Annotated in this window: 44 protein-coding genes and 2 pseudogenes (1 of these 46 running past the window's edge); 20 read left to right on the top strand and 26 right to left on the bottom strand. The window is 61.3% G+C overall.

The window, feature by feature from the left end:
- The 9 genes from E8E75_RS28175 to E8E75_RS28135 all read left to right on the top strand — a co-directional run.
- Positions 1-158: the 3' end of a DUF1302 domain-containing protein gene (locus E8E75_RS28175; RefSeq protein ID WP_280360010.1), read on the top strand. The gene continues 1,615 nt to the left of window position 1, outside the view; the window shows 158 of its 1,773 coding nt (coding positions 1,616-1,773); its start codon lies beyond the left edge, outside the window; it ends in the stop codon at positions 156-158.
- Positions 159-173: 15 nt separating this feature from the next.
- The gene (locus E8E75_RS28170; RefSeq protein ID WP_280353305.1) at positions 174-1,517 is read left to right on the top strand and encodes a DUF1329 domain-containing protein; all 1,344 of its coding nucleotides are present in this window, start codon (positions 174-176) and stop codon (positions 1,515-1,517) included.
- Positions 1,518-1,703: 186 nt separating this feature from the next.
- Complete coding sequence (locus E8E75_RS28165) at positions 1,704-4,166, top strand: LuxR C-terminal-related transcriptional regulator (protein WP_280353309.1); 2,463 nt, start codon at positions 1,704-1,706, stop codon at positions 4,164-4,166.
- Between the two features lie 375 nt (positions 4,167-4,541).
- Positions 4,542-5,378 (top strand): phytanoyl-CoA dioxygenase family protein, encoded by an 837-nt coding sequence (locus E8E75_RS28160; RefSeq protein ID WP_028628332.1) that lies wholly within the window; start codon positions 4,542-4,544, stop codon positions 5,376-5,378.
- 27 nt (positions 5,379-5,405) lie between these two features.
- A complete protein-coding gene (locus tag E8E75_RS28155; protein WP_179058736.1) occupies positions 5,406-5,810 on the top strand; it encodes a RidA family protein in 405 nt (134 codons plus the stop codon).
- 136 nt (positions 5,811-5,946) lie between these two features.
- Positions 5,947-7,422: an MFS transporter gene (locus E8E75_RS28150; protein WP_280353312.1), complete on the top strand. Its 1,476-nt coding sequence runs from the start codon at positions 5,947-5,949 to the stop codon at positions 7,420-7,422.
- Positions 7,423-7,534: 112 nt separating this feature from the next.
- Entirely contained in the window at positions 7,535-8,866 is a 1,332-nt protein-coding gene (locus E8E75_RS28145) for an FAD-dependent oxidoreductase (RefSeq protein WP_280360009.1), read from the top strand.
- A 43-nt stretch (positions 8,867-8,909) separates the two neighbouring features.
- Complete coding sequence (locus tag E8E75_RS28140) at positions 8,910-10,211, top strand: NAD(P)/FAD-dependent oxidoreductase (protein ID WP_280360008.1); 1,302 nt, start codon at positions 8,910-8,912, stop codon at positions 10,209-10,211.
- Between the two features lie 104 nt (positions 10,212-10,315).
- A complete protein-coding gene (locus E8E75_RS28135) occupies positions 10,316-11,248 on the top strand; it encodes an MBL fold metallo-hydrolase (protein WP_280360007.1) in 933 nt (310 codons plus the stop codon).
- A gap of 342 nt (positions 11,249-11,590) precedes the next feature.
- Here E8E75_RS28135 and E8E75_RS28130 read toward each other — a convergent pair whose 3' ends face one another.
- The 14 genes from E8E75_RS28130 to E8E75_RS28065 form a co-directional block, all read right to left on the bottom strand.
- Positions 11,591-14,695 (bottom strand): efflux RND transporter permease subunit, encoded by a 3,105-nt coding sequence (locus tag E8E75_RS28130; RefSeq protein ID WP_280353321.1) that lies wholly within the window; start codon positions 14,693-14,695, stop codon positions 11,591-11,593.
- Positions 14,692-15,783, bottom strand: a complete 1,092-nt coding sequence (locus tag E8E75_RS28125; protein ID WP_179058742.1) for an efflux RND transporter periplasmic adaptor subunit — start codon at positions 15,781-15,783, stop codon at positions 14,692-14,694. The genes E8E75_RS28130 and E8E75_RS28125 overlap by 4 nt, the downstream gene beginning before the upstream one ends.
- 810 nt (positions 15,784-16,593) lie before the next feature.
- Complete coding sequence (locus E8E75_RS28120; RefSeq protein WP_280360060.1) at positions 16,594-17,952, bottom strand: DUF1329 domain-containing protein; 1,359 nt, start codon at positions 17,950-17,952, stop codon at positions 16,594-16,596.
- A 330-nt stretch (positions 17,953-18,282) separates the two neighbouring features.
- The gene (locus E8E75_RS28115; RefSeq protein WP_179058744.1) at positions 18,283-18,948 is read right to left on the bottom strand and encodes a hypothetical protein; all 666 of its coding nucleotides are present in this window, start codon (positions 18,946-18,948) and stop codon (positions 18,283-18,285) included.
- A 34-nt stretch (positions 18,949-18,982) separates the two neighbouring features.
- On the bottom strand, positions 18,983-19,639 hold the full coding sequence (locus E8E75_RS28110) for a c-type cytochrome (protein ID WP_179058745.1): 657 nt from the start codon (positions 19,637-19,639) through the stop codon (positions 18,983-18,985).
- Between the two features lie 9 nt (positions 19,640-19,648).
- Positions 19,649-21,142 (bottom strand): FAD-dependent oxidoreductase, encoded by a 1,494-nt coding sequence (locus E8E75_RS28105; RefSeq protein WP_280360006.1) that lies wholly within the window; start codon positions 21,140-21,142, stop codon positions 19,649-19,651.
- 173 nt (positions 21,143-21,315) lie between these two features.
- On the bottom strand, positions 21,316-22,029 hold the full coding sequence (locus E8E75_RS28100) for a hypothetical protein (RefSeq protein WP_179058907.1): 714 nt from the start codon (positions 22,027-22,029) through the stop codon (positions 21,316-21,318).
- Positions 22,030-22,104: 75 nt separating this feature from the next.
- Positions 22,105-23,475, bottom strand: a complete 1,371-nt coding sequence (locus tag E8E75_RS28095) for an FAD-dependent oxidoreductase (RefSeq protein ID WP_280360005.1) — start codon at positions 23,473-23,475, stop codon at positions 22,105-22,107.
- Positions 23,476-23,486: 11 nt separating this feature from the next.
- The gene (locus E8E75_RS28090; RefSeq protein WP_179058748.1) at positions 23,487-24,725 is read right to left on the bottom strand and encodes a thiolase family protein; all 1,239 of its coding nucleotides are present in this window, start codon (positions 24,723-24,725) and stop codon (positions 23,487-23,489) included.
- 17 nt (positions 24,726-24,742) lie between these two features.
- Entirely contained in the window at positions 24,743-26,302 is a 1,560-nt protein-coding gene (locus tag E8E75_RS28085) for an AMP-binding protein (protein ID WP_280353335.1), read from the bottom strand.
- Positions 26,303-26,312: 10 nt separating this feature from the next.
- Entirely contained in the window at positions 26,313-27,446 is a 1,134-nt protein-coding gene (locus E8E75_RS28080; protein ID WP_280353337.1) for a DUF5938 domain-containing protein, read from the bottom strand.
- Between the two features lie 50 nt (positions 27,447-27,496).
- Positions 27,497-28,780, bottom strand: coding sequence for an acyl-CoA dehydrogenase family protein (locus E8E75_RS28075; RefSeq protein WP_179058751.1), 1,284 nt, complete (start codon positions 28,778-28,780; stop codon positions 27,497-27,499).
- Positions 28,780-28,938 carry a hypothetical protein gene (locus E8E75_RS28070; RefSeq protein WP_179058752.1) on the bottom strand — a complete coding sequence of 53 codons (159 nt, stop codon included), beginning with the start codon at positions 28,936-28,938 and terminating at the stop codon, positions 28,780-28,782. Before E8E75_RS28070 ends, E8E75_RS28075 begins: the two co-directional genes overlap by 1 nt.
- A gap of 403 nt (positions 28,939-29,341) precedes the next feature.
- Positions 29,342-30,385 carry an AraC family transcriptional regulator gene (locus E8E75_RS28065; RefSeq protein WP_179058753.1) on the bottom strand — a complete coding sequence of 348 codons (1,044 nt, stop codon included), beginning with the start codon at positions 30,383-30,385 and terminating at the stop codon, positions 29,342-29,344.
- 117 nt (positions 30,386-30,502) lie between these two features.
- Between E8E75_RS28065 and E8E75_RS28060 the strand changes: the two genes are divergently transcribed.
- The 4 genes from E8E75_RS28060 (at position 30,503) to E8E75_RS28045 (ending at position 36,598) form a co-directional block, all read left to right on the top strand.
- Positions 30,503-31,687 (top strand): acetyl-CoA C-acyltransferase family protein, encoded by a 1,185-nt coding sequence (locus tag E8E75_RS28060; protein ID WP_280360004.1) that lies wholly within the window; start codon positions 30,503-30,505, stop codon positions 31,685-31,687.
- A 140-nt stretch (positions 31,688-31,827) separates the two neighbouring features.
- Entirely contained in the window at positions 31,828-32,436 is a 609-nt protein-coding gene (locus tag E8E75_RS28055; protein ID WP_280353346.1) for a helix-turn-helix domain-containing protein, read from the top strand.
- A complete protein-coding gene (locus tag E8E75_RS28050) occupies positions 32,433-34,205 on the top strand; it encodes an acyl-CoA dehydrogenase C-terminal domain-containing protein (protein ID WP_280353349.1) in 1,773 nt (590 codons plus the stop codon). The genes E8E75_RS28055 and E8E75_RS28050 overlap by 4 nt, the downstream gene beginning before the upstream one ends.
- Before the next feature lie 215 nt (positions 34,206-34,420).
- The gene (locus tag E8E75_RS28045; protein WP_280353352.1) at positions 34,421-36,598 is read left to right on the top strand and encodes an EAL domain-containing protein; all 2,178 of its coding nucleotides are present in this window, start codon (positions 34,421-34,423) and stop codon (positions 36,596-36,598) included.
- Between the two features lie 30 nt (positions 36,599-36,628).
- On the opposite strand, the gene E8E75_RS28040 is transcribed toward E8E75_RS28045, so the two are convergent.
- The 5 genes from E8E75_RS28040 to E8E75_RS28020 form a co-directional block, all read right to left on the bottom strand.
- Positions 36,629-37,612 carry a methyl-accepting chemotaxis protein gene (locus E8E75_RS28040; RefSeq protein WP_179058758.1) on the bottom strand — a complete coding sequence of 328 codons (984 nt, stop codon included), beginning with the start codon at positions 37,610-37,612 and terminating at the stop codon, positions 36,629-36,631.
- A 157-nt stretch (positions 37,613-37,769) separates the two neighbouring features.
- Positions 37,770-38,735, bottom strand: a complete 966-nt coding sequence (locus tag E8E75_RS28035; protein WP_179058759.1) for a YCF48-related protein — start codon at positions 38,733-38,735, stop codon at positions 37,770-37,772.
- Between the two features lie 10 nt (positions 38,736-38,745).
- On the bottom strand, positions 38,746-41,037 hold the full coding sequence (locus E8E75_RS28030) for an efflux RND transporter permease subunit (protein ID WP_256873315.1): 2,292 nt from the start codon (positions 41,035-41,037) through the stop codon (positions 38,746-38,748).
- Positions 41,038-41,168: 131 nt separating this feature from the next.
- Entirely contained in the window at positions 41,169-42,845 is a 1,677-nt protein-coding gene (locus E8E75_RS28025) for a DUF1302 domain-containing protein (RefSeq protein ID WP_280353356.1), read from the bottom strand.
- A gap of 20 nt (positions 42,846-42,865) precedes the next feature.
- Entirely contained in the window at positions 42,866-44,290 is a 1,425-nt protein-coding gene (locus E8E75_RS28020; RefSeq protein WP_280360003.1) for a DUF1329 domain-containing protein, read from the bottom strand.
- A gap of 462 nt (positions 44,291-44,752) precedes the next feature.
- Here E8E75_RS28020 and E8E75_RS28015 point away from each other — a divergent pair, with 462 nt between their 5' ends.
- Complete coding sequence (locus E8E75_RS28015) at positions 44,753-45,334, top strand: TetR/AcrR family transcriptional regulator (protein WP_179058762.1); 582 nt, start codon at positions 44,753-44,755, stop codon at positions 45,332-45,334.
- Positions 45,335-45,408: 74 nt separating this feature from the next.
- On the opposite strand, the pseudogene E8E75_RS28010 reads toward E8E75_RS28015, so the two are convergent.
- From E8E75_RS28010 to E8E75_RS27995, 4 genes and pseudogenes are all read right to left on the bottom strand, one after another.
- A pseudogene (locus E8E75_RS28010) lies at positions 45,409-45,621 on the bottom strand (hypothetical protein); the annotation flags it as partial.
- A gap of 115 nt (positions 45,622-45,736) precedes the next feature.
- A complete protein-coding gene (locus tag E8E75_RS28005) occupies positions 45,737-46,519 on the bottom strand; it encodes an SDR family NAD(P)-dependent oxidoreductase (protein ID WP_179058763.1) in 783 nt (260 codons plus the stop codon).
- 242 nt (positions 46,520-46,761) lie between these two features.
- Positions 46,762-48,873, bottom strand: coding sequence for a 3-hydroxyacyl-CoA dehydrogenase NAD-binding domain-containing protein (locus E8E75_RS28000; RefSeq protein WP_280360002.1), 2,112 nt, complete (start codon positions 48,871-48,873; stop codon positions 46,762-46,764).
- A gap of 134 nt (positions 48,874-49,007) precedes the next feature.
- Entirely contained in the window at positions 49,008-49,157 is a 150-nt protein-coding gene (locus E8E75_RS27995; protein ID WP_179058765.1) for a hypothetical protein, read from the bottom strand.
- Between the two features lie 237 nt (positions 49,158-49,394).
- On the opposite strand from E8E75_RS27995, the gene E8E75_RS27990 reads away from it, so the two are divergent.
- From E8E75_RS27990 to E8E75_RS27975, 4 genes and pseudogenes are all read left to right on the top strand, one after another.
- Positions 49,395-50,420: an AraC family transcriptional regulator gene (locus E8E75_RS27990; protein ID WP_179058766.1), complete on the top strand. Its 1,026-nt coding sequence runs from the start codon at positions 49,395-49,397 to the stop codon at positions 50,418-50,420.
- Entirely contained in the window at positions 50,413-51,474 is a 1,062-nt protein-coding gene (locus E8E75_RS27985) for an AraC family transcriptional regulator (protein WP_280353374.1), read from the top strand. The genes E8E75_RS27990 and E8E75_RS27985 overlap by 8 nt, the downstream gene beginning before the upstream one ends.
- Positions 51,475-51,706: 232 nt before the next feature.
- Positions 51,707-51,966 (top strand): annotated as a pseudogene (locus tag E8E75_RS27980) (IS5/IS1182 family transposase); the annotation flags it as partial.
- A 39-nt stretch (positions 51,967-52,005) separates the two neighbouring features.
- Complete coding sequence (locus tag E8E75_RS27975; protein ID WP_179058767.1) at positions 52,006-52,197, top strand: hypothetical protein; 192 nt, start codon at positions 52,006-52,008, stop codon at positions 52,195-52,197.
- On the opposite strand, the gene E8E75_RS27970 is transcribed toward E8E75_RS27975, so the two are convergent.
- A complete protein-coding gene (locus E8E75_RS27970) occupies positions 52,169-53,158 on the bottom strand; it encodes a tyrosine-type recombinase/integrase (RefSeq protein ID WP_280360001.1) in 990 nt (329 codons plus the stop codon). The genes E8E75_RS27975 and E8E75_RS27970 overlap by 29 nt on opposite strands.
- Before the next feature lie 179 nt (positions 53,159-53,337).
- Here E8E75_RS27970 and E8E75_RS27965 point away from each other — a divergent pair, with 179 nt between their 5' ends.
- Positions 53,338-54,336 (top strand): DNA-binding protein, encoded by a 999-nt coding sequence (locus E8E75_RS27965; RefSeq protein ID WP_280360000.1) that lies wholly within the window; start codon positions 53,338-53,340, stop codon positions 54,334-54,336.
- A gap of 533 nt (positions 54,337-54,869) precedes the next feature.
- Here the strand turns inward: E8E75_RS27965 and E8E75_RS27960 are convergent.
- Together E8E75_RS27960 and E8E75_RS27955 are read right to left on the bottom strand one after the other, a co-directional pair.
- Positions 54,870-55,907, bottom strand: a complete 1,038-nt coding sequence (locus E8E75_RS27960; protein WP_280359998.1) for a hypothetical protein — start codon at positions 55,905-55,907, stop codon at positions 54,870-54,872.
- Positions 55,908-55,944: 37 nt separating this feature from the next.
- The gene (locus E8E75_RS27955) at positions 55,945-56,466 is read right to left on the bottom strand and encodes a TniB family NTP-binding protein (protein ID WP_280359997.1); all 522 of its coding nucleotides are present in this window, start codon (positions 56,464-56,466) and stop codon (positions 55,945-55,947) included.
- A 36-nt stretch (positions 56,467-56,502) separates the two neighbouring features.
- On the opposite strand from E8E75_RS27955, the gene E8E75_RS27950 reads away from it, so the two are divergent.
- A protein-coding gene (locus E8E75_RS27950; RefSeq protein WP_280358127.1) for an IS3 family transposase occupies positions 56,503-57,653 on the top strand; the annotation gives its coding sequence in 2 pieces (ribosomal slippage) (positions 56,503-56,737 and positions 56,737-57,653; 1,152 coding nt in all).
- Positions 57,654-57,671: the final 18 nt, after the last annotated feature.

The raw sequence follows: 57,671 nt of genomic DNA, 5'->3' as shown, positions 1-57,671 counted from the left end.
ACTTCAATGAGGGTTCCAAGTCGGCGTACCTGGCGCTTAACGCCAACTACCTGAACCGTTATGGCGCTTCGCTCTCCTACGTCGATTTCTTCGACGGGCGATACAACCCCAACACCGATCGTGACTACGTCGCTGTCAGTTTCAGCGCCAGCTTCTAATTCAAGGATAACGCCATGAAAAAGCACTTTTGGTCGCCCGCGTACGTCCTGGCCATAGCCCTGTCGACCGCCTCTGCAGGCGCTGCCGACCTTATCGGCCTCACGCCTCTGGGGGCTGAAAAGATCGGCAATCAGGAGGGCACTATCCCGGCCTGGACCGGCGGATTGCCGACCGATGCGGCGAGTATCAATGACAGGGGCTTCCAGGCAAACCCGTTCACCGGGGAAAAGCCACTGTTCGTCATCACTGCGGAAAGCGCCGAGAAATACCGCAAGAACCTTAGCGAAGGCCAACTGGCAATGCTGCGTCGCTATCCGCAAACCTACCGCTTGCCGGTCTACCCGAGCCACCGCACCCTGGCTCTGCCACAACGCATGTACGATGCCGCTGAGACCAATGCCAAGGTCGTCCGACTCGGCGCCGATGGTCTAAGCATCGAGAACTTCACGACTGGCCACTATCCCTTCCCGCAGCCCAGGACTGGTACGGAGGTGATCTGGAACCACCAGACCCGCTACCTAGGTGGCAATTTCCGACGCTGGATCACCCAGGCCACCCCCCAGGTAAACGGCCAGTACACCATGGTTCACCTCGAGGAAGAGGTCGTCGAACCGGCCCTGGCGGAGGGCATCGACCCGCAGCGCGCGCGCAATCTGCTGCAGTTGTTCAAGCAAACGGTCACGTCCCCCGCGCGCATGGCCGGCAACGTGTTGCTCGTCCATGAGACTCTGGACCAGGTGAAGGAGCCGCGCCTGGCCTGGGTCTACAACGCCGGTCAGCGCCGCGTAAGACGCGCGCCCCAGGTCGCTTACGACGGGCCAGGCACCGCCTCCGATGGACTGCGCACCACCGATAACCACGACATGTTCAACGGCGCGATGGATCGCTATGACTGGAGGCTTCTGGGCAAGCGCGAGATGTACATCCCCTACAACAGCTACGAGCTGGACTCGCCTGCGCTCAGGTATGACGAAGTCATCAAGCCTGGGCACATCAACCAGGACTTGACCCGTTATGAGCTGCACCGGGTCTGGGTGGTCGAGGCCACCCTGCGCGAAGGACAGCGCAACATCTACGCCAAGCGCGTGTTCTACGTGGACGAAGATAGCTGGCAAATTGCCTTGTCCGAGCACTACGACGGTCGTGGCCAGCTCTGGCGTGTCGGCGAAGGCCATGCCAAGCACTACTTCAACCAACAGCACATGGGCTACACGCTCGAAGTGCTGTACGACCTGCTGGCCGGACGCTATGTCGCGCTGGGCATGAAGAACGAGGAAGATCGCAGCATGGAGTATGGGTTCACGGCAAGAATGAGCGACTTCACGCCTTCGGCGCTGCGCAAGAGCGGGGTCCGTTGAGACTTTATCCGTCCGGGGCGGAACGCCCTGGACGGAACTCAGGATCAAGCAACCCCAGATGAATGACGAGTGGAAGCATTGCCACTCGGCGCGTTTCTCCTGAAGCACGTGCCGGGATGGTGGTATGAATGCTGTCATCAGGACTCTCTCACAGCCACTCAACCAGGAATCAGGCGAGCAGAAAACATGACCCATCCTGATGAAGTATCGAAGGCGCCCGGCCTGCTTGTGCGCCCTCGCCTATTGGAGAACCTGGATTCTGGTCGACGCATTCGCCTGCTTTGCGCTCCGGCGGGGTTCGGCAAGAGCGAACTGGCCCGACAGTTCGCTGCACGTCTGCCTCATTGCCCAGTGGTGTGGCTCGACCTGCACAGTGTTGAGAAAGGCCTTGAGAATCTCCGTGCCCAGTTCGCCGAGGCCCTGGACCTCGATGAACTGTCGCCATCGGTGGAAGAAGTACTGAAGCACCGACAACAGGGCCTCGTCGTGCTGGATGGCTACTGCCCGGAGAAAACCACGGACAAATGGCTCGAGCACCTGTTCGAGCACTGCCCAACCACACTCCAGTGGCTGGTCTGCACACGTCGACTTCCCTCCTGGAGAGTCGGCAGGTGGCTGTTGGCCGACGAACTCACCCTGCTGGGTGCAGAGGAACTGGCGCTGACCGAAGCCGAGATAAAGCTGCTGCTCTCTCAGCTGAAGCTGAGCCGACGTATCTCCGCAGTGGAACTACAGCGACAGAGCGACGGATGGATAGCAGGCATCAGTCTGCACCTGTTGTCTCTGCGGTCGGGAGTCGACAGGCCCTTCGGCCTGCTGCATCGCAATTCACTGGTAGAGGATTATCTTGACAGCGAAGTCCTGGAGCACCTGCCGAAGGAGATGCTCTCTCTTCTGCGCGTCATCGCCCATGCGCCATTCGTCGACGGCCCGCTCTGCGCATTCCTGGCCGATGATCCCATGGCCTTGCGCAAGCTGCGTAGCGAGCAGGTTTTCCTGCGTCGTCTGCCGGGCTCCACGGACCACTTCACTCTGTTCGCACCGCTCAAGCGACTTCTGCAAGAGCGCTATCCCGACCAGGCCCCTCCCTTGCTCGCCGCTAGCCAATGGCTGCACCTGGCCGGCGCCCACGTCGAAGCCTTCCGCTACGCGCTGGCCATCCCGGACGCCTCACGCGCGCTGGTCTCAATGGGCCAGATCGCCACACGGGAGCTGCTCATCGGGCAGAACCTGAACTACCTCCTGGAAGGTATCGATCAGCTCGGCATCGCCTGGATCGAGCAGAACCCGCAAGCTCTGGAAGTCGTTTCCAGGGCCCTGCTGCTAGGGGGACGCCTGGAACAGGCCGAGCGCACCATCCAGCTCATCGCAGAGCAAGACTTCGACCTGCACCTTGCCCTGAGCGCCGAGCTGGCTCTGCATCAGGGGCACGCGCAGGAGGCGCAGAGAATTGGATGCCGAGCTCTAGACCGCCTCGCGAGAAATGAGCGCTGGGCGCAGATGATTCTCTGCTTCTCATGCCTGACGCGTGCCAGCCTGACCATGGGTGACGTCGTGACGGCCAAGCGCCTTCAACACCAAGGTATCGAGCTTTCCCGCCGCAAGGGAGAAACGCTGTTCGAGTGCCTGCTGATACTGGACGAAGTGCTGATCGAGGAACTGGCCGGCAATCTGCCTCGGGCCCTGCAGGCCCTGGACCAATTCGATCAACTATTGGTCCAGGGCCCGGACTCGGCACTCCTGCAAGGTGCGGCGTTGATCCGGCGCGGCTGGCTCCTGATCCTGACGGGACAAGAGCGGCAGGCTCGCGAGGCCTTGGAAGAAGGTCTGTTGCTCTCCTGTGCAAGCCGTAATCCGGTGGCTTGCCACGCCCCGGCGATACTTGCGCAGCTCGATGCCAACAATGGCGACTTCGCAACTGCACAACAGCGACTAGCGGATGCGCAACGACTGATGCACTCCTGGAACGTTGCCGAAGTGATTTACAGAGGCGTCCTCGACCTGTGCACCGCCAGGATCTGGATGAAGGCCAATCACTACGAATCGGCATCCCGATTGCTCTCCCGCGTACGTGAGCAGTACGAAGGTGAGCATGCCCTCACACCGCCCAGTGCCTACCCCGACCTTTACGCCCTGGCGGGTTTCCTTCAAGCAGAAGTGCTGTGCTCCCGGGGTTCCTTCGGCGAGGCCAACACGCTGCTCGACCAACTGCTGCAACGCGCCGAGGGCAATGCTTTCAATATCATCGTCTGCCAGGCCCAGCATGCCTTGGCTGAAGTTGTCCGTCTGAGGGGGGATCTGCACAAGGCAGAACGGCTCCTGGCCTCGGCTGCCGCCATGGCCATAAGCCAAGGCCAACACAACCTGCTCATGGGAACCCATCTGGAAGCCATGGGGTCCAGCCTGCAAGCGGGGCCGGTCGCAGACTTGCAGACGGCCCCAGCGCCGGAGATCGAGCTGCTGAGCCGGCGCGAGTTGGCAGTACTCAGCCTGATCGCCAAGGGCTACTCCAACTTCGAGATCGCAAAAATCCTCTCGCTCTCCCCTTACACCGTCAAAACCCATGCCAAGCACATCAATTCAAAGCTGAAAGTCAGCAGTCGGACGATGGCGACGGCCCGTGCGAAAGCCCTTGGGCTTCTGCTCTGACCCAACGGAATCGACTTCGCCGACACGCCTGAGCTCGGCCATCGTGTCGGGCAACCGCGTCGCGGACGCCCTGGCCAACTACCCCAACTCGCTTATCACGGGCTGTCGCACGCCGTCGCCCAAGGGCGTCGACACGGCTCAGAAAGATGCTCCATCACAGCGCACCCGACTGACGGCCTGAACATCCTCCTTCCGTACTACTACGCCTCTCCGAAGCCGGAAAGAACGACGGCCCCCGGCCGGCGCCAGCGTGATGCCCCCCAGACCGGCACTGCGGGGGGGTAATGGCAAATACCCACTTGGAGGCATTCACCTCGCCAGGTCATGTCTGGGAGTCTGGCTCCACCCCGACAAATAAATAGAAGGAGACACCTCATGCTCATCGATCAATCGATTCGCGAAGCCTTTCGCAACGACGGCGCCGTCCTCATCGAGAACTGCCTCGACCAAACGGAACTGGCGCAGTGCTACGAGGCGTTCAAGTGGAATGTCGCCAACCCGGGGCCGTACAAGTTCCAGGCGCTCGACGGGACCAAGCTGCAGACCCACATCGACAACGCCAACCCGGCCGTCAAGGACAAGTACGATGACCTGGTGATGTCGCTCCCGTTCGGCAAGCTGTTCCAGGAGCTCTGGGGCTCGGAGCATGTCTGGTACTTCGCCGAGGAAGTGTTCGCCAAGGAAGGAGGCAAGAGCGGTCGCGGACCGTGGCACCAGGACACCGCGAACCTGCCCTGGGCCGGGGAGCACTGGGGCAATGCCTGGATCACCTTCCACAAGATCCCCAAGAAGAACTCCCTGGAGATCGTGCGTGGTTCACACCGCGGCATCCAGTACGACGGGGCCAGCTTCGCCAATGCAGAGGATCCGACTGACCCGCTCTACGGTGACGGCTCTCTGCCCCGCCTGCCGCACATCGACAAAGACCTCGCAGAAGACCCCAACGCCTGGGACGTGCTTTCGTGGCCGATCACGCCGGGTGATGTCGTCTTGCTTCACCCACACTCGCTACACGGGGGGGCCGCCGTCGATGCCGACTGCCCGGACCGCCACACGCTGGTGCTGCGCTTCTTCGGTGACGACGCCAGGTTCCGCTGCCTGCCGACATCGAACCCGAAATACGCACGCAACGGCGTCCTTTTCTCCGAAGAGATGGCCAAGCTCAACGAGGGCGAACCGTTCCGCTCGCCCATCTTCCGCCAGATCATCTGACTGAACATCGCAAGGAGTATCTCGACCATGAATCGACAGATGATCAACCCGCCACACACCCAGGAACTCTACGACCGGCTTCACTTCTCACAAGCGACCCGTGTCGGTGATCTGATCTGGGCCTCCGGCCAGGTGGGAGTCGATCGGCTCACGCAGGCCGTGGGTGAAGGGATGGAGGCCCAGGCCAGGCTGGCGTTCGACAACGTGAAAAGCGTCCTCGAAGCTGCGGGCGCCAGCATGGCCGACATAGTCGAGCTGATGACTTTCCATACCGATCTCCGGGGCGACATCCAGGAATTCATCAAGGTCAAGGATGAGTTCATCCCCGAGCGATTTCCCTCGTGGACAGGTATCGGCGTCAGCCAGCTCGCCCGCCCCGAGTTCCTGATAGAAATCCGCGTCGTCGCGGTGGCCGGCAGCGGTACCGACTGATGCTGCCCTATGAGGCAGCCGCTGAGTAACGCTTTTACGCACTGACGCCATTGCTGGCGCCTCAACGTCCGCGCGCGTCAGTGCAGCTTCATCAAGAAGACAACAGAACAAATACAAAACGCTGATGGAGACGAACATGAATCGCTTTGACGGCCCGGAGCAATCCGTCCCCCCCGAATACCCGCTGAACCTGACGGCGCGCCTGGACCGCCTGCCGGTAATGGCCACTCACTATGTCTGGGCTCTGTTACTCGCGGCCAACCTTATGCTGGAGTACTACGACAACGCCATCTTCGCCTACTCGATACCGACCATCAAAACGCACACCAACCTGAGCCTGGAGCAGATCGGCGTCATCAGCAGCGCCTTCTTCGTGGGAATGGTCATCGGAGCGCTGGTGGGAGGAAGGCTCTCGGACAAGTGGGGACGCCGTTCGGTCCTCGTCTGGTCCACTGTCCTCTACTCCTTGGGAGCACTGGCGACAGCGTTCGCACCGAACTTCGAGATCATGCTGATCTCCCGCGTGGTTACGGGTATCGGCGTACAAGCGGCCACATCGGTCCTGCTTGTCTATATCGCAGAGATGTTTCCGAGCAAGTCACGTGGCCGCTTCGTGTCCATCGTGACACTGGGGTTCGTGGTCTCCGGAGTGGGGGCGGCGGCACTCGCCATGTTTGTTCTACCCCATGGGGGCCCCAATGCCTGGCGCTACCTGCTCATCGCAGGCAGTGTCGGTCTGCTGATCGCTCCCATTGTGCGTTTCGTCCTGCCGGAATCGGTCCGCTGGTATATCTCGCGAGGGCAGATCGACAGCGCCGAGAAGATCGTCCGCAAGCTGGAAGCACGAGCCTTGCGCAACGGCCCGCTGAGCGAACCACAGGTAGTGAACCTGGAAAGGATCAAGGAGCCTTCACTACCGCAGCTCCTGAGAAACAAGGCAGTGCTGCGCACCATGGCCGTCGTCACCCTGGGCTATTTCGGCTCGAGCCTGGCCTACTACCTGTTTGCGAACTGGGGTGTCTACGCACTCATCCATGGCCTCCAATACTCCGAGGGCGATGCATACCAGACCATGTTCGTCTGGAACTTGGTCTATTGCGTCACACCGTTCCTCACCTACCTGTTCCTGGACCGGTTCGAGCGCAAGACAACCATCCTCGCCACCTCCATCCTCAGCGCGATACCGCTCGTGCTGCTCGGTCTCTCGACCAACAGCTCGGTGGTCATAATCGCAGGCGGGGCTACTGCCATCATTACCGGGCTCGTCGTCAACGCCTACTACACCTATATCCCAGAAACCATTCCCACCCAATTGCGTGCCCTGGGCAGCGGGATCGTGATGTCCGGCGGCCGGTTCGGCGGGGCCGCCTCCGGTGTCCTGGGCGCAACGCTCTTCTCCGCCGGGGGGATCGAGAGCGTGATGCTCACCGCAGCGGCCTGCTACATCATCTTCGCCATCCCCGTCGTCCTCTATGGGCCTCGTACCACGAAGCGTTCACTCGACCTGGTCACTGGCCAGGAGCTCGGCGCTATCAACGGTTCGCAGCCGGGCTCTGGAGCAAGCAGAACACTGGCCCCCCACCTGCCTGTCTCAAGAGGGAAACTTTCATGACCGATCTGTACGTCGCTGCGCTGCCTGAGGCCGCGCTCGCCAGCGTGACCGTGGCCTGGGCAGTGTGGCCAGGCAAAGCGTACACGCTGAAACATTCAAAAGAGGCAGAATGATGACCCGACTCGATGACAAGTATCGAACCCTCGGCGGATGGGAAGAGAAGCCGAGGGACCTGCAGCCGGATCTCGTGGGCAACGTCACCGCGGATGTGGTGATCGTTGGCGCTGGGCTGGCCGGGCTTTGCGCAGCCCTGGAGCTGGCCAGGCAAGGCGCCCGCGTGGTCGTCCTCGAACGTGAGTTCGCCGGCTTCGGCGCGAGCGGTCGCAACGCGGGCTATCTGGCTGGCGGGCAAGGGCTCGGATACGAGTTCTTCCTCAAGAAGATCGGCACCGAAAAAGCGAGACAGGTCGTCCAATTCTACGAGGAAGGCGTCGCTTTCGCCGAAGCGAAGTTCAAAGAGTACGAGATCGACTGCGACTACCTTCAGTCGGGGTTGATCCGTGCAGGCATCGACCCCTCCCAGGAAAGGCGGTTGCGCGAAAACATGCAGATCGGCGCCGAGCTCGGCTGCGCTTCGGAGTTTCTGGATCAGGCCGATATGCGCGCGCGCGGCATCCCTCCAGCGTTCCTGTTCGGTAGCTACGTGCCACGCGGCGGCACGCTCAATCCAGGCAAGTACGTCCTGGGACTGCGGCGTGCGGCGATTCGGGCGGGCGTGAAACTCCACGAGAACACGCCACTGCTGTCATACACCGAAGGTCCGGTCATCAAGGTGGACACTCCGCGCGGTAGCGCGAGCGCACCGCTGCTGATCTTCGCCACCAACGCCTATACGCCGCAGCTCGGTCTGCTCGCCAACAAGGTGGTGCCGTTGCGGGTCTCCGCAATCGAGACAGAACCTCTTTCGTCGGTGCAATTGGCGGCACTGGGCTGGCCAGGGCGCGAAGGCATAACGACCGCGCACTGGACCATGGAAAGTCACCGCCTGACGGCCCGCAATACGCTCGTGTCGACCACCAAGCGGCTGCGCTACGCCTACGGTTCAAAGACACCGAGTGAGCCTGAGCACCGTCACTACCACGCGCTGAGGGCTGCTTTGCATGAACGCTTCCCGACCTTGAAGGGCATCCCCATCAGGAGCTGCTGGAGCGGCTACATCAGTTTTGCCAACGATACGTTGCCCGTCATCGGCACAACCGGGGCCAATCGGAACATCTACTACGCCGCAGGATGTTCCGGTCATGGTCTCGGCACCCAGGGTCTAGTCGGACACATGCTCGCCGAGCGAATTGGAGGCATCGAGAACCCACTGCTGACGATGCTGATGCACCACGAAACGCCATCGACATTGCCCGAGCCGCTGCGCTGGTGTGCCGTCAACGGGGCATTTGCCGCGGCCAACCGCATGGACGAACGCCTCAATCGCAAAGTGCGCACCGCCTGAGCGGTGCTCGCCCCTCATCTCCTCTCCACCTAGAGAAACTCACATGACAGATCTGTACGACGTCGCCGTGATCGGTGCCGGTTTTGCCGGTGTGACCGCGGCCCGCGACCTGAGCATCGCAGGCCACTCGGTGGTGCTGCTCGAAGCACGCGAGCGCATCGGCGGACGCACCCATCTGGGTGAAGCATTCGGCCGCCCGCTGGAGCTGGGCGGCACTTACGTACACTGGACCCAGGCGCATGTCTGGCGTGAACTCACGCGCTACGGTATCGGCCTGGTGACACCCCTGTCGATTGCCAAAGCCTACTGGCTGGCCGATGGCGAGGTGCACTGCGGAACCCCCGCTGAACTCACCCGATTGACCGACCCGCTCATCACCCGGTGCTTCGCCGATGCACGTGCGCACTTTCCACGGGTGGACCGCATCGAAGCGTGCAACGTTAGCGCGGTTGACCAGCAAACTATCGGCGACCGGATCGACTCGATGAACCTTTCCGCCTATGACCGTGATCTCCTGGTCAACGTAATGGCGACGCTAATCGGCTCCGAGAGCGAACAGGGGCTTGCCCAGTTCCTGCTCTGGAGCGCGATCTATTTCGGCGACTGGAAAGCCTTCATGGAAGTGGCCGGGCACTGGCCGATCGACGGTGGAACCGGACGACTGCTCAACGCGATGGCCGCCGACTCGAAGGCCGAGCTCCTCCTGAGCACGCCGGTGACTGCGGTCGAGGACAACGGGGACCAAGTCATAGTGACCACCCGTGACGGGCAGCGTATCCAGGCGCGGCATGCCGTCGTGGCACTCCCTCTCAACACCCTGGACGACGTCTCCATCGAACCGCCGCTTGCTCAACCTGTGCGTGCCATGATCGAGCAGAAACACCCGATCATGCCCAGCAAGATCTGGGCGAGGGTCAAGGGCGAGATCGAGGCCTTTCTCGCCCACGCCCCGGTCGGCAAGCATCCCATCAGTACCGCCCGGGCCGAATGGCGCCACAATGGCGACACGCTAGTGGTGTGCTTCTGCTCGGATGCGTCGGCACTCGATGGCAATGACCCTGAGGCCGTGCAACGCGCACTGCGGGTCTTCGTCCCGGATATCGAAGTGCTGGAAACCGCTTGGCATGACTGGGCAAGCGATCCCTTCTCACAAGGCGGATGGGTTCATCACCGGCCTGGCAACCTGACCCAGGTGGTTCCACAGATGCGAAGGCCCCACGGCCGAATCCATTTCGCAGGCGGGGACATCGCGGCGATAGGTGTCGGAGGTATCGAGGGTGCCATCGAGACTGGCGCCAAGGCTGCCTGTGACATTGCTCGCGCATTGGGTAGCGCAGACCATTGACCGGACCTGTTGTCGATGGGACTGGCGTAGTGTAAGGCCGCCGTCCCATCGCATCCCCGCATGGGGCTTCACAAAAGAATTGCCAGTTCAGGAAGAAATTCGCCATGGTTCCTGCAGCAACCCATTCCGCTTTGCGGGAAGGCATCCAACGTCTCGATTTCGGCCGTGTCTCTGTCTTCTTCGGCGAGAAGAGCGGCAAATATCCCGACGGTAACCAGGTGCTCATCCGTGGCTCGGACACGCGTGCGGCCTTCGACACGCCCATCGTTTCGAACTACATCGGCCCCGAGTTCGACGCCACTGAACTGGTGGTCATGGGCCACGTGCACGAAGACCATATGGCCGGATTGCACCGCCTTCCAGACGCATGGGTGTACGTGCCAGAAGCCGACTTGCAGGCAGCACGTAGCTGGAGCGGCATGGCTGCAGCCTTTGGCATGACGGACGAGCTCCAGATCTCGCAGACGCTGGACAAGTTCCAGCGAGATTTTTTCTATGCACCACGACCCGACGCACAGGGTTACGAGGACGGCATGTCCTGGAATGTCGGCCAGTCGACGATCCGGGCATTCCACATGCCTGGCCATACCGCTGGCCACTCGGTTCTGCTGGTCGAACCGGAGGGCATTGCCTTCATCGGCGATATCGACCTGACCGGCTTCGGCCCGTACTACGGCGATGCCTGCTCGAACCTTCGTGACTTCCGCCGCAGCCTGGCTCGGTTGCCGGAAATTCCGGCCAAGGTCTGGGTCACCTCCCACCATCGCGGCGTCTACACGGAGAGAGCGCGATTCCTGCGGGACCTGGCCGCCTACACGGCAGTGCTCGATGAGCGCGAGCAGCGGCTTCTGGCATGGTTGCGTGAATCACCGAAGACGCTGGGGCAGTTGGTAGAGCGGCGGATGCTTTATCCGCCGGGGTTCGAGGCGGCATGGGTCGTGGACGCCGAGACCCGCACGATTTCGCAGCACCTGGTCGAACTTCTGGCCGACGGGCGGGTGCAGGTGGACGAGCAAGACGTCTATCGGCTTGGATGAACGCATCGCTCCAGCGTAACGCCGCCCGCACCAACCTACGCCAGTGCTCGACTCCGTAGATTGGTCCGAGCGCGGCGAGACCGACATCGCCGGTTTCCCAAGCCCTGGCAAAGTCACGGCAACGTGCCGTAGACAGAGCAACAGGGTTGACTACTCCAGATTTCCCGTAGCAACGCATCAATCGGTTTTTCGGCTCCGCGCGAGGAAGCCGGGACGGTGCCGACTTTTCAACTGGATCCTCCCAAAGCTGATGCCTAAAGCATTTCTGGGTCAGGGTTATCAGATGCAGCACAGTGAGACCTGCCAATCATGTCTGAACACTGTGCCGAAACTGATGCCCGATTATGTATGTTGCAAGGGCTCGGGCTCTAGCCGACTGCACCGACCTGTCTCCCATTGCAGCAGGAGGGAAATGGCGCAAGGGAGGACCGTCAGGGTCACGACCGTCGCGATGGCGAGCCCGCCGATCACCGCGAAGGCCATCGGCCCCCAGAAGATCTGCGGCGCGATGGGAATCATGCCGAGGATCGCCGCGCAGGCCGTCAGCACGATGGGGCGTGCCCGGTGCGTCGCGGCGTGCACGATGGCCTCGCGTGGCGACCGGCCCGCGCCGACATTGATGTCCACTTCCTCGATGAGGATGATGGCGTTGCGGACAATCATGCCGACCAAGGCGATGACGCCGAGCTGCGCCACGAAGCCCATGGGTGTTCCGGTCGGCAGCATGGCCAGGACCACTCCGATCAGGCCGAACGGTGCCATCGCCAGGGCGAGGAACATCCGCGAGAAACTGCGCAGCTGCAGCATCAGCAGCACGCACATCACGAGAGCGGTCACCGGCAATACGGCGGCCAGCGAGGCGCTCCCCTTCGCGGCTTCCTCGACGGCGCCGCCGGTTTCGACCTTGTAGCCCTTGGGCAGGCCGGCGGCAAATTGCGCGACGGCGGGCGCGAGCGCCTGCACGACGGTCGCCGCCTCGACGCCCTCACGAACGTCGCCCTGAACGGTGACCAGCGGGAGACGCTGCCTCCGCCAGATGATCGGATCCTCGACGCCGTAGCTGAGCCTGGCAATCTGCGACAGCGGGACGGCAAGCCCCTGGGCCGAGCGGATCTGCAGGTTGGCCAGGGTCGCGAGGTTCGTGCGCTCACCGATTTGCGCGCGAACGATCACGTCAACGAGACGATCCTGGTCGCGCACGGTGGTCACGGTCGTGCCAGAGAAGATCGACGCCATGGCACTGGCGATCTCCTCGGAGGAAAGCCCCAGCGCCCGTGCCTGCGTCTGGTCGATGGCGACGATGACGCTCCGTTGCGGCTCGCCCGACAGCAGATGCACCTCGCGGGTATCCGTGTTGGTCGAGAGCAGGTTGGCGAGCTGTCCGGCCAGGTCGCGCACCTTGCTCTGGTCGGGCCCCGTGACGCGGTACTTGAGGGGCCAGCCAACCGGCGGGCCGAGCTCGAGAGGTGTCGCCCGCGCGATGAGCCCTGGGAACTCCGTCTTGAACAGCCCGGCGAGCTTGACCTGCAGTGCGTCACGCTCCTTGATGCCCTTGGTCACCACCACCGCCTGGGTCACATTGTCGTTCTGCAGTAGCACCTCCATAGGGAGGTAGAAGCGGATCGCACCGGAACCGACATAGGTCGAGAACAGATCGACACCGGGGTCTTCCTTGAGCAGCTTCTCGAGCTTCAGCGCCTCCCGCTCCGTCGCCTCCAGCGACGCGTTCTGCGGCAGCGTCAGGCTGACCAGGAGCTCCGGCCGGTCGGAGGGCGGGAAGAACTGCTGTTCGAGCTGGCCCGAGGCGACAAGCGACAGCGCGAAGGCGACGCCAGCCGCGGCAAGCGTGATCGCGCGATGTCCCAGGGCCCAGGACAAGGCACGCTGGTAGAGCCCCATGATCCGGCCGTTGCCATGGCCATGATTCGGTAAGGATTTCGGCAGGAGCAAGGTGCCGAGCAAGGGCGAGAAAAGGACGGCGACCACCCAGGATGCGGACAGCGAGATCAATACCACCATGAACATCGAATAGCAGTATTCACCCGCGCTCGAAGCGGCGAATCCGACCGGGATGAAGCCGGCGATCATCACCAGCGTGCCCGTCAGCATTGGAAAGGCAGTCGAGTCGTAGGCGAAGCTCGCCGCTCGCTTGAGGCTCCAGCCCTCCTCCAACTTTCCAATCATCGCCTCGACAGTGATCATCGCGTCGTCGACGAGCAGGCCAAGGGCGATGATCAGCGCACCGAGCGAGATGCGCTGCAGGCCAATGCCAGTCAGCTCCATGCCGATGAAGGTCAGAGCCAGGACGAAGGGAATCGAGATGCTGACGACGAGGCCGGCGCGGACGCCGAGCGAGAGGAACGAGACAGCGAGCACGATCGCAATCGCTTCGGCCAGCACCTTCAGGAAACCGCTCACGGCCTGCTTGACAACGGTAGATTGATCGGCGACCTGGAGCATCTCGATGCCGTGGGGCAACGCCCTCCTCACCTCGTCCATGCGGTCCCGCACCGCTTGTCCGAATTCGAGCAGGTTGCCGCCGGAGGCCATGGAGATGGCGACGCCGAGCGCCTTCTCGCCGTTGACGCGGAACTGCGGCGATGGCGGGTCGGCCGGGATACGCCGGATAGTAGCCAGCTCAGTCAGCGGCACGAACCGGTCGTTCGCCCGCAGCGTCATGGTCCGTAGGCTCTCCTCGGAGACGAAGCTGCCGCTCACGCGCAGAGCGATCTTGTCGTCCGCCAGGCGCACTGTTCCGGCGGGGCTGACAGCGTTCTGAGCGCTCAGGGCCCTCAGCACCGCCTGCTCGTCCAGCCCGAAGGCGGCCAGCAGGCTGGGGGAGAATTCGACGGCGATCTGTTCCTCCTGCACGCCCAGGAGCTGCACCTTGCCGATGCTCGGGATGCGCAGCAATTCCGCACGCACGCCCTCGAGGTAGTCGCGCAACTCCCGATCCGAGAATCCCTCGGCCGTGAACCCGTAGATCTGGCCATAGGTGTCGCCGAACTCGTCGTCGAAGAACGGACCCTGGACCCCGCTGGGGAGGGTCGCGGCGATATCGGCCATCTTCTTGCGCACCTGGTACCAGGCGTCGGGGACGATGTCTGCCGGCGCATCGTCGCGCAGGTTCACCATGATCACCGTCTCGCCCGGGCGCGTGTAGCTGTCGAGCCGGTCGAGCCAGGGGATCTCTTCGAGCTTCTTCTCCAGGCGATCGGTCAGCAGCTTCGTCGTGTCGTCGATGTTCGCGCCGGGCCAGCGAGCGGCCACCACCATGGTCTTGATGGTGAAGGCCGGGTCTTCGTTGCGGCTCAGTTTCGAATAACTCATCGCGCCGCCGAGCAGCGTGATCAGCATGAGGAAGAAGATCAGCGGCTTTTGAGCGATCGACCAGGCCGAGAGATTGAAGCCGCCCTGCCCTTCCGGACCTGCCTTGTTCGAACTCATTTGGCCACCTCGCCGACATCGTAGGTGACTTTCTGGCCGGGCCTGAGTTTGCTCACACCCGCGGTGACCACGGCATCGCCTTCGCTGAGCCCGGACTCGACCAGCGCTTGCGTCGCCGTGTAGCGCGCCACCACCACCGGTTTGCGGACAAGCTCCTGGCTGGTGGGCTGGACCACGAACACTGCAGCGTTGCCAGCCTCGCTCGTCAAGGCCGAGGACGGCAGGATGATGAGCGACTTACCGGGCAGGATCAGGCGTCCACTTACCGTGGCGCCCAGCGCCATGGTAACGGGGGCGTCGGGTAGCGCGATACGGACGCGGTAGGTGCGGGTCGCCGGGTCCGCGGTTGGACTCGCATCGCGGACCCGGCCGATCACCTTGACCGAGGGATCGGAGAGGAGCGCCACTTCGACTTGCACGTCGGAGGGCACACTGGTGTAGATCCGCTCGGACACGTTGAAGACGGCATCGCGTTCATGGGTGGAAGACAGCTTGATCGCCGGCTGGCCAGCATCGACGACCTGCCCGGCATTGACCAGTACCGCGCTGACGATGGCGTCGTCGGGCGCACGGAGCTCTGTGTAGGTCAGCTTGTTGCGGGCGGTCTGCAGTCCCGTTCTGGCGACCTTGAGCTTGGCGTTGGCGGCGCGCCAGTTGGCCTCGGCTTCCTCGACCCGCGCACGCGCGACGAACTGCTTCGCGAAGAGGGTGCGCTGCCGATCGAGCTCCGACCTCGCCAATCCCTCCGCCGCCTCGGCACTCTTCACCTCGGCCTCGGCGGTCAGCACTTCGTTCTGGACGTCGTTCGGATCGAGTGTCGCCAGAACCTGCCCCTTGACGACACTCATGCCGATCTCCGCGGCACGGGTCGCGACGCGGCCGTCGATGCGGAAGCCGAGGTTGGTTTCGACATTCGCCTGGATCTCGCCCGTCTGGGCGACCTCATCGCCGATTGAGACAGACTTCGCGATGACCGTGCGGACGGGACGCGGCGCCTCTGTCGTTTGTATTTCTTCCTGACACCCCGTCAGTGCCATAGCCAGGCTGCAGGTATAACCGCAGAACAGGAATGTCTTGAGTAGCTTCATCTCGGGTCTCCTTGCTCAAGCACGAGCAGTACTGAGCGACGCACGCACTCCTGGAGTTCTGTGCGTGCGGCGCTGAAAATCGATAGAGCCTTTCATGGCACGAACCTCTGAAGCCTGTGGTGTTTTGCTGAACGGTAATCCCGGATAAATTTAACACAACACACGTTATTATTAATATTCATCAGACGAAATTAGCCCTGCTCCAGAGCTCGGCAACGGAACGGTAGTCCGGTATCAGGCATTGGCGCCTGGCTCATTCCCGCGTGGCCTGCGGGTGTCTGTTTCGCCTGTCCGGGCGAGTCCCTTTCTCAATCGACGGATGGCCCCCCGTCCTCTAAAAAGGAACCAAAGGGCTGGCCCCTGCCTCCGAACTCGGCGTCCCCGCCCAGCATCGTCGCTCCGGGAGTACGGCGCGAGGGACGATCCATTCCGCTCGCCCGCCCTGACGGAGCAGTTCGCGCGGCGTCACCTTCATTGCGTCATTTCAGGTCCGTACAGGAATCCAGGACTGCGTGGACTCCCCGGCGCGAGTCACCCCTCTCTTCTTCAGGGGTAAAGAGGCACGCTTTCGAAATCATCGCTTCCGGTGCCGATGAACGACTGAGCGCGAAGCGATCCCGCTGGGGCGCAGAGCGGGGGCGGGAGAGAGGGCAACATCCGCAGGCTTGGTTTCAGACAACGGCGCTCGCGCAACATTGCCAATCCAGTGTGAACAGACCTCTCCCCCCGACATTCCGCGAAGAACCGAAAAAAAACCGCCCCGAAGGGCGGCAAAAAGGAGCGGGCTTGTGGCCCACTATGGAGTAGTCGTCAGCGAATGCCTGAGCTTCGCAGTGCGGCGGCGGTGTACTCGGCGGCGCTGGAGGTGAAGCCGAACTGCAGCGCCTTTTTCTCCTCGTTGTGCATGCCGGACGCGATGTATCGGCCGTTGATCAGGTCATACAGCGCCTCGGTGCCGAGCCAGGGGATCTGCAGGTCGTACATCGGTGAGAGGTGGCCTTCGGCGACGCGCCAGAGGGCGCCACGCGCGTCGTAATGATCGGCCAACGCAATCTGCCAGCTGTCCTCGTCGACGAAGAAGACCCGCTTGGCATAGATATGCCGCTCGCCTGGTTTGAGGGTCGCCTCGACCTGCCAGACGCGATGCAGTTCGTAGCGGGTCAGCTCGGGATTGATATGCCCGGGCTTGATGATGTCGCTGTACTTGAGGTCCGCCCCGTCGAGCCGGTAGCTGTTGTAGGGGATGTAGATTTCGCGCTTGCCGACCAGTTTCCACTCATAGCGATCCGGTGCGCCGTTGAACATGTCCTGGTTGTCGGCGACACGCTGGCCGTCAGCAGCCGGATAGGGACCGTCATAGGAGACCTGCGGCGCACGGCGTACGCGTCGCTGCCCGGCGCTATAAAGCCACGCCAGGCGCGGCTCCTTGACCTGGTTGAGGGTCTCGTGCACCAGCAGCACATCACCAGCCAGACGCGACGGAGCAGTCACCAACTGCTTGTAATAGAACAGCACGTTTCCTGGGTTCGCCGGATCAAAGTCGGCAACGCGATCACGGAAGGTGAACTGATCTTTGAAGTGCACCGGCACAAAACTGCCATCGGCCAGCGGAGTGGCCTGCACATGGCTGCGCTTGGCGCTGCCGCCACGGTAGCGGGTGATGTGGTTCCACACTACTTCCAGGCCATCCTGCGGGATGGGAAAGGGCATCGCGGTGGAGAAGTTCTCCAGACCGTTGCCGCCGTCCACCATTCTGGTTCTTGTCGCATTCTCCCTGGCCGCCTGATAGACAAAGTCAGGCGCATTGGCGGAGCGGTGGCTACGGTAGACCGGTAATTGGTAGGTGCCTGGATAGCGTTTGAGCATCGCCATTTGCCCAGGCGTCAGGTGGTCCTGGTACTGCGCCATGTTCTGCACGGTGATAGTGAACAGCGGCTGCTCTGTGGCGAAGGGGTTGCTGAGAAATCCCGCGGCATCTCGGTTGCCGGCACCGCTGGACAGTCCCCCGTCCCAAGGGGGAATGGTACCCGCGGCATTACCCGCCTTTTCGGCTCCCAGAGGCGTGAGCGACGCGCCCAACTGGGCGGCCTGCTCGACACTGACCGCCCCCAGGGCGAACTGACCGATCAGGCCAAGGCTCAGCGCCAGCGAACAATTTGAAAAGACCATCTTTCCCATGCTTTCGCTACCTCTTGTTGTTGTGCTTCGTGAGTAAGCGCTGGAGTTTCTGAATACCTGCACGCCCCCCTCGCACGTCAATCACGTACTTCCGGGGAGGCATGTAGGAATCAGCACTCCGCTCAATCCATTGAACTGATGAAAAAGGGCTGCCTGCTTCCGATGGGGCGATCGTTAAAACCCAGGCTCTGACAACAACGCTATCGTTGCCGTACAAAGGTATCGCCAGCATGAAGTGGAGCGTTTCTTACGGGGACAAGTTGGTGCTGTGTAGTGAGCCGCCAGACAATGGTGGCTCACTACAGTCAGACTCCAGGTCAATTACCTGGCGTGGACAAACGATTGAAACGAATTGTTCTTCGCCCGCTCCAGCGCGCCGTAGGCGTAGTACTGCTGGATTATCTGGCAACCCCAAACGGTCAGGGCGTAGATCATGAACTCCATCTTGTCCTCGTCTCCCGGGATTGGGAGGAAGTCATAGACGACCGCCACGGCCAAAGCAGCCGCCGTAGTCAAGGCATTGAGCAGTGCATGCATGAACTCGCCGGCGCGCAGCAGACGCCAAGTGAAATAGCAGAGATAGAGGGTGTAGCAGGCCCACATGATCAGGTAGAAATACGGCAGCAGCCCTTTAACGAAGTCGGCCAGTACCAGCACGAAAGTGGCGGCGAAGGTGACCCCGAAAATCATGATGTCCTTGGTAACCGAAGGCCTGTAGTTATGGGTGACCGCCATCAGGCCAAGCGTGGCCACAATCGGGACACCGAAAGCGCGGGAAAAGGCATCGAGGAAGAAAGAGATGCTGTAGCCAACCTTGAAACCCGTCACAAGGAATAGCAGTAGATTCGAAGCAGAGAAGGCCACGATCAGCCACTCAAATCCGAGCAGATAGTTCTTCCGAATGCGCACATACTTGAGGCCGTAAACCACACCGCAAGTGATCAAGAAAACGCTAGAAAGCAGCGCAAGAACTTCCTTAATTTCCATAGCAATAACCTCTATCAAATACTCTACCGATCGTTCACTTCGCCACAGGGACGAGCGCTGCGAGATAGTGGGAAAGTGCCTGACGATCATCCGCGGACAAGGTCGAGACGATGGCTGTCATCGCGCCCGTCGAATCCTTGCGCCTCCCTTCCGCAAAGGCATTCAGTTGGGCCAGCAGGTAGTCATGCCCCTGTCCGGCCAACCGCGGGAACTGGTCGCGCCCCATCAGCCCTTCGCCGTGACACGCCGCGCAGCCTCCGTTCAACGCCAGCCTCTGCCCCTTCTCCCGCAGCACGGGATCAGCCTTGAAGGAGCTGTTTTGCGCAGCCGACTGCTTGGCGAAGTACGCCGCCAACTGCTGGACGTCGGCCTCGCTCAGGGTCATAGCCAGCGGCCCCATGTTCGGATTGGCCCGCGCGCCACTGGCGAAGTTACGCAGTTGGTTGGCCAGGTATGTAGCAGGTTGACCAGCCAGGCTGGGATACCCCTGATGCTGCGACTTGCCTTGAACACCATGACAACCTACACAGGCATCGCTCAGTCGTGGCCATGGGCCGCCGTCGGCTTCCTTGGCCTCTGTGGAAGTGCTGATGTGGTCCATCAGACGATAGAGATCAAGGGCATCCCGACCGTAAAAAGCCAGCAGCCCGGCAAGGACCACGACTACAGCCACCGCTATCAATTTCTTCATCTTCGCCTCCTATGCCCGACGCAGCGCGTTGAGCGCCTGCAGGGCACTCTGGTGGCCCGAACGCACGGCGCCATCCATGTAGCCGGCCCAGATATCAGCGGTCTCGGTACCGGACCAGATCAGGTTGCCGCAGGGTGGCCGCAGCGCCTCGCCATGGGTGGTCCAGAAGCCCGGCGGGATGGCGGATACGCAGGTGAGCGTCCAGGGGTCATCACGCCCCCAGTCCTGGTCGTGGTACGCCACGGGCTGCAGCGCTTCGTCGCCCCAAACGTCGGCGAAGATTTCCGTCAGCGTGCGCTTGGCCGTTTCATGATCCGAGGGCAGATTGGCGTTGGAGAGGAAGGCATTGATGATGCCGATCTCGCCATTGGGCGGCGAGTTGTCCCAGGCCCAAATAATGGGGCCATCCATCATCATGATGTGCCCGTTCAAGCCCTTGTCCCGCCAGAACGGCCGGGAATACACCATGGCCATCTTGCGTGCCGGCGAATGCGCGGGCCAGGCACGTTGCAGTGCTGCACGCGCCGCCGGCAGGGCCGGCTCGAACTGCACCCGGTTGCACAGGGCCGGATGGATGGCCACGATGACCTTACGCGCGCGAATCGCCCCCTGGTCGGTGTGCAGGGTCACGACCTCGCGATCCCAGTCGGAAATCTTCCGCACCGGGCACTGCAAACGCAGCTTATCGCCCAATTGCTCGGCCATCTTGATGCTGAGGATCTGCGAGCCGCCAACGAAACGCGTGCCTTGCGCGCTGTCCTTGATCGAGTCGAGTTTTTCGTAGTCGCAACCGGCCGAATTGATCATGGACAGGAAATGCAGCAGCCCCATTTTGGCCGGGGTGACGCCACCAGTCAGCGTCATGCTGGCATCCCAGCCGGACCGATCCTCCGGCTTGATGTTTTGCTGGGCCAACCAGTCTCCGACCGAGAGCTTGTCCAGCTCAGCAGCCCTGGGGGATTTCCAGGGGGCCCCCGAGGGGACTTCGCGAGACATCTCGCTCAGCTTGCCAGCCACGGTCATGTCGGTGCCGAAGGTTCCTTGAAAATCGACCTCCAGCCGACCGTCACCGCCGATGACGACCGTGCGTCCTTCGTAGAACGTCGGGAAGGTGCCAACCTCCAGCTGACGCGCGAGGTCTTCGACGGCGGTCTGACCAGGCCCGATCCACTGACCACCAACTTCCGAGACGTAACCATTCACCTCGTAATTGAAGGTACGCCCCCCTACTCGATCCCTCGCTTCCAGAACCAGGAACGACTGGTTGCCGGCCAATTGCAGGTCACGGGCGGCGGTCAGACCGGCCAGCCCCGCACCGATAATGACGACATCCAGCACGTCGTCCTGCCCGGTCGACACCATCGCGTCACCTGACGTCTCGCTGGCATGCGCCAGCCCTGTGGTCAGACCGAACCCACCAATCGCTGCAGTGGCACCCGCCAGCTTCAGCAACTGCCGTCGCTTGAGATCGAGAGAAGAATTTGAGTTGGGCTTGTTCGCCATACTCGTAGCCTCACGTATTTTTTATTGAAGTCGTCGTTCTTGTTACGGCATGGGAAAGACGGCAGCGAACAGCCAAAATGGCCGGCGATGGCATGCCGCGAGATTCACCGGGGCGCCCCGGCGATCGATGTGCTTATTGGAATTCAACGAACCTCGGGGCCTGGCCCTGGGGTTCACCCTGTGGCGAGTATGAAGGTCGATCGGCGCAGCAACTGCGTGCCGAACAGGATCATCCACATCGGGAAGATCAGGACGACCAAGACCAGTAGGGCCGCCGAAAGTCCGGTGAGTTGCGGGAAGAACCCGGCCAGGAAGAAGAGGCCAAAGCACCAGCCGACGAAGCTGAGGGGCAGCAGCACCGACCGGCCCCAGCCCGCGCGCTTGAGATGGCCACCGACCACCAGTCCCCAGAACAGCACAACCGGGCCCTCGCACCACCACAGCCCTTTCTGGCTGCCGACAGCGATGCTGGTCCAGACAACTTCCGCTGCCTTGGCTGCTTCACCACCCGCCGCATGAGCGTCGGCCAGCGGGTTAAGCACGGAAAGTTGCAGGGCTGCGCCGATGACACCCAGGGCCACGTAGAGGGCGATGGCGAGCACAGCGATATCCCCAAGGGTGCCCGCCTCTTCACGAAAGACGCTCCAGAGGTAGCCGCCGATCACCAGCACCGGCAGATAGAAACCGAGAATGTCGGCGAGCATGGACAGCCGGAAAAACTCTCGAATCTCTGCCGGGAACGCCAGCATCGCCGCACCGTCCAGTGAAACGGTCATATCACCCTGGGTGACCATCAGCATGAAGCCGACATTCAGGTAGGCAAAGATGCCGCCCAGAATCGCGGTCCAGGCGGTGACGCGCACTGCCTCTTTTGAGTTGTTATTCATCATCGCTCCGCGCAAGCAGAAATGTTGTGTTCGGAACTGTGCGGAGATTCCCGCGACGTCAGTTCCGGTTCTCGGTCAGTTAGCGGCGCCGCCCTGCACCTTACGATTCACCCAGTTGTCCATCAGGTTCGCCGCCCCCAGCGCCAGCTTGACGGCGCACCACTGCAAGGGCTCAGGGAGGGTCGAGGGCGTCTTGTGGCGCAACGCGGCCAGCAGAGGATGCTCGACACCGCCAATTCGCTCGGCGAGCAGGTAGCCCATCAACGATTGGGTGGCGACGCCGTGCCCGGAACACCCGGCGGTATAAATGACGTTCTTCTGGGCGCCCGTCTCACCAACAACCGGAAGCGCGTCATAAGCCATGCTGACGTACCCGCTCCAACTCGACTGGATGCCGAGGCCGCGCAAGGTTGGGAAGCGATCGTTCAGCGCCACCGCCAATTCTCGATAAGCGACTTCATCCGGCACATTTGGGGTTTGCGAGCCATACGCATAACCGAGCCGTTTCGTTGTGATGACCAGCGTGTTGCGAGCGGTCAGACGATGGCTCTCCATCGTCCAGTGCGAGGTGATCAAGCCTTCCCTGCCCGACCAGCCCAGCGAGGTCAGTTGCGCTGCCGACAGGGGTTCCGTCTCGATCGCCGAGACCCGTAGCGGTACCACCTTGTCCCTTAGAAGGCCGAGCTGTGGGGTGTAGGCGTTTGTGGCTAACACAACATAGGACGCGCTCGCGGTGCCCCGCCTGGTCGCACACCTGATGGTCGGACCTTCGCTGTAGGACAGCAGCGGCGTGTTCTCGTAGAGCTTCACTCCGGCCCGGAGCGCCGCGCGCCGCAGCCCCATCACGTACTTGCCGGGGTCCAGGGTGCCGCCATGCTGCTGGGCATAACCGAACAGGAATGCTGGGGGGATACCGCGCGCGCGCATGTCGGCATTGTCCAGGAACTGTGTCGTGGAGCCGAGCTCCAGACCAAGCGCCATGGCCTTGCGCATTTTCTTTTCCTGAGAGGGATGAACGCCGACGCGAATATTTCCTGATCGGTTGTAGTCGCAGTCGATGCCGAGCTCGTCGAGCCTGCGTTCTACGTAGGTGACCCCCTCGTCATAGAAGCTGACGATCTTCCGCGCCTGCTCAATGCCGACGCGGTTGACGAAGAATTCGAATTCGATCCCCAGGCTGCCACCGAGATAGCCCGCATTGCGCCCACTCGCGCCGAAGCCGGCAAATTCTTGCTCGAGGACGATTACCTTCGCACCGAGTGCAGTCAGCTCCAATGCAGTAGACAGTCCAGCAAAGCCAGCGCCGACCACGATCACATCGGCGCTGACATCACCCTCCAGCTCTGGCTGCATGTCAGCCGGCCTTTCCACCCACCCACCGAGCCGACGAAAATGCGCGACTCCACAGCTGGTCTTGTTTTCCGCGTCTCGACGGGGTGCTGACATGACACGTTCTCCTATCGGCTCAGGATGTGAACTGCGACGGCGCCTTCTTCGACCCCGATAAGGCCACCGCCATTTTCCTGGATTGCATGGCGCGCGCCCTCGACCTGCCGGGCACCCGCCTCGCCACGCAACTGAGTGGTCAGTTCGTAGAGTTGGCCAATGCCGGTTGCGCCAAGCGGGTGCCCTTTGGATTCCAGCCCGCCAGAGGGATTGATCGGGACTCGGCCACCCACGGTGAAATCACCGCGCTCGGCACAGACCCCGCCCAGCCCCAGGGGCGCCAGTCCGAGGTTCTCCGCCTGAATGATCTCCCCCATGGCGGACGCATCGTGAACCTCGGCGACATGCATGTCCTGCGGCCCCAGGCCGGCGATCTCATAGGCCTGCAGCGCGGCTAGGTGGCTGACGTGCTTCTCCGGCTCGTCGATGCTCCGCAGGGTAAAGCTGCGGATCACGCTGGCGGCGATCTTCACGCAGCGCCGGGGGTCGGCTCCGATCCGCTTCAGACCGGCCTCGGTGCAGATGATCGCGGCGGCGGCGCCGTCGGTCATGGGTGCGCACATCGGCAGGGTGATCGGGTAGGTGATCGGCGGCGCCGCTAGCACTTCCTCGATGGTGAAGGGCTTGCGGAACTGGGAGTACGGGTTGTGCACCGAGTGGTTGTGGTTCTTCGCGCACACCGCCGCGATCTGCCTCTGGGTGGTGCCGTAGGTCTTCATGTGCCAACGGCAGAAGCCGGCGTAAATGGACATGAAGCGGCTGTACGGACGGTCGGACTCCGAGCCGGGCGGCGGCACGACGCCGTCGCCCATCTTCGACAGGATGGCGAAGTTCTCCTCGGCGCGGGCGACGTCCCACCCTGCTTCGAACAGGGCGAAGGACTTCGCCTTGTCGGCCACCACCATCTTCTCGCAGCCCAGGGCCAGCGCCACATCGGTAGCGCCTGCGCGCAGGCTCTGCACTGCCAGGTGAACGGCGGTGCTGCCTGAAGCGCAAGCGTTCTCGACGTTGTAGGCCGGCACCCCTTCGATGCCGATCTTGCTCATGATCACCTGCCCCGGGATGGACAGCTGGCCCTGCAACGCACCGTTGGTAATACCGGCATAGAAGACGGCACCAATGTCGGAGCGCTGCGCGCCGGAATCCGCCAAGGCGCCGTTGAGCGCCTCCAGGGCCAAGTCCTGGAGGCTGCGATCCGGATGACGACCGAACTCGGTCATGGCAATACCGGCAATGTAAATGGGTTCCATCAGAAGACTCCTCGACTTCAGATCTGCCGGTTGGCGCCTTGCCAATAACGGGCACGCAGGTCTTTCTTCAGCACCTTGCCCACCGGGCTGCGTGGCAGCGCCTCAATGACGTCCACCGATTTGGGCGCCTTCACCGAACCCAGCTTTTCCTTGCACAACGCAATCAGTGCGTCGGCGTCGACGGTCTGTCCCTCGTTCAGCTCGATGACGGCCTTGACCGCCTCACCCCACGTCTCGTCGGGCACGCCGATAACCGCGCAGTCGCGTACGGCAGGATGGCTCCAGAGCACCTGCTCAACCTCGCTCGGGTACACGTTGAACCCGCCCGAGATGATCATGTCCTTCTTGCGGTCGGTGATGTGCAAGTAGCCGTCGGCATCAATGTGGCCGATATCGCCGGTATGCAGCCAGCCATCGATGAGAGTCTCCGCCGTTTTCTGCGGATCCTTGTAGTAGCCCTTCATGATCAGGTCGCCGCGCACACAGATCTCACCCGTTTCACCCTGGGTGAGAATCTCGTTGCCGTCGTTCATGATCTCCACGCGGACCAGGGGGTTGGGCTTTCCAACAGAAGACAACCGCTCATCGCTGGCCACTTCACCATTCACGAAGTGCTCGCCCGGCGTCAGGTGCGCAATCGCGCCCGGCGCCTCCGTCTGCCCATAGCCTTCCATCATGACCGGGCCGAAGACTTCGATCGCCTTGCGCAACTTCTCCACCGACATCGGTGCAGCGCCATAGAGGAAGTAGCGAAGCGACGAGAAGTCGACCTTCTTGTTCAGGTCGGGAATATCCAGCAGCCGGTAGATGACCGTTGGCGGCAAGAAGAACTCCGTCACCCGGTATTGTGGGATCGCCGCCAGCAACAGTTGTGGTTCCGGCTTGGTGATGACCACAACCGCGCCGCCCCTGGCCGTGCAGGGCATCGACAGCATGCCGGCGGTGTGGGTCATCGGCGCTGCCGCCAGGTTCACCGGCCGGATATTGGCGGGATACGGCGTGTTAATCATGAAGTGCGCAAAGCTAGTCTGCACGCTGCGATGGGTGTTCATGACGCCCTTGGGCAAGCCCGTGGTGCCACCCGTGGGCCCGAGCCAGATCACATCGTCCGGATCGACGGAGACACGTGGATCTGTGGCCGGCTGTTGCGCGATGAATTGCTCCAGCGATTCGGCCCCCTCCACTTCACCATCTATGCAGACCCACTGACTGATCTTCGGCAGCTGCGGCCGCAGGGTAGCAATGGTCTCGGCAAATTCGCGCTGGAAGAACAGGATCTCGCAGTCGAACGCGTCCAGTACGTAGCGGTTCTCCTCGGGCGCGTTGCGCGCGCCCACCGGAATCCAGCACAGGTTGGCGCGCCACAGACCCAGGGCACAGAGCCAGGCGGTTACATCGTTAGCTGCCCAGACTGCGCCCTTCACCCCGGACGCGAATCCACTGGCCAGCAGTGCGTTGGCGATGCGGCAGGACATGTCCCCCGCTTCGGTAAAGGTCGTGACCGTGCCGTCCTGGATATAGGCAGGCCCCTGCGGATTGATCCGCCAGCCACGGTCGAAGAAATCAATGATTGCCATCGTCGTCACTTCACAGCTGGGTGATGGTTGCGCGAGCCAGGCCGCGTTGCTCGAGGAAGCCGAGCATGTAACGGTGGCCGAAGGCCTTGGAGGAGGACGCGAAGCCCACTTTGGCAACGTCGTTGTCCAGCAGCTTGACCGCAGCCGCCGCGTGCAGCGCACCGGTGGCGATATAGGGGGTGATGCCGTGCACGGTGGCACGCACCGCCGACAGCTGACCGCGACCGATGGCGAAGTCCACGGTGCGCTGCAGGGTGCTGCGCTCGCGCGGCGGCATGCTCGGGGTGGTGGAATCCACCAGGTTCTGGATCACCGCGTCCTGCTGCTCCTTCGGCAGATGCTTGTACTCGGCCTCCCACTTCTGCCCCAGGGCATGGACGGTCCTCATCACCGGGTTGTCGTAGAAGCCGACACAGGACATGCAGCTGCGCACGCGGCCGTCATTCTGGAAATAGATCGGCAGCGAGGTACCGCCCCACGGCAAGCAGAACACGGACTCGAGCAGGCTGGGGCAGACCACGTTGAAGCTGGTGTTGGGCGCGTACGGAATCAGTTCCTTCTCCCACAGGTAACCACCCGGGTGACGGAAGCCTTCGAAAATGGTGGCGGTGGAGCCAACGGTCACGCCGGCAGCGCCCACGCGCGGGCCGCGGGTCAGGGTCGCGGTTTCCAGGGAGTCGACACCGGGGGTTTCCAGGGCCAGCTCAGCGGCGATCTCGGCGAAGGTGTACATGTAGGCCAGCGAGGGCGACAGCAGCAGGCCGGCCTGGCGGTACAGCTCGCCGAACTGATCGCGCAGGGCACGGATATGCTCCTGCTCACCGGCCGGGTCCAGGTAGTGGCAGCCAGCTTTCAGGGCAGCCTCGGCGGTGGTCAGACCGAAGTTGACGAACGGGCCGACGGTGTTGCACACAACTTTTGCACCCTTGAAGACGGCAGTCAGGGCCTCGACCTCGTGAGGGCACTCGACGATTTCGTAGGTGGCCGACTCCAGGCCGACGACGCGTTGCGCCATCATCTCCTGGGCACGCTTGGCGTTACGGGCCACGGCAGTGAAGGGGATCTTCTGGTCAATAAGCCAGTCCATGGTGAGCATGCCGGTGTAACCGCTCGCGCCATAGACAACGACAGGATATTTGGCCATTGGGGTGTTCCTCGCTTTTGTTCTTGGATGGATTGAATCGGATGATCGAATCAGTTTTGGGCCCAGCCTTCGGCGTAGAGCTGCTGCGCAAGCAACCCCAGGCGCATGGTCAGGATGCGGTTCTCGCCGTCTTCGATCAGGGCGGACTGGGTGTCGCGTAGCAGCTTCTCGATGGGGTACTCGAGCGTGGTGCCATTGCCGCCGAACAGGCGGAATGCCTCCTCCACCACCGCCAACGCTTCTTCGGTCACGGTGACCTTGGCCGAGGCTGTGGCATAGGGATGGGTCTGTGGCGAGAGGCGTGCAAAGCTCAGTGAGCGGCGGGCAACCGCACGGGCGATTTCCACGCGGCGGAGCATTTCGCCCAGGCGCAGGCGGGTCATCTGGTGATCGATCAGCATCCGACCACCCTGGCGGCGCTCGTGGCAGTACTGCAACGCCAGTTCGAAGGCCGCCCGAGCCACACCGGTGAAGACCTGGCTCATATGGGTACCGGCATAGGACCAGGAGGAGCTCACGGCGCCGTAGTAACCGTCCCGCTCGGCAATGGCGAAGCGGCGCGGGACACGTACGTCATCGAAGTATATTTCCCCCTGAGGCAAGGAACGTTGTCCGATCTTCTCCAGGGGCTTGCCCTTGGAAACCCCCTTGATATCCAGCGGAACGATCACAGCGATGCCATTGGGCAATCCATCCTCACCGTAGAAACCGTCACCGTAGTCGGCGCACATCAGACCGAATGCCACCTGCGCGACAGCACCGTTGGAGACCCAGGCCGAGCTCTGGCCATTGATGATGATCTCGTCGCCAACGACCTTGGCGGTCAGGTTCCCGATGTTGGCCGGCGTACCTACGGGCCAATCGCGCTTGATATCGAGCAACTGGTTGTCGCTGCCGCGATCCGGCTGGGTGGCCATCCAGCAACCGATCCGCCCCTGACACAACTCGATCAGTTCGGCGTTGCCGGCAGCGACGGCCATCTGCAGGGGGAAGCCAGCACACCCAAGGGAGACCGCCAGGCCAGCATCGCCCCACCCCAGCTCTTCGCCGATCATGGATTCGATCCGCACTGCCATCTCCGGCGGCAGCTCCGCTAGCAGTGCGGGGTCCAGCCCCAGCTTGGCGAATTCGCTGAACACCGAGTAGTAGGGAGAGCCCGGCGCAGCCACTTCTTCGGCGGTCATCCGGTCCAGCTCGCGACCCAAAGGACGCAGCACGTCCTTGGCGAAACGGTGCACAGAGGCCTGTATGGCTGCTTCTTCCTCGGAGAGAGGAGTTTCGAAACCGGACAGTCCGGCCGCAGGAAGGGTGAGGTTGGGCTTGAGCGTAATCATCAGACCACCTCCGCCGACACCGGCAAACAAATCATCAGGCACTGCACGCCCGGGCAGTTGGATTGAATGGCGAACGAAGCAATGCTCTTTTCGCCGGGAAAACCTCTGCAGACGGCGAAGCCGTCGTTGGGACGGGAACCTGTCTTGAAGCTTTTCATGCGCGACCTCCAGGGGGGTCTCTTGTTGTTTTGCAGAACTGTAATCCTGTCTTTATTTTTACGCAACAGTTGTTATGCAAAACACTTGTTACGACCCAGACAAGGCAACGCCCCGGGACGAACAATCGCGGCTCTTCAGCCGCTCCGGCGAAAATTGAACGGGCGGGCACAATCGCAACCGGCAGCAGGAAATGAATTGATTTGCGCCGTTTCCGTTCAGTGGATTGGCGATATGGGGGATGGCGCAGCGCAAATGAAACCTGCCCGACAGCATGGCCCACTGCAGATTCAGATCTCGGCATGGGAGTGGGTCAGACAGCGGGGGGGGGCGGACGCGGTCGAGAGGGTGAGTTACGTCGAACGATTCACGGCGCGCGACAAGGCAGCACTAGCCAGGCTGCGCTCAGCGCCTACCAACGGCTTGCGTGGCCCGGTAGCTACCAGGACTCATGCCGGTCCACTGGCGGAAGGCTCGATGAAACGCGCTGGGCTCCTGGAATCCGCAACGAATCGCGATCTCGGAGATGCTCAAGGTCTCATCGTTGAGGTAATCGAAGGCCAATGCCTTACGCACTTCGTGCTTGATCGCCTGATAGGAAAAACCCTCGCGCTCCAGCTGTCGGCGGAAGGCGGATTCGCTCATCGAAACCTGGCTTGCCATCTGCGTCTGGGACGGCCATTCCAGCTCAGGGGACGTCTTGAGGCGGCGATAAACGTCGGCCGAAAGCCCTGATCGATTGCGGAATCGCACCACCACACCCTCTGGCGCGTGACGGAGGAACTGCTTGAGACTGGCGAAGTTGCGGATCACCGGCAGCGACAGCTGGGCTGAACCGAACTCCACCTCGGTACGCCTGGCCTCGAACTCGATCCAGGGTCCCCAGAGCAAGGGTTCAGCGCCGTGCGGAGGCGGAGGATGGCCAAACTGAGTACGGTCGAAATTGAGCCGGCGTCCCACAAGCCAGCAGGCCACGCCAATTACCATGCTGAGGTAGATCTCCTCGGCGACTCCACGGATAGCGGGATCGTCGATACGGGTTTCCAGGACGATCGCGGTGCGATTGCCGCGCAGTTCCAGATGCGCGCGGATGTCGCGCAGGAACAAGTTGAAGCCGGACAGGCACTGGCGCAGCGCGCGCCCCAGGTCCGGCTCGTGGAGCACACTGCGGCAGATGATCGCGAACGTACCACGAGGCATCCCACCCGAATCGAAAGCGAAGAATTCATCTCCCAGCTCCTCGGTGAGCAGCAGCCACAGCCGTGTCACCGATTCCGCCGGTACCCGGCGCAAGGGTTCATCGAGCCAGGAAGGCTCGATACCCGCTTCGCGCAGAATCGCCTCCACGCGCGTAGGTGCCTGCGCCAGTCGGTGCACGGCGGCCTTCACGAAATAGGCGGCCACAGAGTCATTCGTCCGGACGATGTGCTCTTCAGCGTTGCCCGTCATAGTCCTTGCCCATCAGCTGATATGTCCAAATTCGACATCCGAGTGCGCGCAATTCCGGCATAGGTGGGCAGGCCACTGCCCCCTAGACTTCCGGCCATCAATCCAGGAGCGTCTCAGATGAACAGACCTGAAGTTTTCGTTGTCAGCGCGGTGCGTACCGCCATCGGTACCTATGGCGGCACCCTCAAGGATACCCCGCCCGCGCAACTTGCCACACTAGTCACCCGAACTGCCCTCGCGCGCGCCAACTGCGATCCGCAGCAGGTGGAACATGTCGTGTTCGGCAACGTGATCCCTAGCACACCCAAGGACGCCTACATCAGCCGGGTCGCCGCACTGCAGGCCGGAATTCCCAAGGAAACCCCGGCCTTTGGCGTCAATCGCCTGTGCGGTTCGGGCCTGCAAGCCATCGTCAGCGCCGCCCAGGGCCTGCTGCTGGGTGACGCGCGCATCGCCATTGCCGGTGGTGCCGAATCCATGAGCCTGGCCCCCTACCTCGTGCCGAGCGCACGCTGGGGCGCTCGCATGGGCGATAGCAAGATGCTCGACTTCATGCTCGGCGCCCTGCAGGACCCGCTACACGGCATCCACATGGGTATCACCGCCGAGAACGTCGCCAAGCTGCACGGCATCACACGAGAAGACCAGGATGCCCTAGCCTTGCAGAGCCAGCAGCGGGCAGCCCGCGCCATCGCCGAAGGACGTTTCGATAGCCAGATCGTCCCCGTGGAAATCCAGACCCGCAAGGGTGTAACCCAGTTCGAGATCGACGAGCACGTGCGATCTGAGGTGACCCTGGAGCAACTGGCGAAGATGAAGCCGGCCTTCACCGAAGGTGGCACCGTTACCGCAGGCAATGCCTCCGGTCTCAACGACGGCGCCAGCGCTTTGCTGCTGGCCACTGGCGATGCGGTGAAGGACCAGGGCCTGCACCCCATGGCTCGGGTGGTGGCCTATGCCCACGCTGGCGTCGAGCCAACCGTCATGGGCCTGGGGCCGATTCCGGCGACTCGCCTGGTCCTGCAACGCGCGGGCCTGACCGTGGCCGACCTCGACGTGATCGAGTCCAACGAAGCCTTCGCCGCCCAGGCCTGCGCGGTGGCGCGCGAGCTTGGATTCGACCCGGAGAAGGTGAACCCCAATGGTTCCGGTATCTCCCTGGGACATCCGATCGGTGCCTCCGGTGCGATCATCGCCACCAAGGCCATCCACGAGCTGCAGCGGATCAAGGGCCGCTACGCCTTGGCCACCATGTGTATTGGCGGCGGCCAAGGCATCGCCGTCATCTTCGAACGCGTCTGAAGGGGGCCGGTCGGGGCACGTCAGCCGGACTTCGCCCGAGACACGACTCCAGCAGTATCCCGACCGGTTCCTTCGGCGCGTTCCGCCTTCGCGGCGGTGACATCCTGGCCTCGACCTGTCCAAACAAAAGGGTTTGAAACATGAATACAGCCAAGTGCATCGAGCCCGTCTCGCCGGCCGCCCGCGCTGGCTCGCGCTTCGAACGCAACCGCCCCAGGGCCCTGGAACTCTTCGCCCAGCGCGGTTTCGCCCAGGTCAGCCTGCGGGAACTGGCCAGCCATCTCGAGCTCACCGCCGGTTCGCTCTACAACCACTGCACCAGCAAGGAAGAGCTGCTACTGGAATTCATCGAAGAGCACTACATGGCGCTGCTGTCGCTGTTCGACCGCCGCCACCGCCGGGAGTCCCCCAAGGCGACCCTGCAGGTCGTGATCCAGGGGCTGATCGCGCTGCATGAGTCCCATCCCTTGCACTTCCAGTTGGCGGCCCGCGACGCTGTCTGCCTCAAGCCGAGCCAGCGGCTGTTCATCGACCGCCTGCGCCAGCAGTTGCGCCGGCAGCTCGACTCGCTGCTGTGCGCCGCAGGTCTGGTCGGCCCTGGGCAAAGCAGCGTGCCGGCCCTGGAGCTGTTCGAGCACTTGCCGCTGTGGCTGTCGAGCTACTCGCTGGACGAACGGCAACGCAGCGAGATCCTCATGCGTCTGCTGATGGCTGCCCATCCCATTCCCACTTCGGAGATCCGACCATGACCGGTTACAAGGCGCCCCTGCGCGATATCCACTTCCTCCTGGGCGATGTCTTCGATGCCGGGGCACAATGGTCGGCCCTGCCCAACTTCGCCGACAGCCTCGACATGGACACCGCCGGCGCCATCCTGGAAGAAGCCGGCAAGTTCGCCAGCGAATCCCTGGCGCCGCTGAACCGCAGTGGCGATGAGGAAGGCGCGCGCTGGAGCGACGGCGTGGTGACCACTCCAACCGGATTCAAGGAGGCCTACGCCACTTACGCCGAAGGTGGCTGGGTCGGCCTTTCCGGCAACCCGGTTCTTGGCGGCATGGGCATGCCCAAGATGCTTGCCGTGCACGTCGAAGAAATGCTCTACGCCGCGAACTCCAGCTTCACCCTGTATTCGGTCCTGAGTAGCGGCGCCTGCCTGGCCATCGACACTCACGCCAGCGCCGAGCTCAAGCAAACCTACCTGCCACCCATGTATGAGGGCCGCTGGGCGGGCTCCATGTGCCTGACCGAAGCGCACGCCGGCACCGACCTCGGCCTCATCCGCACCCGAGCCGAACCGCAGGCCGACGGCAGCTACGCTATCACCGGCAGCAAGATTTTCATCACCGGAGGCGAGCAGGACCTGACCGAAAACATCATCCACCTGGTGTTGGGCAAGCTGCCTGACGCCCCGGCCGGCCCCAAGGGTATTTCGCTGTTCCTCGTACCCAAGGTACGGGTGAATGCCGACGGCAGCCTGGGCGAGCGCAATGCACTGTCCTGTGGCTCCATCGAGCACAAGATGGGCATCAAGGCCTCAGCCACCTGCGTGATGAACTTCGATGGCGCCACCGGCTGGCTCGTCGGCGAGCCCAACAAAGGCCTGGCGGCGATGTTCACCATGATGAACTATGAGCGCCTGTCCATCGGCATCCAGGGCATCGGTTGCGCCGAAGCGTCCTACCAGGCCGCGGTAGCCTATGCCCGCGACCGGCTGCAGAGCCGCGCGCCCGGCGGTCCAGTGGCAAAGAACAAGGCGGCCGATCCGATCATCCACCACCCCGACGTACGCCGCATGCTGCTGACCATGAAGGCGCTGAACGAGGGCGGCCGCGCCCTGGCCACCTACGTAGGCGCCCAGCTGGACATCGCCAAGCACGGCACAGATGCCGAGACGCGCGAAACGGCGCAGACCCGAGTCGCCCTGCTCACCCCGGTGGCCAAAGCCTTCTTCACCGACACGGGTCTGGAAAGCTGTGTGCACGGCCAGCAGGTGTTCGGTGGCCACGGCTACATCCGCGAATGGGGCCAGGAACAACTGGTGCGGGACGTACGCATCGCGCAGATCTACGAGGGCACCAACGGCATTCAGGCCCTCGACCTGCTGGGCCGCAAGGTACTCGCTGATGGTGGCAAGGCACTCGACGAGTTCCTCGCGGAGATTCGCCGCTACGCCGAAGAGCCCAGCGTCGAGCATCGCGCTGTCCTGCTCGATGCCGTCCAGAAGCTGGAGGAAACCAGCTTCTGGGTGCGTGACCAGGCTGGCCAGGACAGCCGCCAAGTGGGCGCCGCCTCGGTGGAATACCTGCACCTGTTCGGATACGTCACCTACGCCTACCTCTGGTCGAAAATGGCCAGCATGGCCAAGACCAGGATGGACGCAGACCCGGAGTTCTATTCGGCGAAGCTGGCCACTGCAGGCTTCTTCTTCAACCGCATCCTACCCCGCATCGAGGGCCTGGCGGCCTGCGTGCGCGGGGGAGCTGACAGCCTCTACGAACTGGCCGAAGCACAGTTCTAACGCCCTCAGCTCAAGTTCCAGGGTCGGCATCCCAGTGGGTGCCGACTCCCTTCCCTCTTGTCGGCACCGCACTTCCACGGGCGGCCACGCGTCGCAGCAAAGCTACAATTACAGCGAAGCGCCACCCGCTCTCCTCCCTCACGAATGGACGCCGGGCAGCCGTACGGCTGGCGCCCTAGCCATCGCGCCGAGTTTTCCGGTAGAGGACCCTGGAGATGACAGCTCTTCAGCTTCGCGACATCCGCGACCCGTTACCCGATCCCGAACTCGACGCATACGTCAGGTTGGCCGCTATCGCGTGCCAGGTACCCATTGCCATGCTGACGTTCCTCGACAGGGAGCGAGAGTGGTTTGGCGCGAAGCTGGGGCTAGAACTCGGGGAGATGCCCCGTGCGGCCTCGTTGAACGCGGTGGTCGTGGCGTCCAACGAACTGGTTCATGTGGAGGATGCCTCCACGAATGAGCTTCTCCAGCACTGCACTCTGGTGACAGGGCCAACCGGTATCAGGCTCTTCGCCGGCGTTCCGCTCGCCGTGGCGGAACGAGGCGTGATCGGCGTGCTTTCGGTAGCGGATACCGCAAAGCGCAGCCTCGATGAGTCGCAGGTCGAAGCCCTCTGCTTGCTGGCTGGCCAGATCTCGAACCTGCTTCAGCACAGGGCCTCCCTACGAAGCCGGCTGGAGGCAGCCAGCAAGGAGGCTGATGAGCTCGATGGCCTGAAGGAGAGCCAGCGCACTTTACAGACCCTGGTCAGCAATCTCCCTGGTGTGGCGTATCGGAGTCTGAATGATATTTCCTGGCGTCTTGAAGTCGTCAGCGAGGGCTGCCAGAAGCTCATCGGCTATTCCGCCGCCGAACTCATCAAGGGGACGGTCAGGATGGTGGACATCATTCACCCTGACGATATTCCCTCGCTCAGGCGCAAGGTTTCCAGATCCTTGAAGGCCAGGACACCCTACCAATCCACCTACAGAATCAGGACCGCGACGGGGCAGACCAAGTGGGTCTGGGACAAAGGGTGCGGCGTCTACTCCGCGGACGGAACAGTGCTCGCGCTGGAAGGCTTCATCACCGACATCACCGAGCAGAAGCACGCCGAAGAATGTATCCGCAGAATGGCCTATTTCGATGAACTGACAGGCCTGCCCAATCGCCTATCCATGAGGGATACACTTAATGCAGCAATCTCCACCTCAGGCGACTCGCACGATCCTGTCGCCCTGCTTCATATCGAAGTCGACAACTTCCGTGAGATCAACGAGACATTGGGCTACCGCGAAAGTGACCGGCTGCTGCAGGAGGTTGCGACAAGGCTGCGCGAGGCTGTAGTCGCCAGCGAAATGGTCGCCCGTATTGCCGAATCCGCTTTCTCGGTATTGCTTCCAGGAATGGATGCCAGCCATGCGGTGCAAGCCGCGCGAAAGGTACTGGAATCGTTGAGCTCGCCGTTCGAGCTGGACACCCTGCTGGTGCCCGCTGACTGCAGCATCGGAATCACTATGTTTCCGGGGCATGGCAGTGACCCCGATTCGCTGTTGCGTCGCGCGAATGTTGCGCGTTATGGCGCCAGGCACAGTGCGGAAAAGGTTGCCGTATATGCCGGCGCACTCGACAGTGATAACGCTCAGCGGCTGATCCTGATGACCGACCTGCGTCGCGCCATCGACGGCGACGAGCTACGTCTGATGTTCCAACCCAAGCTGCGAATGCATTCAAGGCGGGTGAGCGGCGTGGAAGCACTGGTGCGCTGGCAGCACCCTGAGCATGGTCTGATGGGCCCAGGCCAATTCATCGGTTTTGCTGAGAGCGCTGGACTGATCACCCGGCTCACACATTGGGTACTGGCGGCTGCCGTTCGCGAAAGTCATGTCTGGCATGGCTCCGGCCATGCCGTGCCAATTGCGATCAATCTTTCGCCCTATGACATTCGAGACCGGCAGTTACTCGAGCAGATCTCGAGGGCCCTGGAGACCTGGGGCGGCACACCGGACTGGATCCAGTTCGAGCTGACCGAGAGCTGCATCATGGAAGACTTGTCCATTGCGCGGCACGTCCTCACGCAGCTCCGCGAAGCAGGCTTCAAGCTGTTCATCGATGACTTCGGAACCGGATACTCGTCCCTCGCCTACCTCCGAAATCTTCCGGTCGACTATATAAAGATTGACCAGTCATTCGTGAAGGACCTCGACAGCGACAGCGACTCAGCGGCCATCGTGGAAACCATCATCAAACTTGCCCATAGCCTGGGCATCGAAGTGGTCGCTGAAGGTGTCGAGTCGGTTTCGACGATGCAGATGCTATCGAGCTGGGGTTGCGAGGAAGCTCAAGGCTACTGCATCAGCAAACCGATATCCGGGCATGACTTCCTGGCATGGAACAAGGTCTTTGTGTGAATAGCGGCCCACAACGACCTTGTCGGGCTGCTAGATCGCTCTTGAGGACAGCATTTCCTGGATCTTCTGGGTGGCCTCACGGGTCCGTGCCGCGAGCTTCTTCACCTCGTCAGCCACCACTGAGAATCCACGTCCCACATCACCGGCTCGTGCTGCTTCGATAGCAGCATTGAGGGCAAGCATGTTGGTCTGGTCGGCAATACCCTTGATCACGCCCACGACCTGCGAGATTTGATCGTAGGTTGCCTGCATTCCAGACACTTCCCGTGCATGGATGGTCTCGGCCAGCTTCTCGTCCGAGATGTCCCGTACGGCTCCAATGATGCGAGAAAGCGTGCCATTGCAGTCCATGACACCCTGCCCCCTTTCCCGGTACCAGACCTCCCCCCTGGATTTGTGCCTCATTCGGTACTCGACCGTATAGGGAAGGGAAAGGTCTCCCACACGCAGGTATTCGGTGACCACCTTCACGACCTGCTTCAGGTCATCCTGATTCACGATTGAGAAGTAGCCCTCCCAGTCGTCGTTGAAATCCCGCTCCGAATAGCCCACAAGTTCGCGGAACTGCTTTGACCAACGCAGCTGATTTCCCGGATGTTCCGGATCGCCGTCGACGATCAGCAGCTCCCAGCACACCTCGGTCAGTGCATTCCGGGTGACTTCCCAGACCCGTTCCTTCTCTCTGTACAGCGCCAACTGTTCGTTCAGTTCGGATAGCGTCAGGTTGCGCGCCTCGATCTCGCGCTGCAGCTCCTGAAATTCGTCCCGGGCCGTCTGCAGGCACGCCTTCAGGTCGCAAACCAGGGCGCTTTCAATCTCTCCCTGTAGCGGCTCACCTCCAGACGCCTCCTGGAGACTGAGCCGCCGTTCCAGCACATCGAAGCTGTCACTCAGCCAGGGATACTGCTCAATCAGCCCACCCTGGAAGTCGGGGATGGGCGAACCATTCAACAAAGACGAAATTCGCGAGCTGACTTCTTCAGCCAGACGCTTCAGCTTTCTTCCGGAAAACATGGGCCCTCCGCAAATACAGTGGATTCCATCATTGGCTCGCGCGCAAAAAAGAAGGGGCCGAACGCCGGGTCACGACGGGGCCCCAAAGGGTCACGCTCACACCTTGCGGCGCCTCGCGCAGCGGCAGGTTCCACTGGCAAGGCGAGCAATTTCTACATCACTGGGCCTGCACGGGGACCACGCCACGCCGCGAGAACAGGACGGGATTGTCATTGGCATCAAGCAGCGCAGCCGTTAGCGAAACCCCATCGGCCGTACGCTGCTCCATGAAGCTCAGCCCGCCGTCGCCGCTGCGCACCATCAACCCATCCAGGCCGACCACAACCACTTGCCGGCCGGCTACCGCCATGTCAGTGATGGAGCTCTTGCTTTTAAGGGAAACCCGCTGCCATTGCTGCCCATCCGCTGATCCATGCAGCAGCGTGCCGCGCTGGCCACCAACCAAAAGGGTCCCATCGGCCAGCACGGCGCCGGACCACAGGGTGCCTTCGTAGCCAGTGTCCAGATAGCGCCAACTTTTCCCCTGGTCATCGGAGCGCAACACCTGGCCACGTTCGGCAGTGGCAAACAGGTTGCCGTGGTCGTCCGCGAAAAGCCCCATCAGATTAAGGTCGGCGCGGCTGTATCCCTCCGGCGCTTGCAGCGACTGCTCAGTCCAGGTTGTACCGCCATCGTCGGTGGTCAGAACCAGCGACCAGAGGCCTACGGCCACGCCCTGCCGGGCATTGAAGAAATGCACAGCGAACAGCGGGCGATCTTCTTCACTGGACAGGCGCTGGACTTGCCAGGTGTCGCCGCCATCGCTGCTATTCAAGATCGCTCCCCAATGGCCGACTGCCCAGCCTAGCTTTTCATCAACGAAACTCACCCCGGTAAGAGGTGAAGAAAGCGGAACTGAGCGGGCCTGACGGAAACTTCTCCCGCGATCGTCGGACAGCAGTACGATGCCGTGATCCCCCACGGCGACCAAGCGTCCATTGGCCCACGTAGCACTCAGCACAGTGGCCTGGGTGGCATAGCTCGACGGGGCCGCCGGCACGGCGTCCAAGGGCGCGGCCTGCAGAGAAGCCAACGGCAGCAGAGCGGTAAGCGCGGCCCCGGCGAGTGATTTAACGAATCTCATCATTCTCTCCTCAGTGCGCCAGCGCGCCAATCATGCGTACCGGGCGCTTGCGCGGGAACACTCGCTCCAGCCAAACGGCGAAGGCCGGTAGCACAGTCATGGCCATGACCATGTTGACCATGAACATGAAGGCCAGCAGCTTGCCCATGTCGGCCTGGAACTTGAGCTCGGAGAAGGACCAGGTGGCGACACCAATGGCCAGGGTGATGGCGGTGAAGATGGTCGCCACACCGACCTCGAGCAGCGCATGCTCGACGGCCTTGGTGATCGGCTGGCCGTTGGCTTGGTGCAGTTGCAGGCGGTTGTAGATGTAGAAGGCGTAATCGACACCAATGCCCACCGCCAGCACCATCACAGGAAGCGTGGCGATTGTCAGGCCGATCTGCAGCTCCTTCATGAACCAGTAGCCGATGAAGGTGCCGATGGTCAGCGGCAGGCAGCACACCAGCACGGCACGCAAGTCGCGGTAGACCACGAACACCAGCAAGGCGATGGCCGCGTAGACGTACAGCAGCATTGGCGTCTCGCTCTTCTCCACCTCCTCGTTGATGGCCGCGAGCACCCCAGCGTTGCCCGAGGCCAGGCGCACCGAAACGCCTTGCATAGGGAACTCGGCACGGAAGGTCTTGGCGGCTTCGATCACCCGCTTGATGGTGGTGGCCTTATGGTCTGCCAAGTACAGATGTACGGCGGTCATGCTGCAATCGGCGCGCATGATTCCCGAGATACGAGCGACCTCGGTGGCCAGCGAGGAGTAGTTCATCGAGTCAATGGGGACCGTGCTCATCTTCGGATTCCCCTCGTTGTAGCCCTCGTTGAACTGGCGCATGCCGGTCGAGAACGAGGCAACCGACAGGACCCCGGGAACGCCTTGCATGGCCCACACGAAGCGGTCCTGGTATTGCCCCAAGGCCACATTCTCGCAGGCGCCGACGACCTCGCCGGACTCATCCGACTGGACCTCGAAGACCACGCTCAGCCAGTCCAGGCCGATGTCGTAGTTACTGGCGATGGACACCGCATCGAGATTGAAGCGGGAGTCCTCGCGCAGTTCCGGCGCACCGGCCTGTAGCGTACCAACCACCCGATCATGGCTTTGCCAGACCGCCACGGCGAACACCACCCCTGCCGCAACCAGCACCAACCGGGCATTGCGCCAATCGGCGAGGCGGGCCAGGCCGTGCAACCAGCGGCTGCGGCGCTCACGGGAAATTTCCTCGGCAGCGGCGTAGCGGCCGTCGACCTTCAGCATCGAGGCCACCAACGGCAGCATCACCAGGTTGGTGATGATCTTGTAGGCCACGCCAAGGGAGGCGGTGATGGCCAGCTCGCGCACCATGGGAATCGGGATCAGCAACAGCGTCACGAAAGACACGAAGGCAGTCACCAACGCCAGGGTGCCAGGAATCAGCAGGCCGCTGAAGCTGGAGCGCGCGGCCTGCTCAGCACTCTTGCCACAGGCGATTTCGCGCACTATGTAATTGATCTGCTGCACGCCATGGGAAACACCGATGGCGAACACCAGAAAAGGCACCAGCACAGCTAGCGGATCGAGGCCGTAGCCGAGCAGACGCAGGCTGCCGAACTGCCAGACCAGCGAGGTCAACGAGCAGCCCAGCGCGAGCAGGGTGAAGCGCACGGAATGGCAGTACCAGTACACCGCGGCGGCGGTCAGCAACAGCGCCAACAGGCAGAACTCCAGTACTGCGGAAGCACCATCGGCGATGTCGCCGATCTGCTTGGCGAAGCCGATTATCTGGATCTCGAACTTGGCGTCCTCGAACTTCGCGCGAATCTGCTGCTCCAGGACCCGGTTGTAGGCCACGTAATCCAAGTGGGCGCCAGAAGCATCGACCTCGTTGAGTTCGGCGGTGATCATCGCACTGCTCTGGTCACGCGAAACCAGGGTGCCAATGAAGCCTCCCTGAGCCGTGGAGCTGGCAATCTTGCCGATGATCTCTTTGTCGAGGCGCTCCGGTGTCACCGTGCCGGGAATCAACGGGTCGGCGCGGAAGCCCTCCTCGGTGATCTCGTTGACGAAAGAGTTGGGCGTCCACAATGACTGCACGCTACTGCGCGAAACGCTGGGCAGGAAGGTCACCGCCTGGGTTACGTCATACAGGCGCTTGAGCCCCTCCACGCTCCAGATATCCCCCTCGCGCGCCTTGACGACTATGGTCAGGCGATTCGCCCCGATCAGGTCATTACGGTAGGCCCGAAAGGTCTCGACGTACTCATGACCGATCGGCAACTGCTTCTCAAAGCCAGCGTCCATGCGCAGCTGCACGGCAAACCAGGCCATGCCTAGAGTGAAGGCGGCCAGCAGCGCCAGTACTGCCCAGCGCTGCTTGAATAGCCAATCCTCCAGGCGTGGCAGCACGCCACGCCTCTTCACTTCGCTTATTTCTACAACAGGAGTGTTCACAGCATGCCTCACAGAGAGTGCGAAACCGACAGGCCAACGTAATCCCGATCACGCAGCAGCTGGTCGTATGGGGTATCGCCATCGTTGAACTTCGCGTAGTTCAGGCTGACTTGCCAGTTACCCGGGTTGCGCACGAAGTTCACATAGAAATTCATCGCGCTGGCGTCTCGGGTATAGGTCGAATAGATCGATGGCGTGCGGCCATTGCCCAGGGAGCGCTGGTAATAGACTCCCGGCGTCACCGTCCAACCTGGGATGACCGTGCCGTCATAGGTCAGGCTGAAGTCGACATGCATCCCAGAGGAACTCTTGTCGCCGTGGGCTCTAGGCGGAAACTGCGACAGATCTGCAACCCAGGTGTTGCCCCCCGCAGCAACCAGCTCCCCGTCGTAGCTGTCATGCAGCCCCGGGTATTTCACCAGCACCAGTTCCGACAGGAAGGTACCCGTACTGGCCCCGGTGAACTCGAGGAAGTCCGGGGAGTTGGCATTGGTCAGGCTGTAGATGCCCGTCAGGTGCCACTGGAACTTCTTGGTGTCCTTCCAGCACTCCCCTCCCCGTCCCGAACAAGGAGCAGGGCCAAATGCGAGGCCGGGCAAGGGATTGAGCGGTACTGCCTCCTTGGGGCGATAGGACAGCTCGGTGCCCACGGCCCAGTCGCCGATCGGCCCGTTGGCGCTGATGCCGTAAAGCATGCGGTCTTCCGGGTAGACCCATGTGGGCGCGAAAGTCGCCTGGTTGTAGTTAACCTGCGGCAGTTTGTCGTGATAGCGCATCACGTAGAAGCCGTAGTTAACGTCGCTATCCTCAGGCTGCCAGCGCACGGAGAGCCCCCATTGACCACTGTCGCGGGCATCCTTGTCGTCGTATCCATAAGCTTCCATGCCCTCGCCGATCACGTTGTAAGTCGACCAATAGCTGCCCACTGGCGGCAATTCGCTCTTGTTCCAGCCGAACTGGTAATACGCCTCGACGTTCACGCCGTAGCCCAGCCCCGTGGCGACGCTGAGCATAGGTGCCGGCAGCACGGCTTCCTTGAGCTGAACCCCTGGACTTGAAAGCGCCTGGAAGTCATAGGAGTTGGTGGCATTGATGCCACCAATTGCGAACAGGCTCTCACCCCAGTTGATGACCTGATTGCCCAGGCGCGCGCGAACCCGCTGGTCGGCCACATCAAAGCTCTTGCTTACCCACAGGTCGAGTAGGCGCGCCTTGAATTTCAGTTCGTCACGCGCATCATCGGTCAACCCATCGCTGCCAATATCTGACCCCAAGGCCTGCCGGAACTGAGTTTCGGCTCCCAACGCCCCCGTCGTATCGGTAGCAGCGAAGTCACGTTTCCAGCTACCGCGCGCCATGAAGGTGAAGTCCTCGGGGAACTTCAACACCAACTCGTGGACACCCTTGACGTAGTTGGTGAACAGATCGCCCTTGCCATAGTTCATGTTGCCCTGATCGCCGATACCGGAAACGGTCGGGTCCAGGCAGCCGGCGGGCGGATTGTGGCCACCGGCACCAGCATTGATCAGGTCACACCCTGGAGACTGGGTACGCACACCCATGCCCGCCGAGATAGTTGAGTCAAAAGAGCCACGGATATTGTCCGTCTCGAAGGTAAACCCCACGGCCAGCGGTGCGGCACACGCAATGGCCAGGCCCGATGCTTGGGAAATTATTCTTTTCATGTCGGCACCCTAATTCGCGGTTATCGCTCGCTGATGGAGCGCAGGTTGTCGGAGGTATAGAAGTCGCGCTTCATGCGCGGGTTGTTGCCGCCCTCGGTGATCCAGCGGTGGTCATCCTTGCCCGCGCCAACCGAGGTCATGTCATACAGATAACGACCATCGACCAGGTTGTACTGAACCTGGGCCTCCATATCGCAGCTGCCGGTCTCGTACACCGGGATGGTGAAGCCCTCACGCACCTTCCAGATCTGCCCCTGCTTGTCGTAGTCGACCGCCATCAGGCCGTTCCAGCTGTCCTCGTCGATGTAGAACACGCGCTTCGGCGCCTGGTGACGCATACCCTGGCGCACGGTGGCCTCGACCACCCAAACGCGGTGCTGCTCGTAGCGACGGAACTCGGGCGCGATGGCGTCGTCCTTGGCGAAGCTCTCGACCTTTGCAGAGGTGTCATAGGCGCCGAAGGAGTTGTAGGGCACGATCAGCTCCTGCTTGCCGACCAGCTTCCAGTCGAAGCGATCCATCGGGCCGTAGAAGATGTTGGACTCATCAATGGTGTACTGATTGTCCAGACCGATTTGCGGTGCGTCATAGGAATAAGCCGGCATGCGACGCACCCGACGCTGGCCTGGGAAGTAATAGAAGGTAGTGGTCTGCTCACCCGCCTTGGTGGTGAGCACGCCGGCCTGACCGGCCAGCGAAACCGGATCGAAATAGGAGAAGTAGGTCGCTGTCTCCAGACCATCGGTCGAGGAAAACAGCTTGCTGCCCTTCTCGCCCCAAGGCGTGAACATTGTCCAGTCCAGTGAGGTGTTCAGCCAGTCGCCTCCGGCCTTGCGCGGGGAAATACCGGAGATGGTCTTGGTCATGTGAAAGCCGACGCCACGGTAGTGCATCTTCATGTTCCACATCACTTCCGCACCAGTAGTGGGCTGCGGGAAGGGGATGCCGGGGACGTGGGCCTCTTCCAGGGCAAGACCGCTTGCGTCGAGCTTGGCGAAGCCTACGTTCTTCCTGGTGTTTTCGGCGACGAAATCAGGCACACCGCAGCTGCGACGGGTCGGGTACACGTCCATGCGATAGCCTGGGATCTTCTTGAACAACTCCAACTGCCCAGGCGAAAGCTTGCTCGCGTATTTCGCAACGTTGTTGGCGTCGATGCTGAAGAGCGGCTTGTCATCCTTGAACTTCCAGTGCTGGCCACGCACCTGGCCGTAGTTCCACCCCGAATCCTGCTGACCCGGCGGCGCCCAGGCTGGAATCACCCCATCAGCACTCGCGGCAACCTCCCCTCCCAACGGCGTTAGCGTGGTGCCCAGCAGGGATGCATCGCTCTCCGCAGCCTGAACCGAACAGAAGGCGGCCGATGCCGCCAGCGCTACCAGCAGTTGCCTGACTCCACCTGCGATGGAGTTGCCGACATCGGGGCGCTGAATCACGTCTTTCATTGGGAGTTCCTCATGGGGCTTTAACCGGCGACCGGGGCTTCCTGGAAGGAAGAATCGGGCTGTGCCAGACTTCTGGTCATTCGACTTGATCACTTGACCAAGTCAATCGATCAACAGCAAACCATGTGCCAATCAGAAGAAATGATTTTTTTCTTTATATATCAATAACTTAATTTTTTTATAACAACTGTGATGTGGTACTTGAACACCCACCACGCACCAATTTGCGTCAAGCGCATGCACCAACCTGGGAATTTACGAAACGAGTGTTACCTAATTCAACTATGCAGAAGAAGACAGACACCGGGTACGCATTCCACGCCGAATGGCTTTGCTAAAGCATAGGCGCCATTAACAGATACATATCGCTCCATGACGCCGCGAAGTGGCATGGGGTAGCATCCGCCGGCGCTGCCCCAACCCGGGCATTGGCGGCATAGCGACAGGAACGGAGAGACTTTCATGGCCAGAGTGGGCGCTGAACTTCGCAGGCAGGATTTCGTGAAGGCGACGGTCAAGGTGATCGCCGAGCATGGCGTGGCCAATGCCACCACACGGCGAATCGCCGCTGAAGCCGGTTGCCCCCTTGCCTCGTTGCACTATGTATTCCGGACCAAGGACGAGCTTTTCTATGCCGTCTACGAATCGCTCTTCACCCTGCCCCAGCAGACCCTCGACCAAGTACCTGCCGGAACGACCCCGTCAGAGACGGCGGCGGAGATGCTGCGCCAATTGGTCAACTGGTTCTCAACCAATCCAGAACTGGCCCGGGCGCAGTCCGAACTGTTCTTCTGGACCATGCGCAACCAGCCTGAGATGGCCAGCAAGATCTACTCCGTGGGTGTCGAGGCAACTGAACTGGCCCTTGAGCGCACCATTGGCAACCGCCTCGACCAAGCGGCGCTCAAGGCCACCAGCCGTACACTCATCCTGCTGTTCGACGGCCTGCTCGTAGCTTGGACCGCCCACAGCGACCTCGAACGCCTGAAGGCGGAAACCGAAACGGCCTGCCAAGCGCTGGCCTTGCTGGTAGGTAGTCACTGAGTCTGCAGCACTCGGGGGCTGCTACCAGCGTGAAAGCATGGGAATCCTCGCAGGTTCCCCATAGGACGACAGCGTCAGTGCCCACCTGTTCGCAGGTGCCGGATGGTTCCTCTATCCAAATACAGCCGCGACTCGCCAGTAACCGCTAGGGCCATATGCTCCAGCAGCTTGTTCATGTGGGTGAACTGGGCCAAGTGCTTGTCCTGGCTCTGGCCACGGAAGTAGCGGTAGTAGATCTGCTGGACGATGCCGGCTAGGCGGAACAGGCCGTAGGTGTAGTAGAAGTCGTTGGGCCGCTTCTTCGCGGCGCAAGGTATCGGAAGCGGCCAGTGCATCGGCCGCGACCCTCAAGCAGATGTTCCTGCACGGCGCCGGAGTCTGATCGGCGCCTTTCCGCCCCGACTACAAACTGCTGACCAGATGGCCGCCATCTACCGCTAGGACGCTGCCAGTCATGAAGGAGCCCGCATCACTGGCCAGCAGCAGGAATGGCCCTTCCAGCTCCTGAAGCTCACCTAGGCGACGCATGGGCACCATGGCGCGGATGTAATCGCTGCCCTTGTCGCCCTCGAAGAAGGTCTCATTCATTTCGGTCTTGAAGTAGCCAGGGGCAATGGCGTTGACGCGGATACCGTAGCGCGCAAGTTCCAGGGCCAGTGACTTGGTCAGTTGCACCACCCCAGCCTTGGCGGCGCAGTAGTGACTGTAGCCCGTCGCCACGCGCAGTCCGAGGATGGAGGCGACATTGACGATGCTGCCTCCGCGACCGCTGCGGGCCATGCGTTGGCCGGCGACCTGAGCCACGCGCCAGACACCATCGAGATTGGTGGAGAGCATGGCCCGCCAATCCTCTTCACTGATCTCCAGCGGTCGCTGACCATTTCCAATACCAGCGTTGTTGAGCACCACATCGACCACACCGAAGTGGGCTTCGGCCGCATCGAAGGCAGCCTCGACGCTAGCCCGGTTGGTGACGTCCAGGGTAACCGGCAGCGCATGGCCATCCTCCCACTCGATATCAGAGGCCAGTTGCTGCAACCGCTCGATACGCCGAGCCGCCAGTACCACGCGCGCGCCCGCACGTGCAGCCAGTCGAGCGAGATGCGCGCCGATGCCACTGGACGCTCCGGTGATCAGTACCACGCGATTGGCAAGGGAAAAGTTTTGAACGTAACTGGAAGTCATGGGAGAACCTCGAAGAGATAGGACTGGCAATCCTCCCAGCCGGCGAACAAGCCAGGCGAAATGCCGGAGCAAAGTTGATGCGAGTACGGGACACCTCGTATCCCGGCGTGCAGAAAGCGAGGAACCAGGAAGAGCCCATCAAGCATGCGCTGCCTGGATCCCCGCCTTCTCCGGAAGCGCTGCTGTGCAAGGGCTGGCGTGGTCACCCTTGAACTAACCCACTTCCGGAGCAGGGGGGACTCTTAGAACCGCTCTATGCGCTTCCGGCCAGCGGCCACCAGGCGCTTCAGCAGCGGTGCCGGTTTGAACCACATCTCGCCGTATTCACCCAGGCCCTGCCGGTAGCGCTGAAGACCAAGCAATACAATATCGAGACCCAGCTGCTCGGCGTAGTGCATAGGGCCGCCCAGGTGGGCGGGGAAGCCGTATCCGTTGATCCACACCAGGTCGATATCACTTGTGCGCAGGGCAATGCCCTCATCCAACAGTTGAATGCCTTCGTTGATCAGCATGAACAGGCAACGCTCCAGAATTTCCTGGTCGTCAATCGGGCGCCGGGATATTTGCAGCTCGTCCGCCAGACGCTCGGCCAGGGCGATCACCTCCGCGTCGTCTTTTCGATTCCGCCCCTCATAGAGGTAGAAGCCTCGCCCGGTCTTCTGGCCATACCGCCCCATGGCGTACAGCTCGTCGCCCAGGCGGCAGTAGCTCTCGTCGTGGGCGATGGCGTCCCGGTTGGAATCGCGCACCAGGAAATTCACATCGATACCGGCCAGGTCGAGCATGCTGAATACGCCCATGTTCAGGTCCAAGTCAGTAAGCACGCGATCCACCTGGGCCGGCGTCGCGCCTTCCAGCACCAGGCGATGGGCTTCGCGGGCATATGGTTCGAGCATGCGGTTGCCAATGAAACCGAAACAAACGCCGGAAATCACCGGCAACTTGCCGATGCGCCTGGCGATGTCCAGGGTAGTGGCCAGCACGTCGGGCGCGGTGGCCCTGCCGCGCACGACCTCGAGCAAGCGCATGGCATTGGCGGGGCTGAAAAAGTGCAGCCCGACTACATCTTGAGGGCGAGCCACGGTCGCCGCGATGGCGTCTACATCCAACGACGAGGTGTTGGTCGCCAGGATCGCGCCCGGCTTGCACACCTTTTCCAGGGTGCGGAACACCTGCTGCTTGACCTCCAGCTTCTCGAAGACAGCCTCGATCACCAGGTCGGCCTCGGACAAGTCGGCGTAGTCGAGCGTGCCGAAGATCAGGTCCATGCGCGACTCCACCTGCTCGGCTTGCAGCCTGCCACGTCGAACGCTGATCTCGTAGTTACCCCGAATCTGTGTCAGGCCACGGTCCAGGGCCTTGCCATCGGTCTCCAGCAGGGCGACCGGTATACCGGCATTGGCGAAGCTCATGGCAATCCCGCCGCCCATGGTGCCGGCGCCTATCACCGCGATTCGCGCGATTTTGCGCAGAGGTAGATCGGCCGGCACGCCTGGAATCCGGGCCGCCTCGCGCTCGGCAAAGAACACATGGCGAAGCGCCTTCGACTGACGAGACGACTCTGCCTGTTTGAACAGCGCCAACTCCCTCAGAAGCCCCTCATCGAGCGGCAACAGAGAGGCCGCCTCCAGGGCCGACAGCACCAAGCGCGGCGCAAGGCGGCTTTTCCAGCTCGGCTCGTGCTCAGCGCGATAGCGGGCGAGGAAGTCATCCGGCAGGCCCTCCGCCGGCTCCGGCCAAGCTTCCGCTGGCCGCGCCGGCGCCCGGCAGGCGATCAGCTCATACGCATATTCGCGAGCTTCATCCAGCAATCGCTCGGCATTGGGGGCGATGCGGTCGAGGATGCCCAATAGGCGGGCGTTTTCGGCATCGATCTGCTTGCCCGAGAGAATCAGGTTAAGCGCGGACTCGACACCAATAAGGCGCGGTAGACGCTGGGTGCCACCAGCCCCCGGCAACAGCCCAAGATTGATCTCCGACAGACCGACGCGCAGGTTTGGTTCGCCGATGCGGTAGCCGCAGGCCAGGGCCAGTTCCAGTCCACCGCCCAGCGCGATCTTACCCAGAGCAGCGATTATCGGTTTGTGAATGGCAGCCAGGCGCATCAGCATGCTGGGCAAGTCCGGCTCGGCGAATGACGCTTCGGTACCAAACTCTTTGATGTCGGCACCAGCACTAAACAGCCCTTGCTCGCCGTGGAGAATGATGGCCTGAACCCTAGGGTCGACCGCAGCACGCTCACAGGCTTCGGACAAGGCCGCACGGAGCGACTGGTCAAGCGCATTGACCGGCGCGCGGTCCAGGCTGATCAAGGCCAGGCCCTGTTCAAGGCGGAAATGAATCAGCTCACTCATTGGGCATCCTGTTAACAGCGTCAGGGGAGATCGGACTGGATCTTTGTACGTTGAACAAATCTTGGAGTCCGTTCCCTGCAGGCAGACCCAGCCAGGCTTGCATTGAGTCGTGGCCCAGGTGCCGTTCACCGCTCTCAGAGATGCCTGAACACGTCGTCGATGCTGGAGATCATGCGAGCAGGCTGGGGATAAGAGGCGCTAGCCTCAACCGGCGCTTTTTTGGAGTAACAGATGACCGCCGTTATCAGGGTCACGACCAGGCAAGCAAGCAGCAGTTGGCGCATGGAGACCTCCGTCATTCAGCTATTGGCCGAATGCAGAACCTTTGTTGTTATTGGACTCACGGGCCTGAGTTTGCGTCTGGCCGAACGGCAAAGCTTCACAGATCACGCCACAAAATGTTCAAATCATGATTGACGTCCAAAGCAGCCATATCGCCGGATAGCAGTCGCGGGCATCCAACCTACCACCCAGCGGGAGCGCCCCATGGCTTTAGCAGTCCCCTCGCCAGGCGATTCGAAATGACCTCCTTCGTCCGGGGCATTGCCCTGTTGGGCTTCGACGATTTCGCCCGCAGCCAGGCACTGGACCCACACTCGCTCCTCGCCGAAATCGGACTGCCCGTAGACGACTTGGATGGGCCCATTTCGGGGGAAAGGTTCGCTGCTCTACTGGAGCTCTGCGCAGCACGCACAGATAACCCGCTTTTTGGCTTGCAGTTTGGACTTCACCAGGGCACCCACGCTGTGGGTGACCTGTTCTACCTGATCAACAGCTCCTGCTGCCTGGGCGAAGCACTAGAAGCGCTGATCCGCTATTACCACGTCCACAGCAGCGGCGCGGAACTCCGCCTCGAACGACACGGTAACGAAGTGCGCCTGCGCTTTGATGTAACGGACGCTGATGCGGCCTCGGTCCGTCAAACCGTGGAGCTGGCCATGGCGGTAGCATTGCGCCTCATACAGACGCTAATCGGCAGGGACTGGAAGCCCAATGAACTGCTCATGCGTCATTCCCCTGTTGAAAAAGCGGGGGTATACCGCTCACTGCTAGGCATCGCCCCTCGGTTTGACAACTCAGTGAACGCATTGGTCTTCGACGCCACGCTGCTGGCTACCAGACTCAGCGCTAGCGATGATCGCTTCCAGCGGCTCATCCGGAGACACTTCGATGAGCTCGCGAAGCTCAACTTGCAGGAGCTACCGCACTACGTGCAGAAGCTTTTGCGCAACCGGCTCCCAGGCGGCAATGTCACCGTCGAACAGGTCGCCGAATTGATGATGCTCAGTCCCAGAACGCTGCAACGCTACCTCCAGGCCGAAGGTACCGGATTTCAACAACTGCTCGACAGCACCCGGCAGTCCATGGCCATCCGTTACCTGCGAGACTCGTCCATCAGTCTGACCCAGCTCTCCGGGCTACTTGGATACAACAGCCTCGGCGCTTTCTCCCGCGCGTTCAGCCGCTGGACCGGGACCAGCCCACAGAAGTGGAAGCAACAGCAAAGGCGTCTGACACAAACAACGGACGGAGCCGCCGATGAATAACGCCGGCATTTCGCTGTCCCCCTTCGTGCGAGCCCTTAGCCTGACTGGTTTCGATGAGTTTGCTACGAGCCTGGGGCTCAACTCAGCGGAAATGCTGCGCAGGGCGTCCCTCCCCGCAGATATCCTCAGGCGGCAAGATGGCATCATCTCCTACCGCCGCTACTGCGATCTGCTCGAACTATGCGCCCGACAGTCGGGCAAATCGCTGTTCGGGCTGCACTATGGCCTTCATCAGGGCATCACGGTGTTCGGTGATCTGCTGTACCTGATCCGCAATACGGGAAGTGTCGGTGATGCCCTTACCGAACTGCGCGCGAACTTCTCCCTGTACAACGGCGCGGCAAATATTGACCTGGATGTGCAAGGCAAACAGGCCGTCCTCAGCTTCAGAGTCAACGATGCCAATACCCCCGGCCGGTACCAGGCTGAGGAGCTTGCATGCGGCGTTGCCGTGCAACTGATGCGCAAGTTGGTGGGCGGCGCCTGGCAACCTGACAAGATACTTCTGGGACATTCCCCACTCGACCAGGCGCCCGCTTACATGGAAGCCCTGAGGTGCCGGCCAACTTTCTCCTCCTACTGCACCGGCCTTGCCTTCGACGCGGCGACGCTCGCTTTGCCGCTCAGTACGGGAGATGAAGGATTGCGCCAAATGATTGCGGATCACCTGGGCAGAATCGAGCGCCTTGCGGCCGATGAGCTCCCCCAATACATCAGGCAATTGCTCCGCGATCTCCTTCCAAGCGGCCGGGCCACTGTGGAGAAAGTCGCCGACTGCCTGGCCCTCCATCCTCGCGTGCTGCAGAGACGCCTGACGCAGGAAGGTACATCCTTCCAGAATCTGCTGGACGGCACCCGCCAGGACATGGCACGCCACTACCTGCAGGACCCCACTATCAGCATGGCGCAGCTGGCTGGCTTACTCGGCTACTCCAACCCCAGCGGCTTCAGCCGCGCTTTCCATCGCTGGTTCAACGCGACGCCACTGGAGTGGCAACGGCAACAGAGCACCAAACGGCAACCTCGTCTATTGCGTGGCCGACGAGCGACATGATGCGGCCTGGTCGAATTTTTCCGATCGTAGCGCAGCAGGCAGTAATCGCAGAATGAAAAAACCCGACTTCACTAGGAATATCAGGGGTTTGCTTGAAACGGAAAGTGGCAGTAAAGGAGGGATTCGAACCCTCGATTTGTCCAAAGCACACAATACTTGTTTGAGAGTCCATTCTACGGGCGCTGCCAACCTACTCAAGAAGCAATGCTGTACCACTCTGCCGTCCAGTCGGAGTCAGGAGGCCAATGAGTGCCGCTGCCCAACCGGCAAACCGCTCCGCAGCGAATAGCGCGCCTTCACCCAACAGAGGTCGCAGGTAACCAAGGCCAACGCCATGATCTACCGCTCTAGCCGAGTCGCCTGCGCCACCTGCCCGCTGAAATCAATGTGCTGCCCAACACGCCGAACCGAAAGATCGTTCGCAACATCCATGAGGCTACTCGCGACGTAGCTCGACGCATCGCCAAGGCACCGGAGCATCTCGTCTCTCGAGATATGGATAGAAGAGGCAACCATCGATAGAGCACCACCGTGAACATTCAGGACGCCACCCTCGCCCTCTTCCTTGCGGGACGTACTCACGGCAACAACGCTGCCATCAAAGCTACGGCCAAGCGCTGCACCAAATTGCTACCGCGCAGCAAGCGCGACCTGATGTTTGCCATTGTCGACAGTGCCGAGCCGCTCCGCCTGGTTAACTACTTGGCGGCGCACTTGGACTAGGCAGACCCCGAACCTCGTCGGCCACCAGGCTCGGCGAGAGCGGCCGCAACTGGCCGGGAAAAAAGCCGGCGCTGTCCACGTAGCGCAGCGCCGATTTGGCATCGCGCCAGCCGACATAGCCCATCAGGGCCTTCTGATCCCAGCCGCTGCGCGTGGCCCAGGTAGCGAAACCACGGCGCAGCGAATGGCTGCTGTACAGCTCGGCCGGCAACCCGGCCCCTTGCAACACCGCCCTGAGCAGCGGGATCACGCTGTGTGGGTGCAGTGCCTGCTCGCTCAGGTGCCCCCAGCGATCGATGCTGCGGAACACCGGCCCGCGCGCGATGCCGGCGACGCTGATCCAGTCGCAATACGCCTGCACCGGACACAGCCGCGCCAGCGCCGGCGCCGGGTAGGTCTGCCCCTGGTTGTCGCGGTCGCCCTTGCTCCACGGCAGGAACAGCTGCATGCCCTCCCCGGCCCGTACCTGAATGTGCTCGACCTGCAGCCGGCACAGCTCGTCGCTGCGGAAGGCGCGCCAGAACCCGATCAGCAACAGCGCGCGGTCGCGCCAACAACGCAGCAGCCGCGGCAGGTCACCCTCTGTTCGCGCCCTTTCCCCGATCTGTTCCAGCCACATGACGCACTGCTCCAACTCGCGCAGTTGCAACGGCTCGGCCTGCTTTTCGGGTTTCGGGTGCAGGGTGCGGATGCCCTTCAGCACCTGACGCACCAGCGGCGTCTTGGTCGGGTCGGGAAAGCCCTGGCTGACATGCCACTGCGCCAGCGCGGCCAGGCGCAGTTTCAGGGTGCTGCTGGCGAGGGTGCCGGCATGGTCGACCAGGTAGCGCACGATGGCGTCGCTGGTGGCCGGCAGGAGACCACCCCAGCTCACCTCGAAGTGCTCAATCGCCTGCTGGTAGCTGCGCCGGGTATTGGCCCGGGTGCTGGCCTGCAGGTAGCGCTCGACGTCCTGCTGCATCGCTCCTCCCCGCCTTGGCGTACCGCCTTTCGACACCAATTCGTTCAAAACCCGGACTGACGTTGGATAATTCGTGATTACCCAATGCTAAATCATGCGTCATCTAGCGCGAAAGAGGCACTCCAACTAGAATGTAAATACATGGTATGTACCACAGTACGGAATCGTAGGAGACTGACATGGCCCGTGGCGGTATCAACAAGGCGGTGGTGCAGAAGGCGCGCACGGCCCTCCTCGCCCGCGGTGAGCACCCGAGCATCGATGCGGTGCGGGTCGAGCTGGGTAATACCGGCTCGAAGACCACCATTCACCGCTATCTGAAGGAGCTGGACAACGCCGAGCGCGGACGGGCGGCAGCACCGGCGTTGCTCAGCGATCAACTGGCGAATCTCGTCGCCCAGATGGCCACGCAGTTGCAGGACGAAGCGCGCGCCGCCGTGGCCCAGGAGCGTGAGCAATTAGCCCAGGAGCGCCGCGGTTACCACGACCAGATTCAGCAACTGGAAATTCGTAACCAGCAGCTTGAAACGTCCTACGCCACTCTCACCGAGCAGTTAGAGGTCGCGCAGCAGGGATTGCAGCAGGAACATCAGTTGCGTCAGCTGGCGGACATCGAGGTGACGCGGCTGCAGCAAGCGGAGCACGACCAAAAAACCCGCCTGCAGGACCGCGAGGGGCAGATCCGTTCGCTGGAGGAGAAGCATCAACATGCCCGCGATGCTCTGGAGCACTTCCGGCAGGCCAGCAAGGATCAGCGCGAGCATGAACAGCGCCGTCACGAGACGCAGGTGCAGCAGCTGCAATTGGAAATGCGGCAGCTGCAACAAACGCTGATGATCAAACAGGACGAGTTGACCCAGCTCAACCGCGATAACTCTCGCCTGTTAGCGGAAGCCCGTCAGCAACAGAAAGACCTGCAATCTCTGCAGCGGCAACTGGAGCAACGTGAACAGACACTGGCGAGAGGGGTGCACACTCGGGCCCAGGTTGAGCAGGCGAACAGCGCCTTGCAGGAACGCTGCGATAGTCTACAGAGTGAAGTTATCCGCCTGAGCGAAGCCCGGGACACTCAGGGTCGACAGATGCAGGACCTCCAGGAGCGCCTGATTGGAGCCCTGGGGCAGCTAAAACTCGATGGAAAGCCTTCAGCGGAGGCCGGTGAACAGAATCACTCCTGAATCCGGAAGACGCTGCTGGGGTTACTGAGGAGACGCAAATGAAACACCCTCCTCCGCAAACATACCTGCGCCGTAGTGCGAACCCGCGAGTTTCTTGTCGAACCTCCCTGAAAGCTGGGCTGCAAGGAGATTATCCGAGCTGAGGTCGAGCGGCTGCTAAGCAACTTTCCCACCGAGGTGATGTAATGCTCTCGGCCCCCCCCAACCTCTCGAAGAACTTACCCATACGGGCTCCGGCGATACAGGGCTACCCAAGTTCGGCGGCGCGCAGGGTTGCTTTGCCTACGTCATGTCCAACGCAACAGCCAGCAGATTGACCATTGATCGCAATTGTCGGCACCAACCATAATCCAAGTGTCTTGGTCCGATTTGTCGCGTAAATGGCCCTTGCATCACAGAAGAACGCGTGTTCTCTTTGTCCCGTGTCCTAGGACTTGGGACAGGTGGATACGACATACAAAAGAATGTCAAGAAATTTATAGCGCTAAATCCATTGAAACGATGCGCATTTCTTTTCAAAGCTACCTGATTCGTCAGGAACTTTGTTTAAGCCCTGCGACGAATAGGATTAAGTTACTACCAAAAGCATCCCGACCTCGATATTTTCCGTCGAATACCTTGATAACCGCATCTCCACCCACAGCGTCGCCCGCCATACGCCCAAGATCTTTAAGGGAGCGGGGCCACACAAATCTCGCTGCTTCCACCACTCTCGAGATAACTCTTACCTCACTTTCGTTGAATAGACCAACGATCCAACCGAGCAATAACAAAGCGACCATTCTTTGATTCGGATTGCTTCTAGCAACCCCCATCCTGAGACATTCGTCATACGTGAAGTCGCCATGAGCTATCGCTACACAATCATCAGAGAGAAGATATCTCGCAACACCGGCCGGGACACGAGTAGTTCTGAGTCTAAGTAGTAAAGAGAACACCAAAATATAAACGCAGCCCAGATCTACCTCATCATCGGGTCTTTCTTCGCAAGAAGCACTCCTCGAGCCTGATGACTGTGCCTGCATAAACGTTCGCTGAACACGACTGATTAGCCTATTGAATTGATTGAGTAGGTTTATATGCGTTGCGTTTGGAGTTTCGAACTGTCCTCTCGGAACCCCGTAATTTACAGCATCAGAGAATGCGAGCCATGCCTTGTTTTGCAGTTCCCAGGTAGAATTTAACGAGGACAAAAGGCAGTTATGCTCATGACAATAAACATATCTTACATCGCACCAACTCATTCTCCAGCATGGAAGTCCGTACTCCTTTACATCACTTAGCAAGCAGTGCGGACAGTAACAAGAGCGAAAATCACTATCAAGAAGAAGCAATTTTTGACAATTGAAAACACCCCACACAATATATTCAGGAATGTTCCAGCCTAAGAAGAACTCATGGAAATCCTCTTCCCTGACTGGCGCCTCAAAACGAGAATCGCTGGAGTTATAAATCTGACTTACCCTTAGCCAGGCAGCATCCATGCCCTGATATTTTCTTTGCGCACAACGAAAAGACCAAGAGTAAAGTGTCTCTCCGAAAACTGACGCTGGTAAGCCTCTTATTTTCATGTCATCTCCTGAAAATGCCCGATTTAGGTCTCACCGATTATTTGCCGTACCCCCATCGACTGAGCTTTGCCTTCTCTAACATTTCGATAGAAATCCTCTCCTCTCCACAATAAATCGCGTATGCCGCGGCAGACTTTATTAAATCAACCACCAACCCCATCACGCCACCGGTCTCTTTTAGCAAGAACTTAACAATCTCAGGTGAGTACAGCGCCGAGGGGTGTTTTAATGGCAGGTTTTCTTCAATGCTAGCCAAAAACCTTCGGAACGTTTCATTTTCAGTCCAAGGCTGCAGAAGCATCATGTGATATCGCCTCGACAACTGGGAATCATGGTTCAGCGCGTGCTTAGCGTAATCGGTGCCAAATCCAATCACAGAGATAAAGTATGGAGGGCCAGAGAGGCTTTTGAGAACTGAAAGATTTCGCTGCTGCTCAACCTTGCCAAGCAACAAGGCGTCGTGAAATTCATCGATGACAATTCCCCTTATATTTCTTAGGCGAATGAAAGCCGCTAGTTCCGATGGCATTGTTTGAATCGCCCCTAGTTTCGTAGACACCTCCAAGCCTCATAATGAGGCCCATTAGGAGGTGCCATGAGCAACCAGCGTTACCCCGAAGAATTCAAAATCGAAGCGGTCAAGCAAGTGACCGAGCGCGGCCTTCCCGTGGCCGAGGTGGCAGCGCGGTTGGGCATGTCGGTGCACAGCCTGTATGCCTGGATCAAGCGCTACAGCAAGCCCCGGGAACAGCGGCAGCAAGAAGATGATCAACAGGCCGAACTGCGTCGTCTGCGTGCGGAACTCAAGCGGGTAACCGAAGAGCGAGACATCTTAAAAAAGGCCGCCGCGTACTTTGCCAAGGAGTCCGGCTGAAGTACGCCGTCATCAACAAGTTATCGGTGGAGTACCCGGTACGTCGTCTCTGCCAGACCCTCAAAGTACATCCCAGCGGTTACTACGCCTGGTTGTCCGAGCCGAAATCCGTACGCGCGAAGGAAGACCAGCGTCTGCTCGGGTTGATCAAACATGCCTGGCTGGAAAGCGGCGGGGTCTACGGCTATCGCAAGATCCACGACGACCTGCGTGAGCTGGGGGAGTGCTGTGGCCGGCACCGCGTGGCTCGCCTGATGCGGGGAGAAGGGCTGCGCTCGCAGACCGGCTATCGTCGGCGCCCCGGTTATTACGGGGGCAAGCCGACGGTGGCCTCGCCCAACCGCCTGGAGCGGCAGTTCAACGTCAGCGAACCGAACAAGGTCTGGGTCACTGACATCACCTACATCCGCACCTATGAGGGTTGGTTGTACTTGGCGGTGGTGCTGGATCTGTTTTCACGCCAGGTGGTTGGCTGGTCGATGAAGCCACGGATGTGCAGCGACCTAGCCATCGATGCCTTGCTGATGGCGGTCTGGCGGCGGAAACCCAGGCAGGAGGTGATGATCCACTCCGACCAGGGTAGCCAGTTCAGCAGCTCGGACTGGCAGAGTTTCCTCAAGGCCAACAACCTGATCAGCAGCATGAGTCGACGCGGCAACTGCCACGACAACGCGGTAGCAGAAAGCTTTTTCCAGTTGCTGAAGCGGGAACGCATCCGACGGAAAACCTACGGCACCCGCGAAGAAGCCCGCAGTGATGTGTTCGATTACATCGAGATGTTTTATAACGCCAAACGCCGGCACAGCAGCGCTATGCAGCTATCGCCAGTGGAGTTTGAAAAGCGCTATTTCCAGAGCTTGGAGAGTGTCTAGGAAAGCCGGGGCGATTCA

The sequence above is a fragment of the Pseudomonas sp. BN606 genome (assembly GCF_029873115.1).
In the GTDB taxonomy this organism is placed as follows: domain Bacteria; phylum Pseudomonadota; class Gammaproteobacteria; order Pseudomonadales; family Pseudomonadaceae; genus Metapseudomonas.
Note: the sequence above shows the minus strand (reverse complement) of the source record. Positions and strands in the feature narration are given on the sequence as shown.

Excerpts from the sequence above, each read along its gene's own strand:
- E8E75_RS27970 (WP_280360001.1), bottom strand. The coding sequence starts at position 53,158 with ATGCAGCAGGACGTCGAGCGCTACCTGCAGGCCAGCACCCGGGCCAAT.
- E8E75_RS28090 (WP_179058748.1), bottom strand. The coding sequence starts at position 24,725 with ATGGAACCCATTTACATTGCCGGTATTGCCATGACCGAGTTCGGTCGT.
- E8E75_RS28145 (WP_280360009.1), top strand. The coding sequence starts at position 7,535 with ATGACCCGACTCGATGACAAGTATCGAACCCTCGGCGGATGGGAAGAG.
- E8E75_RS28045 (WP_280353352.1), top strand. The coding sequence starts at position 34,421 with ATGACAGCTCTTCAGCTTCGCGACATCCGCGACCCGTTACCCGATCCC.
- E8E75_RS28040 (WP_179058758.1), bottom strand. The coding sequence starts at position 37,612 with ATGTTTTCCGGAAGAAAGCTGAAGCGTCTGGCTGAAGAAGTCAGCTCG.
- E8E75_RS28115 (WP_179058744.1), bottom strand. The coding sequence starts at position 18,948 with ATGGAAATTAAGGAAGTTCTTGCGCTGCTTTCTAGCGTTTTCTTGATC.
- E8E75_RS28135 (WP_280360007.1), top strand. The coding sequence starts at position 10,316 with ATGGTTCCTGCAGCAACCCATTCCGCTTTGCGGGAAGGCATCCAACGT.
- E8E75_RS28075 (WP_179058751.1), bottom strand. The coding sequence starts at position 28,780 with ATGATTACGCTCAAGCCCAACCTCACCCTTCCTGCGGCCGGACTGTCC.
- E8E75_RS28035 (WP_179058759.1), bottom strand. The coding sequence starts at position 38,735 with ATGAGATTCGTTAAATCACTCGCCGGGGCCGCGCTTACCGCTCTGCTG.
- E8E75_RS28000 (WP_280360002.1), bottom strand. The coding sequence starts at position 48,873 with ATGAGTGAGCTGATTCATTTCCGCCTTGAACAGGGCCTGGCCTTGATC.
- E8E75_RS28155 (WP_179058736.1), top strand. The coding sequence starts at position 5,406 with ATGAATCGACAGATGATCAACCCGCCACACACCCAGGAACTCTACGAC.
- E8E75_RS27990 (WP_179058766.1), top strand. The coding sequence starts at position 49,395 with ATGACCTCCTTCGTCCGGGGCATTGCCCTGTTGGGCTTCGACGATTTC.
- E8E75_RS27960 (WP_280359998.1), bottom strand. The coding sequence starts at position 55,907 with ATGAAAATAAGAGGCTTACCAGCGTCAGTTTTCGGAGAGACACTTTAC.
- E8E75_RS28150 (WP_280353312.1), top strand. The coding sequence starts at position 5,947 with ATGAATCGCTTTGACGGCCCGGAGCAATCCGTCCCCCCCGAATACCCG.
- E8E75_RS28070 (WP_179058752.1), bottom strand. The coding sequence starts at position 28,938 with ATGAAAAGCTTCAAGACAGGTTCCCGTCCCAACGACGGCTTCGCCGTC.
- E8E75_RS28020 (WP_280360003.1), bottom strand. The coding sequence starts at position 44,290 with ATGAAAGACGTGATTCAGCGCCCCGATGTCGGCAACTCCATCGCAGGT.
- E8E75_RS28080 (WP_280353337.1), bottom strand. The coding sequence starts at position 27,446 with ATGGCCAAATATCCTGTCGTTGTCTATGGCGCGAGCGGTTACACCGGC.
- E8E75_RS28160 (WP_028628332.1), top strand. The coding sequence starts at position 4,542 with ATGCTCATCGATCAATCGATTCGCGAAGCCTTTCGCAACGACGGCGCC.
- E8E75_RS28025 (WP_280353356.1), bottom strand. The coding sequence starts at position 42,845 with ATGAAAAGAATAATTTCCCAAGCATCGGGCCTGGCCATTGCGTGTGCC.
- E8E75_RS28140 (WP_280360008.1), top strand. The coding sequence starts at position 8,910 with ATGACAGATCTGTACGACGTCGCCGTGATCGGTGCCGGTTTTGCCGGT.
- E8E75_RS28030 (WP_256873315.1), bottom strand. The coding sequence starts at position 41,037 with ATGGCCTGGTTTGCCGTGCAGCTGCGCATGGACGCTGGCTTTGAGAAG.
- E8E75_RS28105 (WP_280360006.1), bottom strand. The coding sequence starts at position 21,142 with ATGGCGAACAAGCCCAACTCAAATTCTTCTCTCGATCTCAAGCGACGG.
- E8E75_RS28085 (WP_280353335.1), bottom strand. The coding sequence starts at position 26,302 with ATGGCAATCATTGATTTCTTCGACCGTGGCTGGCGGATCAATCCGCAG.
- E8E75_RS28120 (WP_280360060.1), bottom strand. The coding sequence starts at position 17,952 with ATGGTCTTTTCAAATTGTTCGCTGGCGCTGAGCCTTGGCCTGATCGGT.
- E8E75_RS28055 (WP_280353346.1), top strand. The coding sequence starts at position 31,828 with ATGAATACAGCCAAGTGCATCGAGCCCGTCTCGCCGGCCGCCCGCGCT.
- E8E75_RS28050 (WP_280353349.1), top strand. The coding sequence starts at position 32,433 with ATGACCGGTTACAAGGCGCCCCTGCGCGATATCCACTTCCTCCTGGGC.
- E8E75_RS28110 (WP_179058745.1), bottom strand. The coding sequence starts at position 19,639 with ATGAAGAAATTGATAGCGGTGGCTGTAGTCGTGGTCCTTGCCGGGCTG.
- E8E75_RS28165 (WP_280353309.1), top strand. The coding sequence starts at position 1,704 with ATGACCCATCCTGATGAAGTATCGAAGGCGCCCGGCCTGCTTGTGCGC.
- E8E75_RS27965 (WP_280360000.1), top strand. The coding sequence starts at position 53,338 with ATGGCCCGTGGCGGTATCAACAAGGCGGTGGTGCAGAAGGCGCGCACG.
- E8E75_RS28125 (WP_179058742.1), bottom strand. The coding sequence starts at position 15,783 with ATGAAGCTACTCAAGACATTCCTGTTCTGCGGTTATACCTGCAGCCTG.
- E8E75_RS28060 (WP_280360004.1), top strand. The coding sequence starts at position 30,503 with ATGAACAGACCTGAAGTTTTCGTTGTCAGCGCGGTGCGTACCGCCATC.
- E8E75_RS28005 (WP_179058763.1), bottom strand. The coding sequence starts at position 46,519 with ATGACTTCCAGTTACGTTCAAAACTTTTCCCTTGCCAATCGCGTGGTA.
- E8E75_RS28100 (WP_179058907.1), bottom strand. The coding sequence starts at position 22,029 with ATGAATAACAACTCAAAAGAGGCAGTGCGCGTCACCGCCTGGACCGCG.
- E8E75_RS28170 (WP_280353305.1), top strand. The coding sequence starts at position 174 with ATGAAAAAGCACTTTTGGTCGCCCGCGTACGTCCTGGCCATAGCCCTG.
- E8E75_RS28130 (WP_280353321.1), bottom strand. The coding sequence starts at position 14,695 with ATGAGTTCGAACAAGGCAGGTCCGGAAGGGCAGGGCGGCTTCAATCTC.
- E8E75_RS27995 (WP_179058765.1), bottom strand. The coding sequence starts at position 49,157 with ATGCGCCAACTGCTGCTTGCTTGCCTGGTCGTGACCCTGATAACGGCG.
- E8E75_RS28015 (WP_179058762.1), top strand. The coding sequence starts at position 44,753 with ATGGCCAGAGTGGGCGCTGAACTTCGCAGGCAGGATTTCGTGAAGGCG.
- E8E75_RS28095 (WP_280360005.1), bottom strand. The coding sequence starts at position 23,475 with ATGTCAGCACCCCGTCGAGACGCGGAAAACAAGACCAGCTGTGGAGTC.
- E8E75_RS27985 (WP_280353374.1), top strand. The coding sequence starts at position 50,413 with ATGAATAACGCCGGCATTTCGCTGTCCCCCTTCGTGCGAGCCCTTAGC.
- E8E75_RS28065 (WP_179058753.1), bottom strand. The coding sequence starts at position 30,385 with ATGACGGGCAACGCTGAAGAGCACATCGTCCGGACGAATGACTCTGTG.